This is a genomic window from Sulfuriferula multivorans, assembly GCF_003851125.1.
Lineage (GTDB): Bacteria > Pseudomonadota > Gammaproteobacteria > Burkholderiales > Sulfuriferulaceae > Sulfuriferula > Sulfuriferula multivorans.
This window is the reverse complement of sequence record NZ_BGOW01000008.1, coordinates 1-48,125: the sequence shown is the minus strand read 5'-3', so window position 1 is coordinate 48,125 and position 48,125 is coordinate 1. Positions and strand designations below refer to the sequence as shown.

The following is a 48,125-nucleotide window of genomic DNA, read 5'->3' as shown; positions in this document are numbered from 1 at the left end:
CGCTCCCAATACCGCTTTGGTTCGCGCCATGGCTCGCTCCAGAAAGACGATGAGCGTAGTGTGGCATAAAGATAGTTAACCGAACAGTATTGGGTCATGTCTTGGATTAAATTGCCTGAACATGCTTTGCCGGGGGTAGCCCGGCGGCTAGTCACCTTTTCTTGTGTGGCCAAGAAAAGGTAACCCAAAAGAAGGCCACCCCACTGTGCCGTCCCTTCGGGATACCTTCGTCCGAGCCGGTCAGACGGGGGCTGCGCAACTCGCCCTGACAGCTTGCACAAACCGCAAGCTGCTGCGGAGCTCGAACAGTGCTCGCCTGAATCTCCCGCCTGCCCGGCTCGGACGAAGCGGCGCAGAAGGGGAATTTCAAAGAACGTGGGGTCACGCGCGTTGCGCATGTTCATATTGTCTTGACCTGTCCGGGCTTTGCCCGGACAGGGTGTTCTGCCCATGAGGGTCAGACACCATAATTCTTCTTTCTGGGGACTCTTCACGCTTCACGCCCTTTGTTGACTCAAGACCTCGAACTGTTCCCTGGCAGTTTAAGTTTCGTCCAGCAATTCTATCCAGTGCCGAACCGGCGTGGCGGTGCCGGATTGCAGATGCGTCAGGCAGCCGATATTGGCTGTCGCAATGACTTCGGGCTGGCGCGCCTGCAGGTGGCCGAGTTTACGTTCGCGCAACTGGGTGGAAATTTCCGGCTGCAGGATCGAGTAGGTGCCCGCCGAGCCGCAGCACAGGTTTGACTCGCTGACCGATATCACCTCAAACCCGGCCACGGTGAGCAGAGCTTCCACCACGCCGGTGATTTTCTGGCCGTGCTGCAGTGTGCACGGCGCATGGAAGGCGACGCGTGCGCGCGGCTTGGGCAGCGGCACATACCGGCTTTTGAGCAACTCGGCTTCGGCCAGCAAGACTTCGCTGAGGTCGCGCGTCAAGGCTGAAACCTGCGCGGCTTTAGCAGCATAGGCCGGATCGTGTTGCAGGTAATGCCCATATTCCTTGACTGTGACGCCGCAGCCGGAGGCGGTCATCACGATGGCTTCTGCGCCCGCCTCGATATGCGGCCACCACGCGTCGATGTTGCGGCGCATGTAATCCAGTCCTTCGTCCCGGGCGTTGAGGTGGTAGCTGACCGCGCCGCAGCAGCCGGCTTTATCTGCCGCAACCAGCGAAATGCCGATCTTATCCAGCAGCCGCGCCGCCGCCGCGTTGATGTTGGGCGCCAGTGCGGGCTGTACGCAGCCTTCCAGAACCAGCATGTGGCGTGCATGGCGCGCTTGCGGACGAGATGAAGAATTCTGTTTCTCGGGTAGTTTTGATTTCAGGCTGGCGGGCAAGAAGGGGCGTGCCGCGTGTCCCAACGCGAGCAGGCTGGAAAACAGGGTTGGGCGCGGCAGCACCTGACGCAGGGCGTAGCGTTGCAGGGCAGCCCGCGGGCTGCGCGCAACCTGTTTTTCGATCAGGTTGCGACCGATATCCAGCAGTTTCGAGTATTCCACCCCGGACGGGCAGGTGGTTTCGCAATTGCGGCAGGTGAGACAGCGATCCAGGTGCAGCTGGGTTTTTTCTGATACCTCACCGCTTTCCAGATACTGCTTCATCAGGTAGATGCGCCCACGCGGCGAATCCAGTTCGTCGCCGAGGATTTGATAGGTGGGGCAGGTGGCCAGGCAAAAACCGCAATGCACGCAGCTGCGCAGGATGCGTTCGGCTTCAACCCCTTCGGGCGTGTCGCGGATGAAATCGGCAAGCTGGGTTTGCATGGTCAGAACTCCGCGTAGAGTCGCCCGCGATTGAGTATGCCGTGCGGGTCGAATTGTTGTTTCAGGCGCTGGTGCAGCGCAAGCATGGCTTTGGGCAGCGGCTGGAATACGCCGGCGGATTTGTCCGCCGCGCGAAACAGCGTGGCATGACCGCCTGCCTCGGCCGCAGCGCTGCGGATGTGCCCGGCCGGGACATCGGACTTGAGCCAGCGCTGCGCCCCACCCCAGGTGACGGCCTGTTTGCCGGGCAGGTCAATGGGCGGCGTGGTGGCGGGCACCGACAGGCGCCATAGCGGCATATCGCCGCCGAACAGCGCGGCAGTTTGCTCGCGTGCGGCGAGCCAGAAAGCGGCGCCGTGCGGGTTCACTTCACCGCCCAGCTTCACTTGCGCAGCATGAATGCCCGGGCCGCTCCCTTCCAGCCGCAGCATCATCACGCCGCCGACCCAGGCGGCGGCGGAAATGGGCAGCGGCAGGCCGGCGAGCTGATTCATGCGGAGGATGGCGTTGTCCTGATCGAGCTCGAATTGCAGGGTGACCTCCTGGGCGGGGCGGGGCAGCACTTTGAACGAGGCTTGCAGGATCACACCGAGCGTACCCATGGCGCCCGCCATCAGACGCGATACATCATAACCGGCGACGTTCTTGATGACTTTGCCGCCGAAGTTGAGCACGTCGCCGCGGCCATCCAGCAACTGCACGCCGAGCAGCGCGTCGCGCGCGCTGCCGGCAAAGGCGCGGCGCGGCCCGGCGAAGCCGCACGCCAGGGTGCCGCCCAGCGTGGCGTGTGCGCCGTAATGCGGCGGCTCGAACGACAGCATCTGCCCGTTGGCGGCGAGCACGGCTTCGATTTCGGCCAGCGGGGTGCCGGCTTTTGCGGTCAGCACCAGTTCCACCGGCTCGTATTCGACGATGCCGCTGTGTGCGGAAAGATCGAGCAGTTGGCCGGTCGGCGCATTGCCGTACCAGTCCTTGCTGCCGCCGGCGCGGATTTGCAGCGGCGTTTGTGCGGCGATGGCGGCGTGTACCTGGTCAATGATTGCTTGCATGGGCGCCTGTCAGAATCGCGGTAATTCAGGATGCGGCAGTTGCCCGCCATGCACGTGCATCGCGCCCAGTTCGGCGCAGCGGTGCAGGGTGGGTACGGCCTTGCCCGGGTTCAATAATCCCTGCGGGTCGAACGCGGCCTTGACGGCGTGGAAAGCCTGCAATTCGAGCGGGCGGAACTGGACGCACATCTGGTCGATTTTTTCCACGCCGACACCGTGTTCGCCGGTAATGGTGCCGCCATGGGCGACGCACAGCTCGAGGATTTTTGCGCCGAAGGCTTCGGTTTTTTCCAGTTCGCCGGGGGTGTTGGCATCGTAGAGGATGAGCGGATGCAGGTTGCCGTCGCCGGCGTGAAACACGTTGGCGACGCGCAGTCCGTATTGCGCGGACAACAGGGCGATGCCGTGCAGCACGGTGGGCAGCGCGCGGCGTGGAATGGTGCCGTCCATGCAGTAATAGTCCGGCGACAGGCGCCCTACGGCGGGGAAAGCGTTTTTGCGCCCGGCCCAGAATTTGAGACGTTCGGCCTCGTTGCTGGCGGTACGAAATTCGGTGGCGCCGCTGACGGCGAGGATGTCGTGTACGCGCAGCACATCGTCGGACACCTCCTCGTTGGTGCCGTCCACTTCCACCAGCAGAATGGCGGCGGCGTCGAGCGGGTAACCGGCGTGGACAAAAGCCTCCGCTGCCTCGATCGCGGGTTTGTCCATCATCTCCAGGCCGGCCGGCAGGATGCCGCCGGCGATGATGGCGCTCACCGCGGCACCCGCCGTTTCGATGCGGTCAAAAGCCGCCAGCACCACTTGCGCGCGTTCCGGTTTGGCGAGCAGTTTGACGGTGACTTCGGTGATCACGGCGAGCATGCCTTCCGAACCGTGCATCAGTGCCAGCAGGTCGTAGCCCGGGCTGTCCAGCGCTTCGCCGCCGAGTTCCAGCACCTCGCCGTCGATGGTCACCGCGCGCACGCGCATGACGTTGTTCACCGTGAGGCCGTATTTCAGGCAATGCACGCCGCCGGAGTTTTCCGCCACGTTGCCGCCGATGGAACAGGCAATCTGCGAGGACGGGTCCGGCGCATAGTAAAGCCCGTGCGGGGCAGCGGCCTCGGAAATGGCGAGATTGCGCACGCCGGGCTGCACGCGCATGGTGCGCGCCAGCGGGTCCAGATGCAGGATTTTGTTGAATTTGGCCAGCCCCAGCAGCACGGCGTCCTCGCGCGGCAGTGCACCGCCGGACAAGCCGGTGCCAGCGCCGCGCGCAATGACCGGCACCCCGGCCGCATGGCACAGCCGCAAAATGGCGATGACCTGGGTCTCGGTGTCGGGCAGCACCACCACGCCCGGCTGGCATTGAAATGCGGACAGGCCATCCGATGCATAGGGTGCTACGTCTTCACGCACGGACAGCACCGCCGAGGCGGGAAGCAAGGTTTGTAAATCGCGGATAAGGGAAGCGCTGATCATGGTTACGTGAAAACGCTATTGGCCGGTTGAAGACAGGGACAAAATTACCGCAAAACTCATTTTCATCCCGATACCCTGAGGTGGATCAAATCGCGATTTTCAGGCTGATTCGAAGGGAAAGGTAATTCTACTGCCCTCGATTATTCACTGCCACCTGGTTTTGGCGCGACCAGGCGTTGCCAGGCTTGCGTCAGCGCGTTGGCATCGCCCACATTGCCGGGGAAGATCACTACCGGAATCTCGGGGAACGGGTGGTCGGCGGGCGTCAATACCACGCTGCAACCGGCCAGTATCTGTCCCACCAGTCGCGCAGTGGGCAATGCCAATCCCTTGCTCAGCATGTCGTTGGAAGTGATGCCGCCCTTGCTGATGATGAAACCGATGGTGGCGGGCAGACCGTGCACTACGTCCATCAGGAAACCGGAAACGTGTTCGCCGAACGCCAGGCGCGTTGCCTGGTCGGGAAACTGGCGTTCGACCCGGCTGGTGAAGATCACCGGCGTCAGGCCACTTTGGTGAGCACGAGCAACTTGCGCCAGCACTTTCTGGAGCAATGCCTGGCTCTGTTCCGGCATCCGGCTGACATCGACTTCCACGGCAACGACGCCTTTTTGCTGCAGCAACACGGCAAGTTGCTCGGTGGTTTTCTTGACATGCGAACCGACCACCACCACGCCGGGACGGCCATCCTTGACGTAGCGCCGCATGTCCTCGGCGGGTACCGGTTGCGGCGGCAGTTTGGCCAGCGCGGTGAGCAGACTGGCGGCGCTGCGGAACAGGAAGCGCTTGCCCCGGCTGGCGGCCTGTTCGAGGTCGTCGGCGAAGCGGTTGAGGTCGGTCTGGTTTTCCGCATCCACCACGCAGCAAGCATTCCCTTGCAGCGCCATCAATCGGTCCAGCGTGCCGGCGCGAATATTGTCCAGGGTGAAGCGCACCACTTCGTCGGCTTTGATCCTGCCCTGGGTTTTTTCTTCGACATAGTCGGGTAGAAAACTGTGACGGTAGCCGAACACGGAATCGCGCGCGAATTCGGTTTCGTGCACCGGCACGGCCTTGCCGTCCACTTTCAGGTAATGCACGCTGTCCACAGTGAAACGCCCGCCTTCGAAAAAAGCGGGGACCAGAAAATGCGCGTCGAACGGACCGAGCTCTTCGGCCATCACATCGGTTTCCACCGGATAGTGACCGCGCAGGGTCGAGTCGGAGCGGCTGATGAACAGGGCCGGACGATCAAATCCCGCCATTGCCAGCTTCAGGTTGTGGCATACCTCGCGCGTGATTTGCGCTGCCTCGGCGGCACCCATCCCGCGGGTGTTGGTGAGCACAAACATCAGCGGCGAAGCATCCGCCAGACCCTGCTTGAGCGTCGCTACATCCCAGCGGGTGAGCAGCAGACAACCATGCACGGTCTGTGAGCCGGTGGGGTCGTCGTCCAGAACAATGATTTTTGGTTGCATCGTAATTAACCTGAAAAAAACAGTTAGCCACTGAGAGCACAGAGTTGGGGCGGGTTTCGCATATATTCCAGCTCGCCTGATAGGCGAGCCAATATTTACGACAACCTCTTATATCCATCTGTGCTCTCTGTGGCTTGAATTGCGGTTTTAGGATTAAACCCTTTTCAGCTTTTAATTCCCAAGCAAGGCCTGCGCACGCTGTTCCAGCGCCTTGGCGTTCATACCGTTGAGGTCGAATAATTGACCTGCGGTCGCGGTGGTTTCGCCGCGCTGCCAGCAGAAGGTTTCACGACGGGCCGCACGCGTTCTCAGCAGTACCGGCTCCAGCATCGCGGAGGGACCGCCGCTGACGGCGATCAGCGCATCGCCGTGGAACAGCGCATCGAAATCCGCATCGCTCATGAACTTGCCGTCGGGCTGCGACACCGTGTTCCAGGAAACGTCGGTAGGACGATACAGGCGACGCGGGTTGACCACCGAGACGATGCGCACGCCCACGCCTTGCTTGGCCAGGGCTTCGGCTGCTTCGAATACCGGCAGCAGCACCATGTCGCCGGTGACTGCGAACACGACTTTGCCGTTGCCATTCTGATCCAGCAAAGTGATCGCGCCTTCCTCGATTGCAGTGCGGCTTTGTGCCAGCGTGGTGCGTACCGGTAGCGGCGTTTTCGAGGCGGTGATCACGATGCCTTTATTGTGGGTTTTCAGCGCCCATTCGTAAGCCGCCTGAATCGAGTTGGCGTCAGTCGGGAACAGCGGAAACACATTGCCGTTGCGCATCATGGCGGCGAAGTAGGCCTCGACCTCCGGGCGCTGATGGGTCCAGCCATTGCGTCCCTGCTCCAGTGCGCCGGCGGTGAACAGCGTCACCGTGCTGGGGGTTTTGCGGCGCAGTTCGGCCATCGCCTGGATCACGGTCTGCCAGATCGGCAGGCCGTTGATGACGAAGGACTCATACGAGCACCACAGCGATCTGCCGCCGAACAGCGACACGGCAGCGGCCAGACCGGCACAGGCATCCTCGTTGAGCGGCTCGTAAACCTGGCCGTTCGGGCCCTGGAAGTACAGTTCGTCCACCGTCGGGTGGCGGATGGTCAAGGCCTTGTTGATGTTGGCCATGGCCGAGGCTTCGTTGCCGTCGGCATTGGTGACGATGAAGCGCGGATCGCGCTTGCCCACTGCGCCGACGACTTCACCAAACGCGGTGGTCGGTATTTTGTTTTCCTTGCCGGGTTCGAATTCGGTCAGCGGCAGTTCGCCGAGGTCGGGCAGATCCAGCTCGAATTCCGTCACTACGGTTTTCACGGCCGGGCCGCCGCCGGCATGGCGGAAATTCTCGCGTACCAGTTCCCACGCTGCGGTGGATAGCGCGCGGCGTTGCAGTCCGGACACGACGTCTGCGCTCTCCAGAGTGTGATGGGCGTAGAGGTTGTGCGACTTGGAACCGGTGGCATGCACGCCGGTGCCTTTCAGTTGCTTGAGGATCAGCACCGACAACTCGCCGTTAAGCGCATGTTGTGCGGCGGCATCGCTGGCTTTCAGCACTGCACCGGCAAATGCCACGCGTTTTTCCCACGCGAACAGCGAGCTGTCGACATAGGCGCCGTCCTGATTCTGGTCGTCGAATTCCTTGGCGTCGACCAGATACACGTGCTTGAAGCCGTGCGCCTTCCAGTAGGCCGTCATGCGCGCATTGTCCCAGGTCGAAACCATGCTGTGATGTTCCTGGGAGTAGCCGTTCCACACCAGGATGGGCAGGAAGTTGGTGGCCTTGGGATAGGCGGTATTGAAGTGCACCATGGCACTCATGATGTACGGCTCGCCCAGGCCGCCGTCGCCGATGGTCACAGGGAACAGTTTGCCGGGGTGGAGCAGGGCGCCGGCCATGGCGAAGTGCTGGCCCTGGCCCAATGGGCCGGCGGGCGCCAGCAGGCCGGGAATGGCGCCGGACAGGTGGCCCAGCAGCCCGTGGCTTTCGCGGAAGCGGTCACGCATCTGCTGCACCGTGGTGATGCCCATTTCCTCGAGCGAAGTGTCGAGGAACATTGCGCTGTAGAAGCCCGGCGCATGGTGGCCGACTTCAGTCACGATATTGGTATGACCCAGCATCACCATGGAAGCATAGGCCTCGGCGCTGCTGGCGAAGCCGCCGGGATGGCCCGAGGATTTGGCGCCGGTCACCTGCAGGGTGAGATAGCGCAAGCCGTCGGCTACCAGCAAGGTCTGGTAGGCGGCTTTGCTGGCACTGGCGTCTTTTACGCCAGGTACATTTTCCGACAGGCATGGCGTATCGCCCATTTGTGCGAAATCCGGCATGGATTCCGCGAAATACTGTATGCCCTGGCAAAACGCTGGGATGGTTTGGGGTTCGATCAATTTCTTTTCCGTGCTCATTTTCGTCTCCAGAAAAATTCAGAAAACCGTTGCGGTAGCAGAGCGGATCTGCCGTCTTAAATTTCGTATCGTGAAATACAAATTCGCTGTATGAGAAATACTAACAAACCCCCTGCACAATTGCAATTTATTCAAACACCTTGGTCAGGCGACGCGGTTTTGCGGGGTGCCGTGGAAAAAAGCTTCGATGTTGTCGATGAGCTGGTCGGCGAGGGTCTGCATGGCTTCCCGGCTCGACCAAGCAATATGCGGAGTCAGGATGAAATTGGGTAAATCCAGGTCCAGCAACGGATTGCCCTGCCGCGGCGGCTCGGTGTCCAGCACGTCGAAGCCTGCGCCGCCTATCTGCCCGGCCCGCAATGCATCGAGCAGCGCGGATTCATCCACCAGACCGCCGCGTGCGGTATTGATGAGCAGCGCACTGGATTTCATCAGCCCGAATTCACGGGCGCCGATCAAGTGCCGGGTTTTCGGGTTGAGCGGCAAATGCAGGGAGAGGACGTCGCTTTCCTGAAGTGCGCTGTCGAAATCTGTATAACCCGGACGTATCGTGGTGGCACCCTTATGTTCCACGATCAGTACTTTCATTCCGAACGCCAGCGCGAGCCGCTGCACCGCTTGACCAATGGCACCGTGGCCGATCAATCCCAAAGTGCTGCCGTGCAGGTCGCGCACCGGGTGGGTGAACAGGCAGAACTGGTCGGCGCGCTGCCATGCGCCGTCGCGCAGGTCGGCTCGAAACGCCAGCATGTTGCGGCGCAGCGCCAGCATCAGCATGAAGACGTGTTCGGGGACGGTATGCACCGAATAGTTGCGGATGTTGGACGCCACGATATTGCGTTCGCGGCAACAGGCGATGTCCACATTGTCGGTGCCGGTGGCGGCCACTGCGACCATCTTCAGGCCGGGCAATTGCTCCAGTATTTCCCGGCGCAGCATGACCTTGTTGGTGATCGCGATGCTGGCATCGGCAAGCCGCGGCACGACCTGATCTGGCGCTGTAGCCGGATAGTCCACCCACTGGTGCGGAAAAGCCGGACGCCGGATGTCGGCAATGATGCTGTCAGAATCCAGAAAGACGATTTTTTCCATTGCCGCAACCCTAGTCATTACCTTTGCCGGACATGCGTTCCAGCACTTTGACCACTGCAGCAGAATCCAGATCCGCATCGCCGCTGCCCATCAGGGCATTGAGGTGTTGGGTGACCAGAGCGGCGGCGGGGAGAGCCACGCCCAACTGATGCGCAGTCTCCATGACGATGCGCATGTCCTTCTGGTGCAGGCCAACCTTGAAACCGGGCTTGAAATCGTTGTCCAGGATGCGCTGGCCGTGCACTTCCATGATCTTGCTGCCGGCAAAGCCGCCCATCAGCGCCGCGCGCACCTTGGCCGGGTCGGCGCCGTTGCGGCGCGCAAAGGTCAGCGCTTCTGCCACGGCCTCGATGGTCACCGCCACCACGATCTGGTTGCAGGCCTTGGCGACCTGTCCGGCGCCGCTGTCGCCGACGTGGACGATGTTCTTGCCCATGCATTCGAACAGCGGTTTGACGCGTTCGAATACCTCAGGCTTGCCGCCCACCATGATAGACAGGGTGGCGTTGATCGCACCGGTTTCGCCGCCGGAAACCGGTGCGTCCAGCATTTCGATGCCATGGGTTGCCAGGCGTGCTGCGAACGTCTTGGTGGCGGTAGGCGAAATGGTGCTCATGTCTACCACCACGGAGCCAGGCCGGGCGCCATGCACCACGCCGTGCTCGCCGAATAACACGGCTTCAACGTCCGGTGTATCCGAAACGATGGTGAAAATGATATCTGCATGTGCCGCGACTTCGGCTGGCGAAGCGCAGCCCGTAGCGCCTGCCGCGGTCAGCCTTTGCAGGGCTTCTGCGCGACGTGCAAATGCGTGCAGTGAATGGCCGCCCTTGATCAGGTTGATTGCCATCGGATAGCCCATGATGCCAGGGCCAATGAAACCGGTATTGATAGACATGGTGTCTCCTCGATCAGGTTTTCAAAAATACTTAATTCAAAAAGAATTTTGGCCACGGAGAGCACAGAGAACACAGAGTAAAAACAACTTATCGGTGGCTTTCTAGGATTCGTCCATCAAGGAAAATTCACCTCAAAAGCCGTGCTCTCTCTGTGGCCTCTGTGTTCTCTGTGGCTTAAACTTTTCCTTAAACGATTTTGGCCACGGAGTGCACAGAGAACACAGAGTAGAAATAACTTATGGGCGCCTTTCCGGGACTCGTCCACCAAGGAAAATTCACCTCAAAAGCCGTGCTCTCTCTGTGGCCTCTGTGTTCTCTGTGGCTTAAACTTTTCCTTTCCGGATCAATGCCAAAAAAATACTTTTTAGAATTGATGGACCAGCCATAGGCTGAACGGCAACGTGAACCAGAACAGCAGCGTACTCCATCCTACCAGTAGCGCTCCCGCTTCAGTATCCAGGTGAAAGCGGTCGGTCAGAATCAATATAGTCAGCATGGTGGGCATGGCCGTCTCGATGACTGCGGCATATTGCGGCTCATTCGCCGGCGCAAACAGCAGTTTCGCGGCGATCCATGCCAGCAGCGGCATCAGCAGCAGCTTGACAGCAGCCGTCGTCAGAATCACACCGTTTGGCCTTAGTTTGCGCCATGGAATGGACAGGCCGAGCACGAACATCATGATCGGAATGGTGGCCTCGCCGATCATCCGGGCAGCATGAACCAGCGGTTCGAAGGCCAGACCGGTGACATGCAATGTGGCGCCGATAATGAATGCCCAGATCGGCGGCATCCCCAGCATCACGCGCCAGATGGGCTGGCGTCCGACGCTTGCTTCCGGCGGGCCGAGCCGGGTACAAATCCACACACCCAGGCTCCATACCAGCGGCATGGTCATCAGCATGTCATGGAAAGCCGGATAGCGGGCTGCCTGCGGGCCATACAGAAAAGTCAGCACCGGCATACCGATGAAAAAGGTATTGCCGAACATGCCTCCCACGACCAGCGCAGCGCGCGTGCCGTTGTGCAAATTGCGTCCCACCGGCGAGTGATAAAGCAGGAGATACAGCACGACGGCGGCCAGCAGCGAGCCGATCCCGCCCAGCAGCGGTACCAGCAACAGCCCGGGCGTAATCGGTGTGGTCGCCGCGATGGAAAACAGGATGGCCGGGAAAAACAGGTTGAGTACCAGCCGGTTGAGCTGGATGCGCAAGGTCTTGCTGGGGACTTCCTGGAAGTAGCCTGGCCAAATTGCTCCTGCGCCAACCAGGATGGCGATGGGGAGCATTACCTCGATCATCAATTTGGCCAGATGATTCAGATCCATGTTTTCGTAACATTCCGGTATGAATAAACATGCGCACGAGCGCGCAGTGGCGAAACCCGGCTGGCATCAATTCGCTGCATTCCATGCTGCTGCGCTATCTTTAAACCGGTAATTCTAAAAAGCGATGGGTCCACGAAAAACACGAAATACACGAAATAATGCAGTACCCACATTCACCTTTATTTGAACATTTTGCGAGCTTCCGCCTTACGGCGAAATGCCTGCCTACCCCATTTCGTGTATTTCGTGCTTTTCGTGGACAAGTAGCCGTTATTTGGTTAGTGGAATGGAGAAGGAGCTGTACTGTACTTAACCCAGCGTCGGCATCACCAGGGTCGAGGCGCTGTGCTCCGACTGTTCCGGCCAGCGGCTGGTGATGGCCTTTGTGCGGGTATAGAAGTACACGCCTTCCATGCCGTGCATATGCAGATCGCCGAACAGCGAGGACTTCCAGCCGCCGAAGGAAAAGAATGCCATCGGCACCGGAATCGGCACATTGATGCCGACCATGCCGACTTCGATCTCGTGCTGGAAACGTCGCGCCGCTGCACCCGAGCTGGTGAAAATGGCGGTACCGTTGGCGTAAGGATTGCTGTTGACCAGCTTGATGGCTTCATCGTAGCTGGCGACACGCAACACGATCAGCACCGGTCCGAAGATTTCCTCGCGATAAATATCCATTTCGGTGGAAACATGGTCGAATAAGGTCGGCCCGACAAAGTAGCCGTTCTCGAATCCAGGCACACGGATGCCGCGCCCGTCCGTCACCAACGTAGCGCCTTGTGCCACGCCGCTATCGATGAGGCCTACTATTTTGTCGCGGTGCTGCGCCGAAATCACCGGACCCATGTCCACATCCTTGCGGTCACCCGGACCGACCACCAGTTTCTCGGCCTTTTCCTTGAGCCTGGCCACCAATGCTTCAGCGATATTGCCTACTGCCACGACTGTGGAGATCGCCATGCAGCGTTCGCCAGCGGAGCCGTAGGCGGCGCCCATGATGGCGTCTGCAGTGAAATCCAGCGCAGCATCGGGCAATACCACGGCATGATTTTTAGCGCCACCCAGGGCCTGCACGCGCTTGCCGTAATGCGCCGCAGTTTCATAGATGTATTTCGCTACCGGTGTCGAGCCGACAAACGATATGGTGCGCACATCGGGATGACTGAGCAGGGTGTCCACCGCTTCCTTGTCACCGGGCACCACGTTGAACACGCCGTCGGGCAGCCCCGCTTCCTTGAACAATTCCGCCATGCGCAGGCTGCACGAAGGCACTTTTTCAGAGGGCTTGAGCACGAAGGTATTGCCGCAGGCGATGGCGAGCGGGAACATCCACATCGGCACCATCGCCGGGAAGTTGAACGGGGTGATGCCGGCGCACACGCCGATCGGCTGCAGCATGGAATGGCAATCCACGCCGCGGCCAACATTCTCGGCGTGCTCGCCCTTGAGCAGATGCGGCGCGCCGACGGCGAATTCCACTACCTCGATGCCGCGCTGCACCGAGCCGGCCGCATCTTCCAGCGTCTTGCCGTGCTCTTCACTGGCGAGTTGCGCCAGCTCGGCGCGATGCGTTTCGAGCAGATCGCGAAATTTGTTCAGGATGCGGCTGCGGCGCAGCGGCGTGGTTTCGCGCCAGGCCGGGAAGGCTGCCTTGGCGGCTTCAATCGCATTCGTTACATCATCGCGACAGGCCAGCGGCACCTGCCTGATCACCTCGCCGGTAGCCGGGTTGGTCACGTCGGCCCGGCGGCTGCTGCGGCTTTCGGTGCGCTGACCATTGATCCATAGGGGAAGAATTGGTTTGGACATGATTGCTCTCCTGGTTATATTGATGCCGAATGAATTGAGTTCATCACGATCTGGCTATGATGATGTGTTGACAGTGGGTTTCGCGGATAGTCAGTGCGCCGATCAGGCCGACCACGGAAAATGCCAGCATGATGCCCAGCCCGGTCTGGTAGTTGTGTTGCGAATAAACCCGGGCGCCGGCGTGCATCTGTCCGTTCCAGCCCTGATCCATGACCCAGCCCACCAGCGGCTGCAGTATCGCCGCACCCAGAAAGGCGCCGGTATTGATGACGCTGGTCGCCATGCCGGACAGGGCAGGCGGATTGACTTCCTTCGCGCAGGCCCAGGACAGCGTGAAACCGGCGGCGCTGAACCCCATCACGGCAAACAGCAGGTAGTTTTGGCCGGGCGACAAATGCCAGTCGAATACGATGGGCAGCCAGCACAACACATACACTAACAGACCGCCGATGATCACCGGCAGGCGTTTGCCGAGCCGATCCGACAAAGTGCCCAATGCCAATGCGCCCAGCGCGAAACACAGCAACAGCAACATGGTGTGATTGGAGGCGGTGGTGCGCTCCATTCCATACACATCATGCAGGTAGGGGATGGCCCACAGTCCGGCAAATGCGAACAGGCTGCCGCCGATACCGAAGTTGGGCCAGAAGCCGGGCCAGGTGGCGCGGTTCTTCATGACCTTGAGCAAGCCGTCATACCAGTGCCCATGATGATGGGGGTGGGCTTCCTTGCCCTCCAGTTCGCGCATGGTGGGCAGACCCGCCTCGCCCGGATGGCTGCGCACCAGAAACCACACCAGCACCGCCAGCACCAGGGAGAACACGCCGACCGCGACAAAGACATTGCGCCATGAGGTCTGGGTGACGACCCAGACCAGCGGCGTGGCGGCCAGCACAGAGCCCAGGTTGCCCAGCAGCAGCGACATGCCGCCAATGGTGCCGAAATGGCGGTCATGAAACCACACGGCATTCAGCTTCATCAGTGAAATGAACATGGCGGCGACACCGCAACCTACCAGCAAGCGGCCCAGGGTTGCGAGAGCCAGCGTATCGGCTACACCAAACAGCACTGAACCCACGCCGGATACCAGGGCGCCATAGGCAACGACTTTGCGCACGCCCATGGTGTCGGCCATCACACCTACCGGGATTTGCATCACGGTATGCGCATAAAAATATGCCGCCGCCAGGCTGCCCAACCCCGCGCCGCTGGTGTGGAAGGATTGCTGCAGGTTATTGGCGATTGCGGCGGGCGCCAGGCGATGGAAGAACGCCAGCATGTAGCCGATGATCACCAGTGTGTAACTGGTCCAGCGCAAACGGCGCATGCGGGCGTGTATGAGGGTGGGCATTATGGATGGGCCGGTTCAAGATCATTTAGCGAAACGATACTAAATTTCTAATCACGGAGATCACGACAGATGTTGAATCAGGGCAGCCCGGATGTTCTGCACCCTGGATAGGGTTTATCCGAGCCTGCCACTGTCTCCGTGGTTGTTCTGGTGATGCCCCGGTTTAATGAGCCGCGCCAAGGTACGCTGCTTTTACCGCAGGATCATTTTTCAGCTGTTCGGCCGGCCCGTGGCAGGAAATCCGTCCGTTTTCCATGACATAGCCGTAATCCGCGACATTCAGAGCGGCTGCGGCGAACTGCTCGACCAACAGCATGGTGATGCCGCGCGTTTTGAGCTCGCGGATAATGCGGAATACTTCTTCCACCAGCAACGGAGCCAATCCCATTGACGGTTCATCCAGCAGCAATACCTCGGGGTTGAGCATCAGCGCGCGTCCCATGGCCAGCATTTGCTGTTCGCCACCTGACAATGTTCCCGCCAGTTGATTGCGGCGTTCCTGTAGGCGTGGAAACAACTCGAAGATACGATTCAGGTCGCCCTGCACATCGCCGCGTTCGCGTCCGAAGGTCAGGCGCGGGAAGGCACCCAGGGTCAGATTGTCAGTGACCGACAAGGTGGCAAATACGCGCCGGCCTTCCGGCGAGTGTGCCAGACCGGTCCGGGCAATCTTGTGCGAAGCCAGGCCGGTGATGTCCTTGCCGTTGAGCCGGATTTCTCCTCCGGCCGGCTTGATCATGCCGGATACCGCGCGCAAGGTCGTTGTTTTGCCGGCGCCGTTGGAACCGATCAGGGTGACGACTTTACCTTGCGGAACCTCGATGGAAATACCGTGCAGCACTTCTACCTTGCCATAGGCGGCATGTAAATTTTTTACCTGTAACATATATTGAACCTCTTAGGCTGCATCGGCGTTGCCGCCAAGGTAGGCTTCGATTACCTTGGGGTCGGACTGTACTGCGGCAGGCTTGCCCTCGGCGATCTTCTGACCGAAATCCAGTACCGTGACGGTGTCTGAAATACCCATCACCACGTCCATGTGGTGTTCGATGAGAATGACGGTAATACCATGGTCGCGGATCTTCTGGATCATGCCGACCAGTTCCTTGATATCAGGCGCGGTCAGACCGGCGGCTGGCTCATCCAGCAGCAACAGGCTCGGATTCAGACCCAGCGCACGCGCAATTTCCAGCAGGCGCTGTTTGCCATAGGGCAGGTTGCGTGCTTCCTCATTGGCCAGATCAGCAAGGCCTACGAATTGCAGCAAACTGGCGGCACGCAGACGCGCCTCGCGTTTCTCCTTGAGGCAGCGCCGGGTATGGAAGATGACGTCAAACGTATTGCTGCGATAGGTATGGTGCAGCCCTACCAGCACGTTTTCAATGGCGGTCATTTCACCGAATAGCTGCACGTTCTGGAAGGTGCGCGCGATACCCTCGCCGGCAATGGAAGCAGGTGCAGTGCCGGAAATGATCTTGCCGTTGAATTCGATCTCGCCTGCAGTCGGTGTGTAGATGCCGGTGAGCACGTTCATCATCGTGCTTTTGCCTGAACCGTTCGGACCGATCAGGCCGTGTACAGTGCCCTTGGCAATATTCAACTGCACTTCATTGAGGGCCTTCAAGCCGCCAAATTGCATCACGATATTGCGCGCTTCCAGCAAATTGCCGTTGGCGGTGACAGCACGATCCGGCACCGACCAGACATGTCGGGAATCACCCTGATCAGTGATGATTTCATGCCGATGTATCCACTGCGGCCGAAATTTCTGCACGATATTGCGCAGAAATCCCATGATGCCGTCCGGCAGGTAATAGACCACGAACAGGATCATCGCGCCGAAAATGGTCAGCCGGTAGTCGGTAATATTGTCGATCCAGTAACCGAAAGCGGCGAGACCTAGCGTAAATAACAGGGGAATGGCCACCTGTTGGGGGGTGCGCTTTTTGGTGATCACCGTGTAAACCGAATAAAGCACAGCCACTGCCGCCATCGCCACTGCAATTTTTCGGAACAGATCAATATCACCCAAAACATTGGGCAGCAAGACGATAATGATGGCCCCCAGGATCGGGCCGGAACGGGTCTTGCGCCCTCCCATGATCACCGCCAGCAGGAACAGAATAGTCAGTTCGAAGCTGTAGGTATTGGGTGAAATATATTCTTCCGAGTAGGTGAACAGGCTCCCCGCCAAGCCCGCCAGGGCGGCACTGAACACAAAGGCATAAACCTTGTAGGCATATACGCTTACTCCCATGCAGTTGGAAGCCACCGGACTGTCACGCAGCGCTTCGAAAGCGCGTCCAAGATAGGATTTGACGATACGGTGGACCACCGCGATGGTCGCCAGCAACGCGACCAGAACAATGTAGTAATAGTCGGAACCGGTAACCTGATGTCCGAAAAAGACCGGTTTGCGCAATGAAATCCCGAGCGGACCGTTGGTGAGGAAATCCATCTCGTTGATCAGTATCTGCACGATGGTGCCAAATGCCAGCGTCACCATGGCCAGATACGGGCCGGTTACACGTAGCGCCGGTAGCGCCAGAATGGCGCCGAACAACGCGGTCACAACGATACTCGCCGGTACCGCGAGCAAAAATGGCACGCCGAGCTGGAAGTTAAGCACGCCGGCAGTGTAGGAGCCAATCCCGAATAGCGCGGCATGGCCGAGCGAGACTTCGCCCACATAACCTACGACGATGTCGAGACCAAGCAGCAGGATTGCATAGATACCGATGACCACCATCAGGTGGATGTAATAAGGATTTGTCCAGATCAAAGGCAACACCGCAAGCGCGGCGATTGCCAGAATGAGAGAGATTTTTTTGATGGCGCCCATGTTATACCTTGTTGATAACGGTTTTACCGAACAGACCGGCGGGCTTGATTGCGAGCACCAGCAGTAGCAGTACCAGACCAGGAACGTCCTTGTAACCCGTGGAGAGATAGAAGCCGGTGGTGGTTTCTGCGATACCCAGTAACAGGCCGCCGACGATCACGCCCATGCCGCTATTGAGACCGCCGATAATTGCGACCGAGAAAGCTTTCAGTCCAAGCACCACGCCCATGGTGGCGCCAGTAAGTGTCAACGGGGCGATCAGTACGCCTGCGAAAGCGGCAGTCATTGAACTCAAGGCATAGGAGAACGTGATCACCATGCGGGTATTGATGCCCATCAGCCCGGCGGCGTCGCGGTCATTGGAAGTCGCCACGACTGCCTTGCCATAGATGGATTTGCGATTGAATATTTCCACGGCCAGCATCATGCCGAGGGCGCCAATCACAACGACGATTTCCATAGGCAGCACATGGATGCCATGAAAAGTGAGCGGGGATTCGGGGAGCGGGGAAGGAAACTTGAGATCGTCGCGACCCCAGATGTTTTCTGCCACGTTTTTGAAAATAGTGGCCAGGGCAATCGTGCCCATGATCCAGCCGAATTCGGATTTGTTCTTGAGTGCGGGCCGCACGGCGACGCGTTCTACCACGACTCCCTGCAGTGCGCCGAAAATCAGTACCAACGGGATCATCAGCCAGTAATTCATATGGCCAACCAGGGTCAGGCCGACCAATGCGCCCAGCATCAGCGCCTCGCCTTGACCGAAGTTAAGGGTGCGCGAAGTGGCAAATGTCAGTTGGTAGCCAAAGGCAATCACAGCGTAAATCATGCCGAGTGATATGCCGCTTACAATCAGTTGCGCGAAAATTTGCATAGGGAGCTTTCCATCTAAAATGAGCCGGGAACGGGGCCCGTTTCCGGCTCATGATTTGCTACTGGTTTAACCTGTGCACAGATTACTTTTTGGAATGAGGCTTGACTTGTTTCGGCCCTGCCAGATCAGCTTCGTCAGCATAAACCACACGCCCGTCCTTGACTTCACCCATGACGGTCATATTCATGGTGATAGCTTCATGATTGTCGTGAGTGTAAGGGTGGTTGTATGTCGTGACTACACCAACGACCGGGGTACGCAAGTTTTCCAGCGCTTGACGGATTTTAGGGCCATCGGTGCTGCCAGCCTGCTTGATGGCGGCCGCCAGAAGGTACATTGAGTCGTAGCCCTGAGCAGCGGAGACCGGGGAAGGAATGCGATCGACTTTATAAGCCTGTTGATAGGCGGTAATAAATGCCTTGCGCTTCGGCGTATTGGGTTCCTGGATGAAGGTTTGCGGCATGCGTGCACCTTCACCGTTCTTGCCGGCATTGTCGATGAAGTTGCCCATTGACAGCGTCCAGCTGCCGATCATCGGTACTTTCCATCCCAGTTTTTCCATGCCGTTGGCGATCTGCGCCAGCTCAGGTCCGATGCCGTAAGTCAGGATCGCTTGGGCTCCGGCCGCTTTGGCCTTGAGCAACTGGGCGGTCATGTCCACATCCTTGATATTGAATTTTTCTTCTGCAACCGGCTTGATGCCTTTCGCCGCCAGCGCTTTTTCCAGATCTTCGCGACCCAGCTGACCGTAGTTGGTCGAGTCAGCGAGGATGGCTACCTTGGTGAATTTGCGCTTTACGATCGCGTCGTTGACGATCATTGCAGACTGGATGGTGTCGTTGGCAGAAGTGCGGAATACGTAGTTGTCAGGATATTGCGGGGGCAGGAACTGTTTGGTGACGATGGAGCCGGTAGCGACGTTGTTGATGACCGGGATCTTCGCTTCTTGATAGAAGCGCTGTGCTGCCAGCGATACGCCGGTATTAATGAATCCCAGTGCTGCAACCACATGTTCCCGGTTGATCAGTTCCTGGGTGACTTGAATGCCGCGGCTGTTATCCGCCTGATCATCACGCTCAATCAACTCGATCTGGCGACCCAGGATGCCGCCGCTGCGATTAATTTCAGCTGCCGCCAATTTCACACCGTCACGCATGCTGACGCCCATCGGTGCGGAACCGCCGGTGAAGGGGCCGGAAACGCCGATCTTGATTGGTTCCGCAGCAATTGTTGCGGAGGAGGCGCACAGCGCAAGCGCTGCTACCAATGTCTTAAGGCTATTTTTCATATACTGCTCCATGGGTCGTGGTTGTAATGTCAAACCGCGTGGCGGATTGACGGCAGGTTCCATGCCGCTGAAAGGCGGCGACGGAATTTCATATTATAAAATTCATTGCTGCACTGTGGGATACTCTAGCTGATTATTTTCCCGATTTCAAGAATTCGTGTGAATACAAAATTAATCAAACCATTGATAATATTATTCAATTCTAATGTTGTTCTATGCTCAAATATTTCAGGCTCTAGGCATTCACCAAAATAATCAATACCCGATAGGGGCCATGCGCTCCCAGCGTAACGGTCTGTTCGATGTCGGCCGTTCGCGAAGGCCCGGAAATGAAGTTGACCGCGCGCGGTGGAGCTTTGTGTTCTTTACGCAGCAGATCCCAGGCATCTTCCATCGAGGCCACAATTCGCCGGGTATTCAGGATGGCAATATGGGTTTCCGGCAACAGGCTGTTGCTGGGTGGCGTTTCCGGCCCGGACAGCATCATCAGCGTGCCGGTTTCAGCAATCGCGCAAAATGTGCCGGTGATGCCCACCATGTCCTGGCTATTGGCACCCCGCACTGCAATCTCCAGATTGGCCTCACCCCAAGGCAGGCTACCGACAACCGGCCAACATGCACCGCGGGGCGGTAGTCCCCGCTCTGCCAGGTAATGCGCTACCTGTGCGGGAATCTCACCCGGGTGAGCGACCTCGATTACATCGCTGGATAACTGTAAGGCACGCTCCCTGAAATGTGTGATTAGATTATCTCGTAGCGCGGGTGCCGGCCCGCGTGGATGCTCGACGAGATAGGCATCGATTTCAGCGTCATGATTGCCGATTGCAGTGCCAATCCGGGCCAGGATCCGCTCGCGCGCGCTCAAGAGAGTTTCCTTTGGCGATAAAGTTCCCGGAAAGTTTTTCCTTGCGGCGCAGGCATGTCCCGGCCAGCAGTCCAGCCGGATGCGCCGGGAAGGTGATGCAACATGCGTTCCTTGCCGCCGGCGAAATGCAAAATACGAACGGTGATTTTAATCACCATGGCATAGACCGCAGGACGACGAGCCATCCATCCCCATAGCTTCAAAGCCAGTTTTTCCTGCCACGATTTCAGGCCTAGTGACATCTGCTTTTCGCGTAACTGGCGCAATAGATCCGGCAATGGAATTTTTACCGGACACACCACTCCGCAAGCGCCGCACAGCGTAGAAGCGTTAGGCAGGTCTGGCGCATTCTCCAAACCCACAAAGGTTGGCGTCAAAATCGAGCCCATCGGTCCGGGATATACCCAGCCATAGGCATGGCCTCCGATGTTCTGATACACCGGGCAATGATTCATGCACGCGCCACAACGAATGCAACGCAGCATGCTTTGCATATCGCCGCCGAGCAAGCTGCTGCGGCCGTTGTCGACCAGGATGATGTGAAAATGTTCGGGACCGTCATGATCGGCAGCGTCCTTTGTGCCGGTGAGCATCGACACATAGTTGGTGATGGACTGGCCGGTGGCGGAACGCGGCAACAGACGCAGCAGGGTGGTAACGTCTTCCAGAGTCGGCACCACCTTTTCGATTCCGGTAATGGCGACATGAACCCGCGGCAGTGTTGTGACCAGGCGGCCATTGCCTTCATTCGTAACTATCAGCGCCGACCCGGTTTCGGCGATCAGGAAATTGGCCCCCGAGATGCCCATGTCAGCTGCAAGAAACGCAGGACGCAAAATTTCCCGGGCTTCGCGGCATAACTCGGGAATGCCGGTTTTGCGCGGTAGCTGGTGCTTCTCCGCGAACAGGTCGGCGATATCCTCCTTGTTTTTGTGCACCACAGGCGCAACGATATGGGAGGGCGCTTCGTGGGCGAGTTGAAGAATATATTCACCCAGGTCGGTCTCAACCACCTCGACGCCCGCGTGCTCCAGTGCTTCATTCAAGCCGCACTCTTCGGTCACCATCGATTTGGATTTAGCGACCCTGCGAACGTTATGCAGGGTGGCAATTTCCGTAACGATGCGATTGACATCTGCACCGCTTTCAGCCCAGTGAACAAGGGCGCCGCGGGCAATGGCCTGTTGTTCGAAATGGAGCAGCCACTGATCCAGATTCTTCAGTACGCGGTCGCGGATTGCGGCCGCTGCGGTGCGGGTCTCCTCGAAATCGGCAATTTCGCCGATGACAGCTGCACGCCCCTCAACAAAGCGGGTTTGCAGGCGCGACAGGGCATTCTGCAATTTTTCGTCGTTGAGTTTTTCTGTGACCGAGCGTTTGAAATGGATGGAAGACACTTGCATCAATCGTCCCCCTCATTACCCGCCAGAACTTCCGCGATATGCAGTACCTGCGTCGTGTGATTGCCGCGACGGCGCAGGCGCCCCTCTATGTTGAGCAGACAGCCGAGATCGCCTGCGACTATGGCGTCAACGCCGGCAGCTTCGATGTGGCGACATTTGTTGTCCGCCATGCGCGTGGACAATTCCCCGAATTTAACTGCAAATGCTCCGCCAAAACCGCAGCAAGTGGTGGCTTCTGCCATTTCCTTTACGGTTACGCCGGGCATTGTTGCCAACAAGGCGCGAGGCTGGTCCCGTATGCCCAATTCCCGCAGCCCGGAACATGAATCGTGATAAGTGAGCGTGCCTGCAAAGTGGCCGGGGGCTGCATCGAACTTGACCACATTCACCAGAAAATCGGCCAGCTCGTAGGTGCGCTGGGCGAGCAGGGAAATTCTGTTCAGGACGGTCGGGTCATCGCGAAACAAGTCGGGGTAATGCACCCGGATCATGCCTGCGCAGGAGCCGGAAGGCGCCACAACATAGTCGCAGGTCTCGAATTCATCGAGCAATTTTAGCGCCAGCGTTTTGGCGGTTTCCCGGTCGCCGGAGTTGTAGCCGGGCTGGCCGCAACAGGTTTGATTTTCTGGTACGACGACCTGGCACCCGGCAGCTTCCAGCAATCTGAGGCTGGCAAAACCAATGCGAGGGCGCATCGCATCAACCAGGCAGGTTACAAATAAACCCACACGCATTACTTCATCTCCTGGATCAATAGCAGTCAAGTCAAATACCTGTCAGGCCACTCCATCACGGCATAAGCAGGCTGGTGCTGCTATGCTGCCGGGAAAATATTTTGCATAATGATCCTATGTTTCATATGCTGCAACTGCACTGCAACAATAATCAAGATCGGGAGGGGAAGGCAATTGAGTAAGGATGAACCCAAATCATCGATTCAAGTCATTGACCGCATGATGAAATTATTAAATGTATTGGCTGACCATGTCGAACCCCTGGGCCTTAAACAATTGGCAGCACAGACCAGCCTGCATCCTTCAAGCGCGCATCGTATCTTGGGTGTAATGGTGGAAAAAGGCCTGGTAGAGCGGGTTGAACCAGGTAGCTACCAACTCGGTATCAAGTTGCTTGAGCTGGGAAATCTGGTCAAGGCACGTATCAATGTGCGTCAGGTGGCGTTGCCTTTCATGCAAAAACTGCGTGACGAACTGGACGAGACGGTGAATCTGACATTGCGTCAAGGCGACGAAATCGTCTATGTCGAACGAGTGACTGCGGCCAAGTCAATGATGCGCGTCGTGCAGGTGGTCGGGACGCGCGCGCCACTGCATATTACTGCGGTCGGCAAAATATTTCTTGCCCAGGATGGCCAGCAAAGCTGCGAGGAGTATGCACTGCGTAGCGGCATGCCGGCTTTTACCAAGGATACGATTACCACGCTAGACAGACTTCGGGAGGAAGTTGAAAAGGCCCGGCGTGCCGGATTCGCTATTGATAAAGAAGAGGCTGAAAAAGGGGTTTGCTGTATCGGAGCCGGAATTTGCGACTCTTCAGGAAAGTTGGTAGCCGGGTTGTCTATTTCTGCACCCGCAGATCGGATCAACTACAAATGGTCGGGAAGGGTAAAAGGAATCGCGGACGAAATTTCCAGGGCCATGGGCTACCTAGGCTAGGCAGTATCCAGGCTTTCCAAGGGAAACAGGCAGCAGACATAATCCGCACAAATCCGATAGACTGATGGCGTCCGTTGTAGGCCAACCATGGGAACGCTTGGGGGCGAGTTTTGCAGGAAACTTTTTATCGGCCTGACAGTGAGGTGTTGCGTTCCACGCGAACCCTGCCTGCGGCCATTTACAATCTCGCGCATACGTTGCTGGTGCAAAGTCAGACTGGGTGTGTATTTGTGCCGATTCGTACCATGCAATATATGGCCGTGCTCGATGCAGCAGAATTCATTTTTGTGGATCGGGAACGACCCGGTTTGATTGAGTTGGCCTGGCAATCTTTTCATCCCGGTAGCCGGACTGCATTGGAAGATCCCGTGTCGTTCGACCTGGTGTACTACGACGAACGCGCCGCACTCACTATGCAGCGGCTGATCGCGGAATTTTACAAGGCTTTGGTACTGTTATCCGAACGTCGGGTAACCGGCTCCCCCCCGGCAAAAATTCTCAGTTTTTCGCGTAAGCACTAGATGAGTGCCGCTGGAACCTGCCGTCGAGTTTGAGCGCGACCGTAGTGGGTGCCAGGTGCTCCAGCCAGGCTTTAATGCGCTCAGCGTCGGCAACCCGCGCATATTTCCCGCCATCCAGCAAAACAATAATAACTTCTTTTCGGGCGATTTTTGCCTGCATCACCAGGCAATGCCCCGCTTCATTGATAAAGCCAGTCTTGGACAGTCCGATACTCCAGTTTTCATTGCGTACCAAGCGGTTGGTGTTATGAAATTCGACACGTTTTACGATATGTCGCCATTCTTTTTTGTGCCTGTGCCCTACGCGTACCAACGCTGGTCGAGTGATTTCATAGCTGCCTGTGGTCGTGATGTCGCGTATTTGCGGGTAATGAGTGGCCGCTTCCACCATTTTTGCCAAATCCTCAGCTGTGGAACGGTTATTGCTGGATAAGCCCGTAGGATCTTCAAATGTAGTGTGTTGCATGTTGAGCGCGCGTGCTTTGTTGTTCATGGCATTGATAAAAAGCCGGAGTCCGCCCGGATAATTTCGCGCCAGTGCATAAGCTGCGCGGTTTTCAGAAGCAATCAGAGCGAGATGGAGAAGCTCTCCGCGGCTGAGTGTGGTGCCGACAGCCAGACGTGAACTGCTGTGACGTAAATAGTCCACATCTAGCGGACTGATGGTGATGTCTTCGTCCATGGGCTGATGCGCGTCCAGTATGACCATGGCGGTCATCAGCTTGGTAATTGAAGCAATCGGGGTCTGGGTATCAATATTTTTTTGATATAAAGCTTGTCCGTTATCCTGATTCAGTACCAATACGGATAGGGAATTGAGTTGTGGTTCATTCAGTTGCAGGCTGGATACGGCCTCGATATTGTTTTCCGCGCTGTTGGAGTGGTGAGTACGAGTGCTACGGGGATCGGCATGCGCGACCGATATAGTAGTGAGGGAAGCGACCAGAAGAGTAAATAGCTTGGCATTCATGATGTATTGGAGTGGGGCGCGTGGAATGGAATGTATCAAAAAAAGCGGCACTTGACGCAATAACTTTAGATTTATTTTAACTATCGGGCGGGGTATCCAGAAAGTCCTGATTTTCGTTGACACAAATGATGATTTCAAATTATAAAGAACGACATGGGAGCTGGTCTGCATAAAATGCTCGAAAAAATAGACATAACTGCGCTCCCATCGCTCCCGCATCTATTGCTAAAGCTACTGGCAGTTTGCGATCAGGAGGATGTGACCATAGGGGATCTTGCCGCGTTGTTACGGCAAGATGCGGTATTGAGCGCGAAGGTGATTGCTTCCGCCAGCTCGCGTATTTCCATGGTGTCGACACGACAGGGTTTGCTGCTATCTGCATTGCAGACGCTGGGAGTTGAAGAAGTACGGGGAATTGCCTTGAATTCGGCGTTGATCGGCGCTACCGTCAGATCGGCCGCGGATTGGTATAAAATCAGGCAGCTATGGCGGCATGCGGTACTCACTGCGCAAATGGCACAAGCGCTGGCGGTCAAAACAGCTTATGCGGATAGCGAGGAAGCTTATCTGGCAGGTCTATTGCACGATATTGGGCGAAATGCACTATGGGCAGGCTATCCGGCCGATTATATCAATGTACAGGCCAACTCGCAGGATGAGGGTGTGCTTATGGCACGCGAGTCTCGCTTGCTGGGTGTTAACCATGCAGAGGTGGGCGGCGCCATTGCACGTAGCTGGGGCATGCGTTCGTTCCTTGCGGACGCGATACGTTATCACCATGAGACGGCAACCCGACTCACCAACGCGCACCCGTTGTTGCGGATTGTGAGTGTAGCTCAGCACCTCACCGAACTGGACGAGAACAAACCGCATGATGCGCAAATGTTGAGCTTGTTGAATCTGTCACCTGCCGATGCACAGGCAGTTGCCCAGCTTGCCCATGAGCGTTTGCATGAGGCAGAACATAGCCTCGGCTTGAATTCCGAGCCGGTGGCGGAATTGGCAGATACCGCCACTCGCACAGAAGAAGGCGAGCGCCGGCGCCACCGGGCTGATCCTGGCCGAGTAAGTCCGTCGGCACAGGAAGTGGCTGACCAGCGAGTTCGCGAGAAATTGGCAGAACGCGTACGTGATATGGTGATGTTCGATACACTGAAAAACGGCATGTTTGCTGCGGTTGACAATGCGGCTTGGCGCGGTGCGCTTAACCACAGTCTGCAGGCGGCATTTGGATTGAAGGATGTGATGCTGTTTCTGCCGCAAGGGCGGGATGGCATGTTGCGGGGTGTGGGTGAGGCTGCCGAAGGCTTGGCCAGTCAAATACTTATCCCGCCCGATGATCCATACAGCATGCTGGCACTGACTCTGCGCCAGGGCCAGCCTGCACACAGTCTGCAGCCTGATACAACGGCATTGACGGTGCTGGATGAGCAAGTAATAGGCTTGACCGGGAAAAGTGGCATGTTGTGTTTGCCGCTTCTGGATACAGGCGTGCCAATGGGATTAGTGGTATGCGGAATAGATCAGGCAGATGTTGCCTTGCTGGACGAACGTTTGCCTCTGCTGACGCGCTTTATACGGCAGGCTGCGCGGGCGCTACGCCAAAAACAGGCTGTCAAGGCCGCATCGGCACCGCGTAACGAGCAGGCACGAAAAATAATGCATGAGGTCAATAATCCGCTCAATATTGTCAAAAATTATCTGCGTATTTTGGGAGCCAAGCTCCCCCAGGATGACCCGGCGCATGGTGACCTGAAAATCATTACTGACGAAATTGATCGCGTCGGTAGCCTGCTTAAAGGATTGCTGGGCGGGCAGACAAACGGCAACAAGGCAGTAGCCGCAGCGGTGGATATAAACCGGTTGGTGCTCGAAGTGGTGGGCTTGCTCAAACCCACATTGCTTACCCCAGGGCGGGTACAGGTGGAAACCTTGCTTGCGGCCGATCTCCCGGAGTTGCTTAGCGATGCCGGTCAAATCAAGCAGATACTGCACAATTTGATTAAAAATGCGGCAGAGGCAATGTCCGAAGGCGGCAAGTTGCGCCTTGCGACAAGCCGGTTGCAACAAGGCCCGGACATGTGGGTTGAACTGCGTATTGAAGACAGCGGTCCCGGTATCCCGGAAGCAATCCGCACCCAATTATTCCGTCCGCTGGCTACTACCAAGGATGGAGATCACGCAGGTCTTGGGTTATCCATCGTTCACGGTTTGGTGAAGGGTCTTGGCGGTGTAATCGAGTGTGAGGCACAACCCGTCGGAACCGCATTCATTGTGCGTCTTCCGGCCAACGGCAAGCGCCATTAGTCTTTAGCGAGGATACTCATGCTGGCAGAATTAAAGAAGCGCATTATTGACGGCCAGGTGCACGAGGTATTCAGTGTGCCGCGCATCCTCGTGGTGGATGATGAGCCATTGTTACGCGACAGTCTGCGCGATATTTTGCTGCAAAACGGATATGAAGCCAGTGCGGCGCGCAACGGTCGCGATGCGCTGGTGCAGATAGCACGTCAGCATTTTGACGCGATTCTGCTGGACCTGTTCATGCCTGATATTCATGGCACCGAGGTACTGGATTTCATCGCCAAGCGGGGTCTGGATACGCCGGTGATTGTGGTGAGTGGCGACGACTCGGTGGATTCGGTGATCAACGCGCTGCGCGGAGGAGCCCAGGACTTCTTGCGCAAGCCATACCAGCCCGATGAAATGCTCAAGCGTGTTGGAAATGTCATCCAGCGCCGCCGGCTGGAACTGGAAAACCGATCCGTGCTGCAGCAGATGGAACAGTCGGAAAAATGGCATCGATTCCTGGTCAATAGCTCACCGGATTTTATCTATACCCTGGATTGTGAAGGTCGTTTTACCTTCGTCAATGACCGTGTCGAATCTCTGCTGGGCTACAAGCACGACGAGTTGCTTGGTCAGCATTACACTGCCGTGGTCTTCGACGACGATTTTAATCAGGCGCAGTATGTGTTTAATGAACGCCGCACTGGAAAACGTGCCTCACGCTATGTTGAGCTGCGCTTGAAATGCAAGGAATGCTCACGCTCCAATGGGGCTGAAGGCCGGATTCTGGTGGTGGAACTCAACGCGATTGGCATGTACGAGCAGCCAGACAACAAATTTGCATCGCGCTACCTGGGCACCTACGGTGTGGCGAAGGATATCAGCGAGCGTAAAAAAGCCGAAGAAACGATTCACTATCAAGCGTACCACGATCTGCTGACTGGCCTCCCTAATCGCGTGCTATTCAAGGATCGCCTCAATCTTGCCATTGCCCAGGCGCGCCGCAGTAGCGAGATGTTCGCGGTGATGTGTCTGGACATGGATCATTTCAAAGTGGTCAATGATACGCTGGGCCATGTTGTTGGCGACGAATTGCTGCTTGCGGTGACCGCACGCCTGCACGGATGTTTGCGAGAAGGCGATACGCTCGCGCGCATGGGCGGGGATGAATTCTGTCTGTTGTTGCCACAAATCAGTGGTATCGAAGTGGTAGGAAGCATTGCGGAAAAGGTGACTGTTGCGTTGAGCAAGCCGTTCCATATCGACCATCGGGAATTGTTCGCAACAGTAAGCATCGGTGTATCGCTTTATCCCGCTGACGGCGAAACGGGTGACAGTCTCATCAAGCATGCCGACATCGCGCTTTATCATGCCAAAACCTGTGGCCGCGACAACTGCCAGTTATTCCATATGGGCATGAATGTGCCGCTCTCCAATCGCTTGTCACTGGAGAACGACTTGCGCCATGCCCTGGAACGCAACCAGCTGGTTGCGTACTATCAGCCGCAGGTTGACCTTAAGCGCGGACACATCGTCGGGTTTGAGTGTTTGATACGCTGGCAACATCCAGTGCGTGGCCTGATCTCGCCGGCGGAATTCATTCCGCTTGCAGAAGAAACCGGCATGATTACTGCAATTGGCAAATGGATGCTGGATACCGCATGTCAGCAGCTTAAAGTCTGGAAAACCCGGGAACTGCCGCCAGTGCGGCTGGCCATTAATATTTCTCCCAGGCAGATGGAGCAGCCTGACTTTGTCGAACACATTCTGAATGCGCTACACCAGCATGGCCTGGATCAGGGCATGCTGGAAGTGGAAATTACCGAAAACCTGATCATGAAAGACGTAGAGCGTACCGTTGAAAAGCTTAAACAACTCAGCGCCAGCGGCATCAAGATTGCAATCGATGATTTTGGCACCGGTTACTCCTCGCTCAATTACCTGAAAAAATTTCCCATCCATACCATCAAAATTGACCAGTCATTTATCGCGGATATTGAGCGCGATGGCGATACTTCAATTGTCACCGCGATTATTGCCATGGCCAAGGGTTTGCATCTGAACCTGATAGCCGAAGGTGTGGAGACAGAAAACCAGCTCGCCTTTCTGCGCAGGATGGAGTGTGATGAAATACAAGGGTACCTGTTAAGCGAGCCGCTCACCGCACAGGCTGCCACCACGATGCTGATAGAGAATATAACGCCACTGGCGATGTTTGCTGGAAGATAGATTTCGCGCCCAGCCGTCCGGCGCTGTGTGCCTTGGTCCTTCCTGGTCCCAAAGATCGGGCTGAATCCCTGATTTAAGATTTCCCCCTGTACCTGACGTCCGCCGGGTAACTCTCCCGTCCAATTTTCAGAATCCCGCAAATGGATTCACTGAACCTTGGATATTTATCCAGCCCGAGTAACAGGCCTCCGTATCGAATTTTCCTTCGGCATATATAGCCTGGCCGCAGATTCGGCCAGGCTGAGCATTTGCCCTGTTTCGGTAATAACTGGAGCTTGCGTCGGCACATATTCAGTGCGTTCTATACCAGTGAGCACGATTCCAGTGCCAGATAAATTCCCCCTGTTATAAATTTCGGAGCGATATAACTTCATATATATCAATATGATGGCAGGTATCGCATAAGCTGGAATACGTTGGCATGCGGTTTGCTTTATCTCATCTTGTCATAACAAGTAAACATATGCACGGAGTGGTTGATCAATGGAACCGAAAAAAGAAACCGTACTGTCCCTGTCGCCTGTACCGCTGTATACGCAGATCAAGGAAATACTCAGGAACCGCATCCTGGATGGGACCTACAAGGCCCACGAGCAAATGCCGTCGGAAAGCGAATTGACGCGCTCTTTTGAGGTAAGCCGAATTACCGTGCGGCAGGCCTTGGGTGACCTGCAGAAAGAAGGGCTGATTTTCAAAATACATGGCAAGGGCACCTATGTATCGCAACCCAAGGCATTCCAGAATCTCGGAAAGCTGCAAGGGTTTGGTGAAGCAATGGCCAGTATGGGTTATGAAACCTTCTCGCAGGTGATCAGTTTCAAGATCGTTCCTGCCGACAAAACAGTAGCGCTGAAACTGGGCCTGGGCGAGAACGAAATGGTGTCCGAGATCCGCCGTGTGCGTTACCTGAACCGCGCCCCCATTTCGCTGGACGTGACCTATCTGCCGAAATCAATCGGCGAACGGCTGATCAAGGAAGACCTCGCGCACCGCGACATCTTTCTGATTCTGGAAAACGACTACGGTTATTCATTGGGCCAGGCAGAACTGCAGATCGAGGCCATGCTGGCGGACGAATCCTTGGGCAGGCTGATCCATTTGCAGGAAGGATCACCGGTTTTGCGCATTGAGCGTCTGACATTTACCACTGACAACCAGCCGCTTGATTTCGAATATCTCTACTACCGCGGCGATGCCTTCCAATACCGGCTTCGCGTCGAACGCGGCCGCATTTAACGTCGATTCATTTAGAACAAGGAGAAGCATTCAATGAATACCATCGAAATGGAAGTGGATGTACTGGTGATCGGCGGTGGAACAGCCGGGCCGATGGCCGCCGCCAAGGCCAAGGAAAAGAACCCTGCGCTTCGCGTGCTGGTGATGGAAAAAGCCAACGTCAAACGTAGCGGCGCCATCTCCATGGGAATGGACGGACTCAACAACGCAGTCATCCCCGGTCATGCCACGCCCGAGCAGTATGTGAAGGAAATCACCGTCGCTAATGACGGTATCGTCAACCAGAAGACGGTAATGAAATATGCCACCAGCAGCTTTGACATGATTCAGGAACTGGATAGCTGGGGGGTGAAATTTGAAAAGGACGAGACCGGCGATTATGCGGTCAAGAAAGTCCATCACATCGGTACTTATGTTTTGCCCATGCCGGAAGGACACAACATGAAGAAAGTGCTGTATCGGCAACTGAAAAAGCGGCGCGTTGAAATCACCAATCGGCTGATGGCAACCCGCTTGCTGCTGGATGAGGGGGGTGCGATTGCCGGCGCGATGGCAGTCGACAGCCGTACTGCCGATTTCTATGTGATCCGTTCGAAGACCGTCATTCTGGCAACCGGCGCAGCCGGGCGTCTGGGCATGCCCTCATCCGGTTATCTGTTCGGTACTTATGAAAACCCCACCAATGCGGGCGATGGCTACAGCCTGGCTTATCACGCTGGCGCCGAGCTTTCCGGTATCGAGTGCTTTCAGATCAATCCTTTGATCAAGGATTACAACGGCCCTTCCTGCGCTTATGTCACCGGTCCATTCGGTGGCTATACCGCTAACGCAAACGGAGACCGTTTCATCGAGTGCGATTACTGGAGCGGCCAGATGATGATGGAGTTCTACAAGGAACTCGAAGGCGGCAACGGGCCGGTGTTCCTGAAGATGGATCATCTGGCCGAAGAAACCATTTCCACGATTGAAGAGATTCTGCATACCAATGAAAGGCCGAGCCGTGGACGCTTTCACGAAGGACGCGGTCTCGACTATCGCACCGGCATGGTGGAAATGCATATCTCCGAGATCGGTCTGTGTAGCGGCCACAGTGGTTCAGGCGTGTGGGTCAACGAGCATGCTGAAACCACCGTGCCGGGCTTGTACGCTGCCGGTGACCTGGCTTGCGTGCCGCATAACTACATGCTAGGCGCGTTCGTTTACGGCAAGCTGGCCGGTGAAAGTGCGGCGGAATATTGTGCCAGTCACGCATTACCGCCGGTCGATAACGCCCAGGTTGAAGCAGAGCGCAAGCGCGTATGGGGGCCGCTGGATGTGGTCGACGGACTTCCTCCCGGCCAGGTCGAGTACAAATTACGGCGCATGGTCAATGACTATCTGCAGCCACCTAAAGTCACCCGCAAGATGGAAATCGGGCTGCAGCGCTTCGCAGAAATCGAAGAGGATCTTTCCCGGATGAGTGCAACGAATCCGCACGAATTGATGCGCGCAATGGAGATACACGCCATCCGCGATTGCGCCGAGATGGCCGCACAGGCATCGCTGTACCGCAAGGAAAGCCGCTGGGGTCTGTACCACTATCGAGTGGATTATCCGGAGAAAAACGACGCCGACTGGTTCGTGCATGTGCAGGTAAAGAAAGATGCCAACGGCAACATGAGTTGTTTCACGCGGCCGATCGAACCCTACATCGTTGCCCTCGACGAGGAAGAAAAAACCGCTTATCAAAAACTTCGCATCGTCAAAGAACCCGCGGCTGCCTAAAGGAGAGATGCCATGACTTACGCCTTGAACCGAGTAACCGTGCCTGTCACGGTAGATGAAGAAAAATGTATTGCCGCCAAGGGCTGCACCGTATGTGTAGACGTATGCCCGCTCGACATACTGGCAATCGATCTTGCCAAAGGCACGGCCTACATGAAATTCGACGAGTGCTGGTATTGCATGCCCTGCGAGAAAGATTGTCCGACCGGGGCCGTGCATGTCGATATTCCCTATTTGTTGCGTTAAGCCTGGAGCCAGATCATGACCGCACTCAGCATTCAAGATGGACTATCAGCGCAGCTGATGCAGCGCATGACCGACGCCGATCCGGAAATCAGACGCATTGCGCTGATGGATCTGGCCGACAGCGAAGACGAGGACTTGATCGTCCCGCTATTAATCGAAGCGCTACAAGACGTCGATGCCAATGTTCGGGCCGAGGCAGCGGCTGCTCTGGAAGGCTACGAGAGCGAAGCAGTGGTGACGGCGCTGATTGGCGTGCTGACGGATAGCGATCCGCAGGTTGGCGCCAATGCAGCGCTATCGCTAGGTGAACTGAAAGACGCAAGTCTCGGCGGAGTATTGCTGAACGCGCTGGATGCCTCATCAGGATATGCCAAGGCAGCGATTTTCCGGGCGCTGAAAGAACTCAAGGTGGCAGGTAGTTTGGAACCCGCCCTGGCAGCCATTGCCGATGCCGATGCCGATGTGCGACAGGCGGCGGTCGGCGTGCTGGGTTATCTCAAAGATCCGCGCGCGCTGGCATCATTGTCCAAGGTGGCCACGCAGGATGCAGATTCAGAAGTGAGGCGCATCGCGGTGGGAGCACTCGGCTTTGCTCCGGCATTGGCTGTTGTGTTCCCTGCCTTGGCCGATGCCATGAATGATGAATCCTGGCAGGTGCGCGAGGAAGCCGTCATGACACTGGGCAAGTTGCGCGCGGAAAACGCGGTGCCGCAACTCATTGCCGCAATGCAGGACAGCTACTGGCAAGTCAGGATCAAGGCTGCACGCAGTCTCGGCAGGCTCAGGAGTCGTGCGGCTTTGCCCGCGCTGTGCGAGGCACTGGTGCACCCGGTGAGCAATTTACGCAAGGAAGCCGCGGTCGCCCTGGGTGAAGTGGGTGATCCCGCAGCATTGCCCGCACTGGAAAAAGCGCTCGAAGACCCCGATCCGGATGTGCGCAAACTGGCCAAGCTGGCCATGACGCAGATAGCGCGCTGATCAAGCAGGCTGAAAGGAAAAAACTATGACCTATATCGTTGCCGAACCCTGCATCCGTTGCAAGTTTACCGATTGTGTTGAGGTATGCCCGGTGGATTGCTTCCATGAGGGTCCCAATTTTCTGGTGATCAACGCAGCCGTGTGCATCGACTGTTCGCTGTGCGTGGATGAATGTCCTGCCGGTGCAATTTTCGCTGAAGAAGATTTGCCGCCGGAGTATGAAAAATACGTGGCCCTGAATGAAGAGCTGTCGCAAGTGTGGCCGGTCATCAGTGCCCGTGTGGATGCGCCTGCAGATGCGGATGAATGGATGGGTGTGCAGGAGAAATTTCAGTATCTGCAAACAGGTTGAAATGTGCACCGCATGAATGCAGTGCGCGCCACAACAGGTCGCACGCTTGAAGGGCATGGAACACAGTGGCAAGAGGATAAAGATTCAATAAAACAGGTTGTTATAAAAAATACTCGCTGGGTATGAAAGTTGCCTATTTAAATACAGGTGTAACTTATTTTAAAAGGGGTACTTATTGTGATTACGCGGCTAACAAGTAATACAACCGGAAGAAAAGCATCATTATTTAAACTGCTACTCGCAGCTGCGGCACTGGCGTCCTCGGCATTTTTAACGGTGGTGGCACATGCTGAAGACGTGACTCTCGGTATCGGTATCCAGAACACCACGACCAATACAGTCACTGCCGGAATAGTCATGGAGAAGCTGGGCTTGCTGGAAAAATACTTGCCGAAGACCGGCAAGTACAAGGATATCCATTTCAAGATCGATTGGCAGAACTTCACATCCGGTCCACCAGTCACCAACGGCATGATCGCGAACAAGTTGCAGATCGGGATGATGGGTGACTATCCATTGCTGGTGAATGGCGCCACTTTCCAGAACAGTAACGACACCAAGAGCGAACTGGTCGCGATTATTGCGTACAACAAGGATGGTGCAGGCAATGGCGTCGTCGTGCGCAAGGACTCGCCTTACTACCAACTGTCCGACCTGAAGGGCAAGAGCATATCCGTGCCGTTCGGTTCCGCCGCCCATGGCATGCTGTTGAAGGCGATGGAGGACAGGGGCTGGAAGGATGATTTCTGGAAGCTGTCGAATCAGAGCCCGGAAGTCGGTACGACCAATTTGCAGGAGGGCAAGATCGATGCGCATGCGGACTTCGTGCCATTCGCTGAACTGCTTCCCTACCGCGGCTTTGCGCGCAAAATCTTCGACGGCGTCGAGACCAAGGTACCGACCATGCACGGCATCGTGGTGCGCAAGGATTTTGCGGACAAATACCCGGAAGTCGTCGTCGCCTATCTGAAAGCGCTGCTGGATGCGAACGACTGGGTTCGCAAAAACCCAAAATTGGCTGCAGAAAAAATTCAGGACTGGACCAAGATCGAAAAAGAGGTCGTCTATATTTTTCTGGGGCCAAGCGGTATCCACACGCTGGACCCGACCATCAAGCCGAAATGGATAGAGACCATCAAATACGACACCGGCGTGCTGCAGCGCATGGGGAAGGTAAAGCAATTCAATGCCGATGCCTGGGTTAACGAGTCCTACATCCGCGAGGCTTTCAAGGAAAAAGGCCTGGATTACGACAAGCAGAAGGCGAGTTTTGCCGGGTATGAAATTGGCGGCATGGATCCCTTGTGCAAGAAGACGATCAAGGACCCCAGGGCGGGCGGCGAGGTGTGGATAGAAAATGGTGCCATTACAGCCTATAGCTCGCCGGACTGTACGTTGGCTGCGGTAAAGAAAGCCACATCCGAAGGCAAGAAGATAGATGTGGTTTACCTGTTCGACAAGACGTACGGCATCAAGCTGTTCGCTGACAAGGCATTCTATGCCCTTGATGCCAAACAGCCAAAACACCCTTCCATCGTCCCGTTCCTGTTGAAAAATGATGCCGCTGCGTACGCAGCCAAGCATGGGGGCAAGGTTGCGGATTATACCGAAGCGCTTGCAGCCGCAAGCGTGGGGAGGTAATGATGCGAACCGCAGAGCTGATTAACTATCACGAAGAGACAAACGATGCGGCAAGTGCGCCGGAGAGGGCGGCAACGCCAGCTAATGACCAGCGCAAAGTGATCGCCGAACAAACGGTTGGCCAGACCTCTCCCGGCCATGCAGTCTGGAGAAATCTGGCAGACAGTGTCGGACGCAATATCGGCTCCGCGGTGCTTGCACTGATCTCCATCGCACTGTTCATCGGTGCCTGGTACCTGGCCGTGAAATATCGGGTCGACTTCTATGTCCGGTTTACCAATATCCCGGCACCGCTGGATGTCTTCAAGGAGATGGTGGACCTGAGCAAAAACGACAGCTTCTACCAAAACATGCTGATCAGTTTGCGTAGAATCCTGCTGGGGTTTGGCATCGCTGTGGTTTTCGGCGTTGCTTTGGGGCTCGTCATCGGCCGCTATAGGTTGGCCCGGCAACTCATGTCCCCGATTCTTGAAATACTCCGGCCGATTCCTGCCATTGCCTGGGTACCCATCGCCATCATGTTGTGGCCGACCAACGAGGGCAGCATCGTCTTCATCACTTTTCTCGGGTCGTTTTTTCCGATCCTGCTGAGCACGGTGCACGGCGTGACGAGTGTCGATCCGGTGCTGATTCGCGCCGCACGCAGTCTTGGCGCGAAAGAGCCCGCATTGTTGCGGCAGGTCATCTTGCCGGCCGCGCTGCCGCAAATCTTCAACGGCTTGTCGGTAGGCATGGGTGTGGCCTGGGTTTCATTAATCGCCGCAGAAATGATTTCCGGTCAATACGGGATCGGTTATTTCACTTGGGAAGCTTATTCCCTGATCCAGTATTCCGACATCGTCATCGGCATGATCGTCATTGGATTCCTGGGCCTGGCCTGCAGCACGGCAATACGCTGGATCGGGCGTTTGAGCATGCCCTGGGCTAACCAGAACGGAGGGAGCAAGGCATGATGGCAGATAAAGGCAACGTGGAAATCAGGAATCTGGACGTTCGCTTCGGTTCGGGTGCAAATGTGGTCGATGCCGTCAATGAGGTCAGCATTGATGTGAAACCGGGTGAATTTGTCTCCATACTCGGCCCATCCGGCTGCGGAAAATCAACGCTGCTGAATGTCGTGGCGGGTTTCGTCAAACGTACGGGAGGCAGCGTACTGGTCGATGGAGTGGATGTGCGCGGGCCCGGCGCCGAGCGTGGCATGGTATTCCAGCAATACTCGCTGTTTCCCTGGATGACGGTACGCAAGAACGTGGAGTTCGGTCTGAAAATGCAAGGTCGCCAAAGAAGTGAACGGGAAACAGCGGCCCGAACCCTGCTCGGCCTGGCCGGATTGCTCGCGTTCGAAAATCATTATCCGGATCAGTTGTCGGGGGGGATGAAGCAGCGCGTCGGCATCGTCCGCGCGCTGGCAACCAGCCCACAGGTACTGCTGATGGACGAGCCTTTCGGTGCGTTGGATGCACAGACGCGCGTCGTGATGCAGCAAATCCTGACCAACATGTGGCAACGCTTCCGGCTCTCCGTGCTGTTCATCACGCACGACATCGACGAATCCATTTTCCTCTCCGACAAGGTCTACGTGATGACCGCGAGACCCGGTCGCATCAAGGCGGAAATCGAAGTACCGCTGCCGCGGCCGCGTGTCGCGGAAATGACGACGTCAAATGAATTTCTCCAGCTGAAACGGCAGCTGCATGAGCTTATCCGCGGAGAAAGCTTCAAGGCCATGGGCGGCGATCTCAAAGAAGGAATGGGCGGGTTCGGTATGGAAGTAGGTCCGCAAGGCGTGGCTGAACTGATTTAACCGGGAGCCAGGCGATAGGGTCTGGCTTGCTGTAGAACAACTTGTAATTACATGTCTTATCGTGATTATGAGGTTAACAAAAATGCAGGCGATTCAGATGCATTCCTGAATGAATGGAAATTGTTTTAAGAAAGAGCAGAGATGAAATCATTCGAATTGAAGTTGCCCGGATTCAAGTACGCAGACATCTACGAAGCGGAGCGCCTGCCTGTACTGGATGAATTGTTTTTGGGCTTCATGACGCAACGCGACAGCCAGTTGGCAGCGCAATTTCTGGCATATAGAAACGGAGCTGAGACCAGTGCCGTAGCAGAGTCAGGATTGCTCATCGATGCAGGCCGGTGTCTGGAAGATTTTCTGGTGGACGCTTTCGGCGTTGAGGCAGCACGCAATGGCTTGAGACGACAACAGCTGCTTGATGAGCCCGTTCACGTGTTCAAGGAAAAATTCATCAAACCGCGCGTACGCCGCAAGCGCGCCGTGACCCGCTCATTTGAAATGCTGGATGACCTGCTGGAACAGAAGCTGGATACACAGGACACAACCGATCGGGAACTGGCCGTTGCCAGACTGTGGGTATCGGCTGCGGAGTCCGGTGCCGACGATACCCTGAGTCTGCTGGAAGAATGGGCTTATGCCGCCTACAACACCCCGGAAGGCAAGGCGAACGTGGCCGGATGGGTCAGCTTCAAACTACCGCAAAAAATCGAATACATGAAACTAGTGCCGACGGCGCCTGTGGAGAACGATGCGGCCGGGCGGGTCGGCGGACTGCCAGAACGGCAGCGGCGCCGTGACGGTTTCGGGTTGACAGACCCGCGCTTCAATTTGCGCGAAACGATGGACCATGTGCATTACTGCGTTTACTGCCATGATCATGAAGGCGACTTTTGCTCCAGGGGATTTCCGGACAAGGAAAATGGCGGATTCCGCACTAATTCGCTGGGTGTGGAACTCACCGGTTGCCCGCTCGAAGAGCGCATATCGGAAGCGCATACGCTGAAGCTGGACGCCTATACGCTGGCTGCGCTGGCGGTGATCATGATCGACAATCCCCTGGTGCCTGCCACCGGCAACCGCATCTGCAACGACTGCATGAAAGGCTGCATCTACCAGAAGCAGGACCCGGTCGATATTCCGCAGATCGAAACGCGCATCCTGACCGACGTCCTGAACTGGCCATGGGGATTCGAAATCTATTATTTGCTGACGCGCTGGAACCCGCTCAATCGAGACCGCCCCTATGCGCTACCTCACCACGGCACGCGAATTCTCTGCGTCGGCGCGGGGCCGGCCGGCTTCAATTTGTCGCATCATCTGTTGCAATCCGGATTCGGCGTGGTGGCGATCGACGGTTTGAAAATCGAGCCGCTCGATGAAACCTGGACCGGGGCTGGCGGGCAGGTTCCCGCTCCCATCGAACACGTAAGCGACCTGAATGAACCTCTGGATGAACGCGTGATGAGCGGATTCGGTGGTGTGGCCGAGTACGGCATTACGGTGCGCTGGGACAAGAACTTCCTCAAGCTGGTGTACCTGACCCTGGCGCGCAATCGGCATTTCCGGGTTTACGGCGGCGTGCGTTTCGGTGGCACCATGACCATAGACGATGCCTGGACACTGGGCTTTGAGCATATTGCACTGGCGACCGGTGCCGGCAAGCCTACGGTGATCCAGATCAAGAACAACCTGGCGCATGGCATTCGTCAGGCCAGTGATTTCCTGATGGCGCTGCAACTCACCGGCGCCTCGAAAAAAGACAGCCTGGCCAATCTGCAGGTGCGGTTGCCGGCACTTGTTGTAGGCGGTGGACTCAGCGCCATCGATACGGCAACCGAAGTCCAGGCTTACTACGTACTACAAGTCGAGAAGATGCTGGAGCGCTTTGAAAAGCTAACTTTGGCGAGCCGCTGGGGCGCCACTTTAAATAAAGTAGAGCAGGAAATTTTTGAAGAATATCTGGCTCATGGCAGGCTGATTCGCGCGGAACGGCGACGTGCAACCGTAGCCAACGAAACGCCGAATTTTGCGCCGCTGTTGCAGGCATGGGGTGGCGTAACTGTAGTTTACCGGCGCGGGATGAACGAATCGCCTGCTTATCTGCACAATCATGAAGAAATTGAAAAGGCTTTGCAAGAAGGGATTTTTTATGCGCAAGGGCTGGATCCGGCAGAAGCGGTGCTGGATGAAGCGGGCCATGTTCAGGGCATGATGTTTCGCCGCTTGGTTGAGGATCCGCAGGGCGCTTGGGTCGACAGCGGAGAACAGATCGAGCTTCCCGCGCGCTCGGTATTCGTTGCCGCAGGCAGCAGCCCCAACACGGTTTACAACCGCGAGCACCCAGGCGAGTTCGAGATGGACGGCAAATATTTCGCGACGCATAAACAGCTAACAGGCGAGACAAGCTTGCGCAGAGCGGCGTCAACAGGGAACTGCAAGAGTGCGGATATCGGCTTCCTGACTTCGTATCAAAAGGGTGAACACCGAATCAGCATCTATGGCGATAATCACCCGCAGTTTCAGGGTAGCGTCGTGAAGGCCATGGCTTCCGGAAAACAGGGCGCACGCGAGATCACAACGCTGTTCGCGCAGCGCCTGCAGGCGCCGGTTGATGCGGCCACCCAAGCTGCCTGGCAAGGTTTTGTGGAAAATCTGGACAGCTGGCTTTGCCCGGTGGTCACCCAGGTGGAGCGTTTGGGCGGCAATGTGATGAGCGTTACGGTACGGGCGCGCCAGGCTGCTCAGAACTGGCAGCCGGGCCAGATTTACCGGCTGCAAAACTTCCATGCGCGGGCCGAAAATTTGCAGGGAACCGTGCTGCAAATGGAAGGCATGGCCATCGACGGCATCGACGTGGATAAACAGAGCGGAGAAATAAAGCTGCTGGTGAACGAAGTCGGGGCCTCCAGCCGAATAGCAGCCCAGCTAACGCCAGGAGAGCCGGTGATACTGATGGGACCGACCGGTACCGGCCTGCCCATGCCTGAGAATCAAACGGTCACGGTCATGGGTGGGCATTCTGCCGTGACCAGCACCATTGATGGCAGCACCGCGTGGCATGCTGCGGGCAATCAGATCATCTTTATCGGGCATTTTCGTAATGGGCAACAGGCGCAAGCGGTTCAGGCGGTTATGGAAATCCTGTCCGACCAGGCGATATGGATACTCGACGAAGGTCCGGCGCTCCATTGCAAACGCTCGCAGGACAGCTGCTTTACGCATGGCGTCGACGACTACATCAGCGCCTGCCTGGAAACCGAGGGTAGCTATTCAAACTGGCTGGGGCACACGGACACACTGCTGCTGTCCGACAACCCGGCTACGATGGAACGCATGTCCGGCGCCTTGCGCACCACCTTGCGGCATTTACTGAAACCGCAGCTCAAAGCGCTGGTGGCAGTGAATAGCCCGATGCAATGCATGATGAAGGAAGTTTGCGCCCAGTGCCTGTGCCAGCACCATGACCCGGAGACGAAGTTGCCGGCAGGCATCGTGTTTTCGTGCTTCAATCAACATCAACCTTTGTTCGCGGTGGATTTCGTGAATCTCAAGGCACGCCAGGGGCAAAACAGCGTGCAGGAGAAAGTGAGCAATTTATGGTTGAGTTATCTTCTGGACGAGAAAAATCGCAATGCGCACGAATGCGCGCGCGTTCCTGTTGCTGAAGAGGCGGCGCAACAGCGCATGGAGCAAAGGGAATAATCGTGTCAAATGAACCAATACCGATCGAGATACGACAGCTTGCCGCATCACGCGAACTGGAGATCAACTGGAGTGACGGGCTGGTGAGCCGGTTTAAAGACGCTGCATTGCGGCGCGCCTGTCGCTGTACCACCTGCCGGCAACTAACCGCCAGGCACGAAGACATTCCCTGCCCGGAAGATATCCGCATCCTTTCGATTGTGCCGGTGGGGTCGTATGCGATGCAGATCGGCTTTGATGACGGACATGATCGCGGGATTTTTCCATGGAGCTATTTGAGACAGCTTGAGTGCGAGGCGTGACGTTCCCTATTGCAATATCCGGGTTTGAGGGGCGCGCATGTTAGGGGGCATTGCACTATTGCTCGCGGTGGTTGGCGTGGGAATACTGGTCGGATCGGTGGGTGTCGGCGGGATACTGCTTCCTTCAGTATTAACCATGCTTACCGGCATGGCGATCCACCAGAGCATGGCGACTTCGTTATTCACGTTTATTTTTGCGGGGATAGCTGGCACGCTCTTTTTTCATCGGCAGGGAAGCATCGATTGGAAATTGGCGCAACCGGTTTGTGCTGGGGCGGCAGTGGCGGGTTTTTTGGGCGCGTGGGCAAATTCAAGACTGAACGCACCCTCACTGGCTTTGATTCTGGCCGTGATTATCATCCTCGCGGGTATTTATACGCTGCGCGCCGGTCGTGCAGAAATGCAGGCCGCATGGGGAAGCCATCCGCACAGACAGCGCCTGCTATTGGTGGGCATTGGCGCTGTGGCCGGATTCGGTTCCGGGCTGACGGGCGTGGGCGGCCCGGTGCTATCCGTACCGCTGATGGTCTTGTCCGGCTTTTCTCCGCTCACGGCAATCGGCGTAAGCCAGGTCATTCAGATTGTGGGGGCTGCATCCGGCACGTTGGGCAACTTGCGTTACGGGTCCATCGATTTTGGAGCAGCCGGTCTCATTATTGTCTTTGAAATAGGCGGCGTATTTCTCGGTGCCCATATTGCTCACATCGTGGATACCCACATCCTTAAAAAATTCGTTGGCATACTCTGCATCATAGTGGGTGCGGTTTTCCTGTTCCGTACCATTGCCTAGTTGCTGATGATGCGGTCCATCTTACAGACGTGACGCCCAGGCCTATGTTGTTCGGAATATCAGATTTCGCGGCGTGACGATGTACCAATAACAGTGACCATGTCAGGGATGCAATAAAATCATGAGTTGCGATTTGCAGGCGGGATGCTTGTTGATGTTTTGCCGGAAATTCTGACAAAAAAGATAGGAATGTACGCGACACTTGCGGTTGCTATTATTTTTTAGCGTGTTGCTTGGTGGCCAGGGGCAGAATCGAACTGCCGACACGCGGTTTTTATATTGTAATAACTTATTGTTTTTGTTCATATATTGCACGCAATCGCTCGCCCACTGCCGCTGAGGTAATATCCGATCTGTCACGCTATGGTTTTTTGGCAAGGCGTTCCTCAACAGTACTATCGCTAGGGCATTCAATGGATGAATCAGCCGCAATAACTTACTTTCTATCCGCTCCCACTGGAGGCGAAGAAGTCCAGTTTTTTTCCTCGCTGTACAAGGGGCTTGTGGATTGTCGATCCGCAACCAATCGAAATCTTGTGACGGGTGAGAGGCTTCCCAATAATGAGCATGATTCATGGGTGGGTGCACTCGGGTACCTCTCATTGCTCGACCTAATTGGGACATGTCTCACCAGGAAGGGATTGGCACAAGAGTCTCTAGGCAAGATCACACCGTTCATTCATGCCCTTGAGACGTTTGGGGGGCTTACAAGACAAGAGATTTCTGCTCTTTATTCCCTAAGGTGTGGGTTTGCACATGACTTCTCTCTGTACAACGTCCATCCCACTAAACCTGAACTTACTCATTACTTTCATCTGCGTGTCGATACTGATGCGCCGCTTGTGCTGCCCGCAAAGAAACCATGAGACGGGGATTACAAGCGTACGTCACTGGAGTGTGCTACTGCGATTGGGCTTACACGTATAGGTGATCTTGTAGAGGGCATCTACCTCAACCTTCAGCGGTTGGCTAAAAGTCGAGACCTCGAGATTCGTTTGTTAGGTGGCGCTAAGGAACTAAATGACCGATATGGTGTGATGAAGAGGACGAAAGCGGCGCCAGCATAGAACTGCCACGGCGCTTCGTAAGCTGCTGATTGACCAAGTAATTACACAGATGAATACCCGGCGGTGGCTGCATCGAGAATTGAGTCTGTTACGAAGGAAAACGTGATCGAGTTGTCACGTTTCTGTCACGGTGTTACTGAGTGAGAGGCGGCTTAGTTAGAATCAAGCCGCAGCAATCTTGGTGGCCAGGGGCAGAATCGAACTGCCGACACGCGGATTTTCAATCAGTAGGATATGGCGTTTATTGGTGTTGATGGATATTCCGATAAATCACACAAAACGTTAAAAAATAGTAGGTTATCTCGTTTTACCTCAATTTAACTATTCCATTTCATTCCTCTTTGTTGATATAATTCCCCTACACAGCCCCTACACGGAACTCTGTGTAGGCAATTCTGGAGGTACGGATTATGGCGAAGCGGGAAAACTTCACAGCCGGTCTGATAGCGAAGTTGCAGTGCGCACCAGGCAAGATGCAAAGCATTTATTGGGACGGCAAAACGCCCGGCTTAGGATTGCGCGTTACCGTTGGTGGTGCCAAGTCATTCATCTTCGAAACCTCTTTGAACAACAAAACCCTCCGACTGACCATAGGCGATGTGCGCACTTGGCCTGTAGGCAAGGCACAGGCCGAGGCAACCCGGCTCAAGAGTTTGACCGATCAAGGCATAGATCCACGCCAACAGAAAGTGGAGCGCGCCGCAGCTGCCGCTGCCAAGCTTGCCGAAGCCAAGCGCCAACAAGTTACCCTGTCCGATGTTTGGCCGGACTATATCAAAGCCCGCCGCCCCAAATGGAGCGCACGCCATACTAAAGATCATTTAAAAGTTGCGCAGCGTGGTGGCGAGGTGAAAAAGCGCGGCAATGGACTGACCGAGCCAGGCCCGCTTGCTTCGTTGCTCGATGTGAAGCTGTCCGACCTCTCAGGCGAGACAATCGCCGCCTGGCTCGACAAGGAAGCCCAAACGCGCCCAACCTACGCGGCTTTGTCGTTCCGGCTGCTGCGCGGCTGTTTGAATTGGCTGGAGGCCGAGAAAGACCTTGCCGGACTGGTTCCGGCCGGTGCTGTGCAAAGCAGTAAAGTGCGCGATGCCATGCCTACCAAAACCGTCAAGGATGATTGTTTGCAGCGCGAGCAATTGCCGCTTTGGTTCGCCGCTGTCCGCCAGCAAGTAAACCCGGTGCAATCCGCATACCTGCAGGGACTGCTGCTGACGGGTGCCCGCCGTGAAGAGCTGGCCCGGTTGAAGTGGACAGACGTGGATTTTCAATGGCGCAGCATGACCATTCGCGACAAGGTTGAAGGGCTGCGCATTATCCCCTTGACGCCCTACATGGCGCACTTGTTGTCCAGCCTGCCGCGCCGGAATAAGTGGGTATTTAGCAGCCCGACCGCCGCCACTGGCTACATTGCCGAGCCGAGAGCAGCGCATCAAAGAGCATTACAAGTTGCTGGCCTTCCCCACATATCGCTGCATGGCTTGCGCCGGTCATTCGGCACACTGTGCGAGTGGGTAGAAACGCCTACAGGAATCGCAGCGCAAATCATGGGGCATAAGCCTAGCGCCCTCGCCGAGAAGCATTACATCCGCCGCCCGCTGGATCTGTTGCGGATGTGGCACGACAAAATAGAAGTCTGGATATTGGAGCAGGCGGGAATTGAGTTTGTACCAGTGCAAGCGGGTTTGCGTGTAGTGAAGCAATGAAGTGCGCCCGTTATATTCCTTTTGGTTGATAAGTGTTAATTAACAGCATACAATAAAACCATGATAAAGGCGTTTCGTCACAAGGGGCTGGATGCCTTCTTCCGAACAGGGAGCAAGGCAGGCATACAGCCGCGCCATGCCGGAAAGCTGCGCGTATTGCTGACCACATTGGACAGCGCAAAGCGCCCGGATGATATGAACCGCCAGGCTGGAAGCTGCACGCCCTGACAGGCAACCTTGCCGGGCATTATTCCGTGACGGTAAATGGAAACTGGCGCATGACCTTCGCCTTTGATGGCGAAAATGCCGAGCTGGTTGATTATCTGGATTACCACTAGGAGAACACAACATGAGCAGAATGCACAACCCGGCGCACCCCGGCGAAGTGTTGCGGGAATGGTTGCCGGAAGGCATGACAGTCACGAGGGCAGCAAAGGAATTGCAGGTTTCCCGCGTCACGCTATCCAAGGTGCTGAACGGCAAGGCCGGAGTAACGGCGGGTATGGCCTTGCGCCTTGCGGCATGGCTTGGCACTTCCCCCGATGTATGGCTTGGCATGCAAACGCAGTTTGACCTGTGGCAAGCCGAGCAACAGCCCGGCCCGAAAATCAAGCCGCTGGAAAGGATCGCCGCCTGACGGTTTCAGGCAAAGCGGCTGGCAAGATGCTGAACCCATCAAACCAGCCTAACCACAACGTAAACAGGAGCTTTACATCATGGCTAATCGGAATGATACAGCGAAACCATACGACGGTTTGGAAGTAATGGAGTATTGCTGGGGGAGAATATTTACAGGAACCGAGGCTGACTTAGTAGCGTCCGGCTTGGTGCAATCAGAATGGCTGCCCGGGAAGCCGACGAGCAATAAATATTCCGCTACTATTGTTTTTGAGGATGGAAAAGGGCGTCTATTGGCAGGAAATCAAGATTTAAAGTTCGAACACATCTCAATCCGTCGCAGAGGTAAAGACCGATACGTAATTCAGAAGGCATTTTCTCCCGCTGAGGCTGAGAATAAGATGATTGCAAACAACCTCAAGAAGATACGCGAGAACGAGGCCAAAGAACTAGCCAAATTATCTGCAAATTCCGATGAGTATCGGACCTCGATTTTAGAGTGTGCCGAGTGGTTTCTGGAAGCAATACGCCACGCCGCCACCTCTGGCAAGGAGAGTGGCTATTCTCTTGCTCCCGATTTTCTCGCCGCCTTCGATATTGCAGCGGGACAAATTTTAGGTGCGATTCAATCCGGAACGATCAACTTTGACAGCGCCAAGCGCAGCGCAGCTATAGCCAAAATTAACCAGCAAGCTACAGAAGAAAGGCGCGAGGCTGACCCGGAGTTTGCCGCCTTCCTTGGGGCAACGCTGATGTCCGCTAAAGCAGCCATTGCCACCAGCAATAAGTGAACGGATCCTCCAGCGCCTAGATCAAAGGCCACAGCGTAACCACAACAGCATCATCTGCTGAGCGTTTTACAAATTACAAGGGGAATAAAAATGAATCATTTAGGACATGGTTTTGCTCTGGTCTTATCTTCCGCGCTTATTGGGTGTTCGACCCCCAATCCAACGGGTCAAAAGCTGGAAAACTGCTGGTCACCAGATACCAAACAAACTACGAGTTCTCTCGTCACAAATATCGCCAATGAATACATCGACGACCTGGTAAAAAAAGAAATGGGAGCCTCTTTTAATGATGCGAGCAAAAAGAGAATCGCCGAGCATTCAAAAGTTAATCTGTCAGATTTCTACGTCTCTAGCAGGAATGCAGAAGCGGATCATCTGACCTGCGGTGCATCAATTCATTTTGCCTTTACAAAAGATGACGGACAGGTAATTTCCGGAGAAACTTCCACTGAATTCGATATTTTCAAAGGCGAAAATGGGTTTATATATTCCATCCAAAAAGCGCCCATCATGCAGATGATAAATTCGGCAACCTGATGGAATAGAGCTCGCTAGGCGGGTATTGGATTAAACATGGGAGAGACAACATGGCCGCTTCAAAATACAGATCTTCGCCGCTCCAAATTTCCAAAGATCGGCCCACTGATAACGTTCATAGTCTGAAATTGGTTAAAGATCGTGAATCTCAAGACACAATAGACGCGCTGGAATATTTGTTACAGGAAGCAAAGCGAGGCGAGCTTATAGGTCTTGTATATGGCGGTATGCTTAAGGGCCGATCCTGCATTGTGGACAGCACTGGAGTGGCATATCAAGACCCATTGTTTGCTCTTGGAGTGGCGAGCTTATTAACTGATGAACTGGCACAACGTGCGAGAAACGAGGGCGAATAGTCCGACCCCTTGCCACCCCTAGCCCGGCCAGGCGAAAAGCGGAATCCTTCACCGCTTGGGGTGGCACCCTATGAAGGGCACTTCGAGGGGGTGCGCATGAATGAGATTGAAGATGCATTGCGAATAGTCGAGGCTGCCGGATTCACCGTTATTGATGACCGGCAGACGAGCGCTTACTACCGGCAGCATGAACCGCGTCTTGAAGCATTGCTTGAGCGCGCCAAAGAGGGCGATCCGCTTGCCGCTGAAAAATTGCTTAGCTACCTTGAGCTTCGCCCACGGCACATTGCTTACAGCGCTTCATTAACGAAGTTCATGGTGTTTATTATTGGCGCGCTGCTTTCAAAAAGGACAATAACAACAGCCACAAAACCTTCCAAACGCTTGAAGAATCCATTGCTGTCCGCTGTCCTGAGAACTGATAGCCGCAAAGATTATTACCTGGACGACCGCAAGCGAAGGTTGAAAAATTTAGTCAATACTCACAAAGAAACAGAAACTGCCAAACAGTTTGATCGAGTTCGAGGGAAATCTCAAAACGATCAACTAATCGAATTCATTGCAAATACAGAAAACCTGACCCTAGATAGTGTCGTCACGAGATAGCGAGCCAAAGCACCAAGCAGCGTATGCGGACTGCGGCCAGGAATGAGGAAGCGTTTTTAACGTAGCG

At 56.0% G+C, this 48,125-nt stretch carries 39 protein-coding genes, 1 tRNA gene and 1 pseudogene; 22 read left to right on the top strand and 19 right to left on the bottom strand.

Translation table 11 applies throughout. The features are described from left to right. Positions 1–542 precede the first annotated feature (542 nt). The 17 genes from glcF to EI185_RS05415 all read right to left on the bottom strand — a co-directional run bounded on the left by glcF (position 543) and on the right by EI185_RS05415 (position 22,614). Positions 543–1,766, bottom strand: coding sequence for a glycolate oxidase subunit GlcF (gene glcF / locus EI185_RS05495; RefSeq protein WP_124704123.1), 1,224 nt, complete (start codon positions 1,764–1,766; stop codon positions 543–545). A gap of 2 nt (positions 1,767–1,768) precedes the next feature. Further along, positions 1,769–2,815, bottom strand: coding sequence for a glycolate oxidase subunit GlcE (gene glcE / locus EI185_RS05490; protein WP_124704122.1), 1,047 nt, complete (start codon positions 2,813–2,815; stop codon positions 1,769–1,771). Between the two features lie 9 nt (positions 2,816–2,824). After that, positions 2,825–4,279: an FAD-linked oxidase C-terminal domain-containing protein gene (locus EI185_RS05485; RefSeq protein ID WP_124704121.1), complete on the bottom strand. Its 1,455-nt coding sequence runs from the start codon at positions 4,277–4,279 to the stop codon at positions 2,825–2,827. A gap of 140 nt (positions 4,280–4,419) precedes the next feature. Continuing rightward, positions 4,420–5,736, bottom strand: coding sequence for a four-carbon acid sugar kinase family protein (locus EI185_RS05480; protein ID WP_223247689.1), 1,317 nt, complete (start codon positions 5,734–5,736; stop codon positions 4,420–4,422). A gap of 171 nt (positions 5,737–5,907) precedes the next feature. Next, entirely contained in the window at positions 5,908–8,130 is a 2,223-nt protein-coding gene (locus EI185_RS05475; protein WP_124704119.1) for a phosphoketolase family protein, read from the bottom strand. Between the two features lie 144 nt (positions 8,131–8,274). Then, positions 8,275–9,222: a D-2-hydroxyacid dehydrogenase gene (locus EI185_RS05470; RefSeq protein ID WP_124704118.1), complete on the bottom strand. Its 948-nt coding sequence runs from the start codon at positions 9,220–9,222 to the stop codon at positions 8,275–8,277. A 10-nt stretch (positions 9,223–9,232) separates the two neighbouring features. After that, positions 9,233–10,114: a 2-hydroxy-3-oxopropionate reductase gene (locus EI185_RS05465; protein ID WP_124704128.1), complete on the bottom strand. Its 882-nt coding sequence runs from the start codon at positions 10,112–10,114 to the stop codon at positions 9,233–9,235. Between the two features lie 371 nt (positions 10,115–10,485). After that, entirely contained in the window at positions 10,486–11,445 is a 960-nt protein-coding gene (locus EI185_RS05460; protein ID WP_223247688.1) for an AEC family transporter, read from the bottom strand. Between the two features lie 309 nt (positions 11,446–11,754). Next, entirely contained in the window at positions 11,755–13,257 is a 1,503-nt protein-coding gene (locus EI185_RS05455) for a CoA-acylating methylmalonate-semialdehyde dehydrogenase (RefSeq protein WP_124704117.1), read from the bottom strand. Between the two features lie 43 nt (positions 13,258–13,300). Next, positions 13,301–14,608 (bottom strand): MFS transporter, encoded by a 1,308-nt coding sequence (locus EI185_RS05450; protein WP_124704116.1) that lies wholly within the window; start codon positions 14,606–14,608, stop codon positions 13,301–13,303. 163 nt (positions 14,609–14,771) lie between these two features. Next, positions 14,772–15,494, bottom strand: coding sequence for an ABC transporter ATP-binding protein (locus EI185_RS05445; RefSeq protein ID WP_124704115.1), 723 nt, complete (start codon positions 15,492–15,494; stop codon positions 14,772–14,774). Positions 15,495–15,506: 12 nt separating this feature from the next. Further along, positions 15,507–17,450: a branched-chain amino acid ABC transporter ATP-binding protein/permease gene (locus EI185_RS05440; protein WP_124704114.1), complete on the bottom strand. Its 1,944-nt coding sequence runs from the start codon at positions 17,448–17,450 to the stop codon at positions 15,507–15,509. A gap of 1 nt (position 17,451) precedes the next feature. Continuing rightward, a complete protein-coding gene (locus EI185_RS05435; protein ID WP_124704113.1) occupies positions 17,452–18,324 on the bottom strand; it encodes a branched-chain amino acid ABC transporter permease in 873 nt (290 codons plus the stop codon). Between the two features lie 82 nt (positions 18,325–18,406). Next, positions 18,407–19,612 carry an ABC transporter substrate-binding protein gene (locus EI185_RS05430; protein ID WP_124704112.1) on the bottom strand — a complete coding sequence of 402 codons (1,206 nt, stop codon included), beginning with the start codon at positions 19,610–19,612 and terminating at the stop codon, positions 18,407–18,409. 235 nt (positions 19,613–19,847) lie between these two features. Beyond that, on the bottom strand, positions 19,848–20,477 hold the full coding sequence (locus EI185_RS05425; protein WP_124704111.1) for a LutC/YkgG family protein: 630 nt from the start codon (positions 20,475–20,477) through the stop codon (positions 19,848–19,850). Then, positions 20,474–21,880 (bottom strand): LutB/LldF family L-lactate oxidation iron-sulfur protein, encoded by a 1,407-nt coding sequence (locus tag EI185_RS05420; protein ID WP_124704110.1) that lies wholly within the window; start codon positions 21,878–21,880, stop codon positions 20,474–20,476. Before EI185_RS05420 ends, EI185_RS05425 begins: the two co-directional genes overlap by 4 nt. Further along, positions 21,880–22,614, bottom strand: a complete 735-nt coding sequence (locus EI185_RS05415) for a (Fe-S)-binding protein (RefSeq protein ID WP_124704109.1) — start codon at positions 22,612–22,614, stop codon at positions 21,880–21,882. Before EI185_RS05415 ends, EI185_RS05420 begins: the two co-directional genes overlap by 1 nt. A gap of 174 nt (positions 22,615–22,788) precedes the next feature. Here EI185_RS05415 and EI185_RS05410 point away from each other — a divergent pair, with 174 nt between their 5' ends. Together EI185_RS05410 and EI185_RS05405 are read left to right on the top strand one after the other, a co-directional pair. Further along, complete coding sequence (locus EI185_RS05410) at positions 22,789–23,553, top strand: IclR family transcriptional regulator (protein ID WP_223247687.1); 765 nt, start codon at positions 22,789–22,791, stop codon at positions 23,551–23,553. 110 nt (positions 23,554–23,663) lie between these two features. Then, a complete protein-coding gene (locus tag EI185_RS05405; protein ID WP_124704107.1) occupies positions 23,664–24,074 on the top strand; it encodes a hypothetical protein in 411 nt (136 codons plus the stop codon). Here the strand turns inward: EI185_RS05405 and EI185_RS05400 are convergent. Then, positions 24,052–25,215 (bottom strand): serine hydrolase, encoded by a 1,164-nt coding sequence (locus EI185_RS05400; RefSeq protein ID WP_223247686.1) that lies wholly within the window; start codon positions 25,213–25,215, stop codon positions 24,052–24,054. The two genes, EI185_RS05405 and EI185_RS05400, sit on opposite strands and share 23 nt — an antisense overlap. Between EI185_RS05400 and EI185_RS05395 the strand changes: the two genes are divergently transcribed. From EI185_RS05395 to EI185_RS05335, 13 genes are all read left to right on the top strand, one after another. Then, entirely contained in the window at positions 25,198–27,351 is a 2,154-nt protein-coding gene (locus tag EI185_RS05395; RefSeq protein WP_124704106.1) for an HDOD domain-containing protein, read from the top strand. The two genes, EI185_RS05400 and EI185_RS05395, sit on opposite strands and share 18 nt — an antisense overlap. An 18-nt stretch (positions 27,352–27,369) precedes the next feature. Further along, positions 27,370–29,562 carry a putative bifunctional diguanylate cyclase/phosphodiesterase gene (locus tag EI185_RS05390; protein WP_124704105.1) on the top strand — a complete coding sequence of 731 codons (2,193 nt, stop codon included), beginning with the start codon at positions 27,370–27,372 and terminating at the stop codon, positions 29,560–29,562. A gap of 483 nt (positions 29,563–30,045) precedes the next feature. Continuing rightward, positions 30,046–30,798, top strand: coding sequence for a GntR family transcriptional regulator (locus EI185_RS05385; protein ID WP_124704104.1), 753 nt, complete (start codon positions 30,046–30,048; stop codon positions 30,796–30,798). A gap of 33 nt (positions 30,799–30,831) precedes the next feature. After that, positions 30,832–32,562 carry a fumarate reductase/succinate dehydrogenase flavoprotein subunit gene (locus tag EI185_RS05380; protein ID WP_124704103.1) on the top strand — a complete coding sequence of 577 codons (1,731 nt, stop codon included), beginning with the start codon at positions 30,832–30,834 and terminating at the stop codon, positions 32,560–32,562. A gap of 12 nt (positions 32,563–32,574) precedes the next feature. Beyond that, the gene (locus EI185_RS05375) at positions 32,575–32,808 is read left to right on the top strand and encodes a 4Fe-4S dicluster domain-containing protein (RefSeq protein ID WP_124704102.1); all 234 of its coding nucleotides are present in this window, start codon (positions 32,575–32,577) and stop codon (positions 32,806–32,808) included. A 15-nt stretch (positions 32,809–32,823) separates the two neighbouring features. Further along, the gene (locus EI185_RS05370) at positions 32,824–33,786 is read left to right on the top strand and encodes a HEAT repeat domain-containing protein (RefSeq protein ID WP_124704101.1); all 963 of its coding nucleotides are present in this window, start codon (positions 32,824–32,826) and stop codon (positions 33,784–33,786) included. 25 nt (positions 33,787–33,811) lie between these two features. Then, complete coding sequence (gene fdxA / locus EI185_RS05365; RefSeq protein ID WP_124704100.1) at positions 33,812–34,138, top strand: ferredoxin FdxA; 327 nt, start codon at positions 33,812–33,814, stop codon at positions 34,136–34,138. 297 nt (positions 34,139–34,435) lie between these two features. Further along, a complete protein-coding gene (locus EI185_RS05360; RefSeq protein WP_262982377.1) occupies positions 34,436–35,779 on the top strand; it encodes an ABC transporter substrate-binding protein in 1,344 nt (447 codons plus the stop codon). Further along, entirely contained in the window at positions 35,779–36,732 is a 954-nt protein-coding gene (locus tag EI185_RS05355) for an ABC transporter permease (protein ID WP_124704099.1), read from the top strand. Before EI185_RS05360 ends, EI185_RS05355 begins: the two co-directional genes overlap by 1 nt. Further along, positions 36,729–37,583, top strand: a complete 855-nt coding sequence (locus EI185_RS05350) for an ABC transporter ATP-binding protein (RefSeq protein WP_124704098.1) — start codon at positions 36,729–36,731, stop codon at positions 37,581–37,583. The genes EI185_RS05355 and EI185_RS05350 overlap by 4 nt, the downstream gene beginning before the upstream one ends. 141 nt (positions 37,584–37,724) lie before the next feature. Beyond that, positions 37,725–41,285 (top strand): FAD-dependent oxidoreductase, encoded by a 3,561-nt coding sequence (locus EI185_RS05345; RefSeq protein ID WP_124704097.1) that lies wholly within the window; start codon positions 37,725–37,727, stop codon positions 41,283–41,285. A 2-nt stretch (positions 41,286–41,287) separates the two neighbouring features. Next, positions 41,288–41,587: a DUF971 domain-containing protein gene (locus tag EI185_RS05340; protein WP_223247685.1), complete on the top strand. Its 300-nt coding sequence runs from the start codon at positions 41,288–41,290 to the stop codon at positions 41,585–41,587. Between the two features lie 37 nt (positions 41,588–41,624). Beyond that, entirely contained in the window at positions 41,625–42,377 is a 753-nt protein-coding gene (locus EI185_RS05335; RefSeq protein WP_124704096.1) for a sulfite exporter TauE/SafE family protein, read from the top strand. A gap of 1,246 nt (positions 42,378–43,623) precedes the next feature. Here the strand turns inward: EI185_RS05335 and EI185_RS17895 are convergent. Continuing rightward, a tRNA-OTHER gene (locus EI185_RS17895) sits at positions 43,624–43,767 on the bottom strand. Positions 43,768–43,854: 87 nt separating this feature from the next. Between EI185_RS17895 and EI185_RS05330 the strand changes: the two genes are divergently transcribed. The 7 genes and pseudogenes from EI185_RS05330 (at position 43,855) to EI185_RS05300 (ending at position 48,058) form a co-directional block, all read left to right on the top strand. Next, positions 43,855–45,150, top strand: a complete 1,296-nt coding sequence (locus EI185_RS05330; RefSeq protein WP_124704095.1) for a tyrosine-type recombinase/integrase — start codon at positions 43,855–43,857, stop codon at positions 45,148–45,150. A 60-nt stretch (positions 45,151–45,210) separates the two neighbouring features. Further along, positions 45,211–45,488, top strand: a pseudogene (locus EI185_RS05325) (type II toxin-antitoxin system RelE/ParE family toxin). 11 nt (positions 45,489–45,499) lie between these two features. Further along, a complete protein-coding gene (locus EI185_RS05320; RefSeq protein WP_124704094.1) occupies positions 45,500–45,787 on the top strand; it encodes a HigA family addiction module antitoxin in 288 nt (95 codons plus the stop codon). A 79-nt stretch (positions 45,788–45,866) separates the two neighbouring features. Continuing rightward, positions 45,867–46,559: a hypothetical protein gene (locus tag EI185_RS05315; RefSeq protein WP_124704093.1), complete on the top strand. Its 693-nt coding sequence runs from the start codon at positions 45,867–45,869 to the stop codon at positions 46,557–46,559. A 90-nt stretch (positions 46,560–46,649) separates the two neighbouring features. Then, positions 46,650–47,096: a hypothetical protein gene (locus EI185_RS05310; protein WP_124704092.1), complete on the top strand. Its 447-nt coding sequence runs from the start codon at positions 46,650–46,652 to the stop codon at positions 47,094–47,096. A 50-nt stretch (positions 47,097–47,146) separates the two neighbouring features. Next, complete coding sequence (locus EI185_RS05305) at positions 47,147–47,452, top strand: hypothetical protein (RefSeq protein ID WP_124704091.1); 306 nt, start codon at positions 47,147–47,149, stop codon at positions 47,450–47,452. 96 nt (positions 47,453–47,548) lie between these two features. Continuing rightward, entirely contained in the window at positions 47,549–48,058 is a 510-nt protein-coding gene (locus EI185_RS05300) for a hypothetical protein (RefSeq protein ID WP_124704090.1), read from the top strand. The last annotated feature ends 67 nt before the right edge of the window (positions 48,059–48,125 follow it).

Bases quoted from the DNA above. Each gene is read 5' to 3' on its own strand.
- glcF (WP_124704123.1), bottom strand. From the start codon at position 1,766: ATGCAAACCCAGCTTGCCGATTTCATCCGCGACACGCCCGAAGGGGTT.
- glcE (WP_124704122.1), bottom strand. From the start codon at position 2,815: ATGCAAGCAATCATTGACCAGGTACACGCCGCCATCGCCGCACAAACG.
- EI185_RS05485 (WP_124704121.1), bottom strand. From the start codon at position 4,279: ATGATCAGCGCTTCCCTTATCCGCGATTTACAAACCTTGCTTCCCGCC.
- EI185_RS05480 (WP_223247689.1), bottom strand. From the start codon at position 5,736: ATGCAACCAAAAATCATTGTTCTGGACGACGACCCCACCGGCTCACAG.
- EI185_RS05475 (WP_124704119.1), bottom strand. From the start codon at position 8,130: ATGAGCACGGAAAAGAAATTGATCGAACCCCAAACCATCCCAGCGTTT.
- EI185_RS05470 (WP_124704118.1), bottom strand. From the start codon at position 9,222: ATGGAAAAAATCGTCTTTCTGGATTCTGACAGCATCATTGCCGACATC.
- EI185_RS05460 (WP_223247688.1), bottom strand. From the start codon at position 11,445: ATGGATCTGAATCATCTGGCCAAATTGATGATCGAGGTAATGCTCCCC.
- EI185_RS05455 (WP_124704117.1), bottom strand. From the start codon at position 13,257: ATGTCCAAACCAATTCTTCCCCTATGGATCAATGGTCAGCGCACCGAA.
- EI185_RS05450 (WP_124704116.1), bottom strand. From the start codon at position 14,608: ATGCCCACCCTCATACACGCCCGCATGCGCCGTTTGCGCTGGACCAGT.
- EI185_RS05445 (WP_124704115.1), bottom strand. From the start codon at position 15,494: ATGTTACAGGTAAAAAATTTACATGCCGCCTATGGCAAGGTAGAAGTG.
- EI185_RS05440 (WP_124704114.1), bottom strand. From the start codon at position 17,450: ATGGGCGCCATCAAAAAAATCTCTCTCATTCTGGCAATCGCCGCGCTT.
- EI185_RS05435 (WP_124704113.1), bottom strand. From the start codon at position 18,324: ATGCAAATTTTCGCGCAACTGATTGTAAGCGGCATATCACTCGGCATG.
- EI185_RS05430 (WP_124704112.1), bottom strand. From the start codon at position 19,612: ATGAAAAATAGCCTTAAGACATTGGTAGCAGCGCTTGCGCTGTGCGCC.
- EI185_RS05420 (WP_124704110.1), bottom strand. From the start codon at position 21,880: ATGCAAGTGTCTTCCATCCATTTCAAACGCTCGGTCACAGAAAAACTC.
- EI185_RS05415 (WP_124704109.1), bottom strand. From the start codon at position 22,614: ATGCGTGTGGGTTTATTTGTAACCTGCCTGGTTGATGCGATGCGCCCT.
- EI185_RS05395 (WP_124704106.1), top strand. From the start codon at position 25,198: ATGGGAGCTGGTCTGCATAAAATGCTCGAAAAAATAGACATAACTGCG.
- EI185_RS05400 (WP_223247686.1), bottom strand. From the start codon at position 25,215: ATGCAGACCAGCTCCCATGTCGTTCTTTATAATTTGAAATCATCATTT.
- EI185_RS05390 (WP_124704105.1), top strand. From the start codon at position 27,370: ATGCTGGCAGAATTAAAGAAGCGCATTATTGACGGCCAGGTGCACGAG.
- EI185_RS05385 (WP_124704104.1), top strand. From the start codon at position 30,046: ATGGAACCGAAAAAAGAAACCGTACTGTCCCTGTCGCCTGTACCGCTG.
- EI185_RS05380 (WP_124704103.1), top strand. From the start codon at position 30,832: ATGAATACCATCGAAATGGAAGTGGATGTACTGGTGATCGGCGGTGGA.
- EI185_RS05375 (WP_124704102.1), top strand. From the start codon at position 32,575: ATGACTTACGCCTTGAACCGAGTAACCGTGCCTGTCACGGTAGATGAA.
- EI185_RS05370 (WP_124704101.1), top strand. From the start codon at position 32,824: ATGACCGCACTCAGCATTCAAGATGGACTATCAGCGCAGCTGATGCAG.
- fdxA (WP_124704100.1), top strand. From the start codon at position 33,812: ATGACCTATATCGTTGCCGAACCCTGCATCCGTTGCAAGTTTACCGAT.
- EI185_RS05355 (WP_124704099.1), top strand. From the start codon at position 35,779: ATGATGCGAACCGCAGAGCTGATTAACTATCACGAAGAGACAAACGAT.
- EI185_RS05350 (WP_124704098.1), top strand. From the start codon at position 36,729: ATGATGGCAGATAAAGGCAACGTGGAAATCAGGAATCTGGACGTTCGC.
- EI185_RS05345 (WP_124704097.1), top strand. From the start codon at position 37,725: ATGAAATCATTCGAATTGAAGTTGCCCGGATTCAAGTACGCAGACATC.
- EI185_RS05335 (WP_124704096.1), top strand. From the start codon at position 41,625: ATGTTAGGGGGCATTGCACTATTGCTCGCGGTGGTTGGCGTGGGAATA.
- EI185_RS05330 (WP_124704095.1), top strand. From the start codon at position 43,855: ATGGCGAAGCGGGAAAACTTCACAGCCGGTCTGATAGCGAAGTTGCAG.
- EI185_RS05320 (WP_124704094.1), top strand. From the start codon at position 45,500: ATGAGCAGAATGCACAACCCGGCGCACCCCGGCGAAGTGTTGCGGGAA.
- EI185_RS05315 (WP_124704093.1), top strand. From the start codon at position 45,867: ATGGCTAATCGGAATGATACAGCGAAACCATACGACGGTTTGGAAGTA.
- EI185_RS05310 (WP_124704092.1), top strand. From the start codon at position 46,650: ATGAATCATTTAGGACATGGTTTTGCTCTGGTCTTATCTTCCGCGCTT.
- EI185_RS05305 (WP_124704091.1), top strand. From the start codon at position 47,147: ATGGCCGCTTCAAAATACAGATCTTCGCCGCTCCAAATTTCCAAAGAT.
- EI185_RS05300 (WP_124704090.1), top strand. From the start codon at position 47,549: ATGAATGAGATTGAAGATGCATTGCGAATAGTCGAGGCTGCCGGATTC.